Source organism: Actinopolymorpha alba DSM 45243 (assembly GCF_000373925.1).
In the GTDB taxonomy this organism is placed as follows: domain Bacteria; phylum Actinomycetota; class Actinomycetes; order Propionibacteriales; family Actinopolymorphaceae; genus Actinopolymorpha; species Actinopolymorpha alba.
Genome location: NZ_KB892707.1, coordinates 230,240 through 287,303 on the forward strand (window position 1 = coordinate 230,240; position 57,064 = coordinate 287,303).

A 57,064-nucleotide genomic window follows, 5' to 3' on the forward strand; every position below is an offset into this window, starting at 1 on the left:
TCGGACACGGGTCCAGGCGCGGCGCCGTACAAGCCAGTCGACCTCCTTGGAGCTGTGCCCAAGGGCAAGGGCTTGGGCGCGGCTGAAGACACCGTTTTGCTCGTCAGCGAGTCTGCGGAGGCGCTCGCACAAGTGGTCCATGCGGAGCGATCTTGTCGTTGACTCCCGGTCGCTGATCTGCGAGCGACCATTCCTGTGGACAAGATCGCCGTGTCGCGTGGTGTGGACAGAATGCGAGCATGAGTGGCCGCTGAGATTCCCGGACGAACGATCCACGGCAATTCCCCACGATGCATGGCCAATTTGCCGCGTGTCGTCGGGAATGATCACGCAAACGTGATCATTCCCGGTCTCGGGCGAGGGATTGCCGAGTGGTTGCGGTATCTCAGATTCGAGATAGCGTTGGTGGTATGGCGGAGGAGTCCGAGCGCGACAACCTTCCGGTGATGCCGGGCTTTCGCGAGATGGCTCTGCGGCGCCGACGGTTGGCCGCCGAGCTTGTGGAGCTGCGAAGACGGTCCGGGCTGTCCCAGACCCAGGTGGCCGCGCGGATGGGCACCTCGCAGTCGGCCGTGGCCCGGCTCGAGGCCGGCGAGGTCGATGCGCGCCTGTCGACATTTGAGAGGTACGCCGCGGCAGTCGGTCACCAGGTCGACGTACGCCTCCGCACCCACGACAGCGGCGCCAGCACAAAGAATCTCACCAGCACCAAGAACGCCACCAGCACAAGGAATCCCACCAGTACGAAGAAGGCCGCGGGCACCGGCGGCGGCGACACCACGAACTCCCGCACCAGGAGGCGCAGATGAGAGGCGACCGGGTGATGACGTTCGACACCTATGTCCAGGAACAACTCTTCGAGCGCCGGATCGTCCTCGCGCAAGGGTTCCTTGACGACGAGCTGGCGACGAAGATGTCCGCGCAGTTGCTGACCCTGGAAGCCCTTGCGGACAAACCGATCCGGCTTCACCTGGCGAGTCCCGGCGGCCAGCTTGGCACCGCCCTCGGCTTGGTCGACACCCTGGGTGTGCTTCAGGTCGAACTCACCGCGGTCGCGGTGGGGGAGGTGTCGGGCGCGTCGATCGGGGTGCTCGCGGCCGCACCGCGACGTCTCGCCTATCCGCATGCGAGGTTCCAGCTCACCGAGCCCAAGGCGGCCGAGATCAAGGGGACGGCGGGCGAGGTCGACACCTATGCCCGCGAACACCTACGGCTGCGGGAGGCGTTCATCGAACTCCTTGCCGACACCACCGGGCGCCAGGCCGGCGCGCTGGACGAGGACCTTCGCCGCGGCAGGTTCCTGACCGCGCAGGAAGCAGTGGGGTATGGCCTGGTCCAGGAACTCGCAACGGCCTAAGAGGTCGCCGCATCGTTGGTGCCTCCTCGTGATGGTGGTCGCGTGTGGGCAACCGCGGAGTCCCGGCGTCATGACCCCACGTTGTCGAGTCCCCGCTCGAGGGTCGCGAACGCGGCGTCACTGGCCTTGCGGAGATCGCGGGCGAGTCCAACAACGTTGTCGTCGGCCAGGACCCGGCGCCGTGCGTAGTCCATCAGGGCCTGCTGAACCCCCGTCAGGGCGTTCGCGACCGCATGGGCCGACACCTCGTCGGCCGGAGTCGGGTCTGCGGCCATCAGGAGGTCGGCGAGCGCTCCGGCCGTACGGGAAAAGATCAGGCGTTCGCGTGCCTGGAGTGCCGGGCTCCCGGCGATGACCCGGTTGAGTGTCCGGATCCGCTCGAGCGCGTCCGAATCTCCCGCGGCGACCCGTGACAGCAGACCTTCCGAAGAGTTCAGGTAACGGCGGTAGGCGACCAGCACCGATTCACCGGCGTCCCGCCCGGCCACGGCTTCGACCAGCTGGGTCGTGCGTTTCTCCAGCCGGCCGTAGAACAGCTCCTCCTTGCTGGGGAAGTAGTTGAACACCGTCGCCAGGGCGACCTCTGCCTCCCGCGCCACCTCGGCGACCGTCACCTGGTCGAAGCCGCGCTCGGCGAACAGTCGCCACGCCGTCTCGCAGATCCGCTCCCGCGTCTGCTGCTTCTTGAGTTCGCGGAGTCCCACTGGAACCTTCCCGAATGAGCTTCCCAAAGATTGGGCTTGCACCAAACTTAGAGCAACACTAAATTTGGTGCAACGTCAGCTTGGCGTCAGGGTGGCTCGACGACATCAGAGTTCCGCGATCTCGTCCCAGCGCCACCACGGCCGAAGGGAAGAAGGGAATCTGTCGTGCCCAGAACGATGACCCGCAAGGAAGTCGAAGCCGAACTCGCCGCGGGCTCGGTGACCGTCGTCGACGCGCTGCCCCTGCCGGCGTACGAGCGCAGGCACCTGCCGGGCGCGCTGAACCTCACCGAAGAACAGGCCGAGCAGCATGCGGAGAGTGTCCTCCCCGATAAGGCGGCGGCGATCGTCGCCTATTCGACCGATTCGTCCTGCACCCGCGGACCCGGCCTCGCACAGGCGTTGGAGCGACTCGGCTACCGCGACGTACGCCTCTACGCGGACGGAATCGAGGACTGGGTCAGCGCCGGGCTGCCCGTGGACAAGACGGCATAAGCAGCCGTGCAACCGCTAGGCACGCGAAACGCTCGAGAGGCCGCGACCTGTGGTCCGGAGCTGACTCCGTCCACAGGTCGCGGCCTCTCGAGCGATGAGGTCCCCGCGTTCGATCTAGTCGTCGAGGTCCTCGGCCTCAGAGTTCGGGATCGCCCCGAACAGATCGTGCTTGGGTGCCGGCATCTCTGAGTCGGCGCCCTTCACGCTCTTCCAGATCGCCTCGTTGAACACCTGCTCGTTGATCCGGTCCTCACCCTCGAGGTCCTGCTTTCCGGACTCCGCTGCCAGCGGCGCCGTCGTGGCGTTGACCTCATCGAGCGGGATCGTTGGCTTCAACGCCTCGTACGGCCCGGTGTTCTTGCGCCCAGAGAACGCCGGTCCCATCGGGTTGGCGAGCGCGTCGAACTGCGTGAGCGGCGGCAGCCCCACGATCTGCCCGATCGTCCGCAGCATGGACGCCGTGCTGTAGAACGTGGAGTCGACCGCGCCGGTACGCGTGTACGGGCTGATCACCAGCGCGAGCGTGCGGTGCGCGTCGATGTGGTCCGGGCCGTTCTGCGAGTCGTCCTGGGTGACGAAGATCGCGGTCGACTCCCAGTACTTCGACTTCGACACCGCCTCGACGAGCTGACCCAACGCCCAGTCGTTGTCGGCGACGTAGGCCCTCGGCGTCGGCCAACCCACGCGGGTGCCCGAGGTGTGGTCGGTGGGCAGCCGGACGAACTGGACCGTCGGCAGCTCACCATTCTTCTCGTACTCCCGGAACTCCCTCAGCCATTCGTCGATCCGGGGCGAGCCGCACTTGGTGCTCCTCGGCGTGAAGGTTCCAGCGCTGTCAGGGCAGGTCATGTCGTACGGCTTGAAGTCCGGGTCGGTGCTGGCCATCAGCTGCTTGTCGGTCGTGGTGGCCTTGCCGTTCGCGTCCGAGCCCACGTAGAAGCCGTAGTTGCGGAACGTCTTGCCCCTAGCGGCAAGCTGCTGCCAGATGTAGGCGTTGTCGGGGTCACGGTTGGGCGCGACCGCGTCGTCGTCCTTCTCCGACGGGTAGTCGCCCTTGCGGCCGGAGTAGTTCGCCGGCCACTGCTGCTCGGCGTAGGGGTTGGAGTTGGCGGCGACGACCCAGTTCCAGCCCTGCGCGCTGACCTCGGCGTCGGCGTAGAAGTTGTCGAACGTCACGAACTCGCGGGACAGCTGCCGGGTGTTGGGAGCGGACTCGTCACCGAAGAGGTTGATCGACGGGTCACCCGCGCCCTTGCCGAGCGAGCCCAGCACCTGGTCGTAGGTGCGGTTCTCCTTCACGACGTAGATCACGTGCTTGATCGGCGTCTTGCCACCGGCCTGCGCGGGCAACACCGCGCCAGCGGCCTGTGCCTTGCTGTCGAAGCCGTTGTTGGCGACGACCTTCTTGGTGTAGGTGGCGAGTTGGGAGTTGGACGGAACGCTGATCGTGGACAGCGTGCCCTTCATCATCGAGCCGATGTACTTGTCGGGCGAGCCAGGCTTGTTCGGGTCCGGCTGGCCCGGCCCGTCGTTGCGGCCGGCGCCGAGCCCCTTGGCGTTCGTGACGTAGAGCTTGTCGCCCAGCGCGACGACGCTCGTGGGGTACCACCCGGTCGGGACGAGTCCGCGGACGCGCCGCGAGGCGAGGTCCACCACGGCGATGTCGTTGTTACCGGCGTTGGCGACGTAGAGCTGGCGGCCATCCTCGGAGAGCGAGAGTCCGCTCGGCGCCGAACCCACCTGGGCATCCTTGTACGGCGCCAGGTTGATCGTGCGGACAACCTTGGCGGTCGCGACGTCGACGACGCTCACGGAATCGCTGTCACCGTTGGCGACGTAGAGCAGGCGGCCCGCCTTGTCGAGCGCCGCCTTGTTGGGGTGGGTGCCGACCTTCACCGTGCCGGTCACCTCTGGCTCGGCCCCGGTGACGTCGACGACGCTGACGGTGTCGGCGCCCTGGTTGGTGACGTACGCCTTCCGGCCGTCCTTGGTCAGCGTGACGTCGTACGGGCGGTGACCGACCGAGATGGTGGCCTGCTGCTTGGTGGCCAGGTCGATCGCGGTCATGGCGTCACCGAGCTGGTCGGCGACGTAGAGCTTTCCGCCGTCGGCGGAGATCGCAAGGCCCGCCGGGAAGAGATTGACCGCCTGGCCGGCCGGGTTGGTCTTGGGCAGCTCGATCGGGGTGCCTTCGGTGAGCTTGCCGTCCGCGACCGTGTACGTGCGGATCTTGTTGCTGCCGCCCGCACTGGCGTACGCCTTGGTGCCGTCGGGGCTCCACACCACCCCGGCGTACAACGCCTCGGGGGAGGCGTACTCGATGGTCTGCAGCACCTGGGAGTTCGCCGTGTCCACCAGCTGCAGCGACTGCTTGCCCTGGCCGTTGTTGGTGACCAGCAGCTTCGAACGATCGGGGGACAGTGCCTGGTCAAGCGGCAGGATCCCCAACTGGGTCTGCGTTCCCACCGGTGTCACCCGGGCGCCCCATGGGTCACCGACGTTCCGTCGTCCTGGGGACCCGCCCGCAGCACACCTGCGACAGCGACCGTCGTCCCGATCAGGGCTATTCCGGCTGCGATTGCTACGACGCCTGCACGTTTCACGCGCATCGCGTTACACCCTCCCGCCACGCCCCGCGGCCGATCGGCCCGCGACAAGGAACGTGGCCACTCGAGCCGGAGTCAGTGGCGTTCGGGCGGGGCGCCCCCGCCTCTGGGCGGACCGGAGCTACCCGGACGTCGCTGTCCCGGTGCGTCCCGGCCACACCTGTCCCGAGGAATGCCCACCCCCAACGCAGTTGGGGGTTAGAACCAGCACGGTTCTGATCCGGCCTCTGGAACCTAGGAAGCCGGGGCGAATCCGGAGGGGCGTCGACGTGGCGGAACCAGGGAGATCGGGTAACGCGGTGATGATCGTTAGGTCATGCCAAGGTCAAGGACGCTCGGGGGCCCGAAAGCCGGCCGGCGCCTCGAACGCCGCCCGCCGGGCAGCCCGGCGCAACGCGGCCAGGACCGGACGGCCGGCGAGGAGGACGAGCGTGGTGTTGACCACCGCCCGCACACAGTCCCAGCCGAACGATGTCGCGACATAGAACGCCGCGTAGTGCCCGAGGTTGTTCATTGCCGGATCGCCTGGTGCGTACGCCAGTCCTGGTGGCAGTGATGACGAGAACGGCCAGAACGACAGGTTGAGGAGGGCGCCGAAGGCGAAGCTCGCGCCACCGGCGTACACCGCGAGCAGCCAGCGTTCCTTCCGTCCGCCAGCACGGGGGAGGACGCCGGCGAGCAGCCCCACCCAGGCGAGTCCGACCATCTGGAACGGCATCCAGGGACCGACGCCACCGGTGACCAGGGCGCTGGCGAAGATCACGATCGCGCCGAGGGCGAAGCCGAAGCCCGCGCCGAAGACCCGGCCGGCCAGCACGAGCAGGAACAACGTGGGCTCGAAGCCGGCCGTCCCCGGACTCAACGCTCGCAGCGCGGCGCCCGTGGCCGCGAGCACGCCGAGCATCGCGACCGCCTTCGCGTCCATCCCTCCTTCGCTGAGTTCGGCGAGGACGATGCCGACGACGAGGGGAAGCAGGACAACGAACAGGTACGGCGCGTCGGAGGAGTGTCCGCCGAGCGCACTGTCCGGGTCGGTGAGGAACGGCCAGCCGAATCCCACCACGCCGACGAGCGAGGCGAGCACCAGCGCGGCGGTCGAGCGTGGGCGCAGGGCGAACGGCGACGAGGTCACGCTGTGTTGATTGATTCGTTCGCTCATCAGGCTGAGCCCAGGGCGGCCGCGACCTGGGAGACGGTGAGCCAGGGAAGCGGCCGGAGGATCTTCGCGACCTGGGGTGCGAACGTCGGTGAGCTGCCCACCACGGAGGCCACCGGCCCGTCGGCCACGAGGTCGCCGTCGGCCAGGACCACCACCCGCGTCGCCACCTCGGCCACGAGTTCGACGTCATGGGTCGCGAAGATCACGGCATGACGCCCGCCGGACACGCCGTTCCCGCGGTCGCGCCGGGCGTCCTGCGTGCCGTCGCTGGCACCGTCGCCGTTGGCGAGTGCGCGCACGATGTCGGCGAGTCTTGCCTTCGCGCCGTAGTCCAGCCCGCGGGTGGGTTCGTCGAGCAGCAGCAGCGGCGGCTGCGCGGTCAGGATGACGGCGAGCGCGAGGCAGAGCCGCTGGCCTTCGGAAAGGTCACGTGGATGCCGGTTGGCGGGTATGCCGGGAGCGAGCCTGGCCAGGATGCGCGCGCACCGGCCGGGCTCGGCCGCGAAGTCCCGGTCGGCCTGCCGGCACTCCTCACCGACGGAGGAGGCGTAAAGCAGGTCACCCGGCTCCTGGGGTACCAACCCCGCGGCCCGCGCGATGGCCGCTGGCTTCGCCGACGCCGGATCCACGGTGCCGACGCGTACGCCGCCCGCCGCTGGCCGGACCAGCCCAACGAGGGCGTTCAGTAGCGAGGATTTGCCGGCGCCGTTGCGGCCCATCAGGGCGACGACCTCGCCGGGTGCGACCTCGAGGTCGAGGTCGCGAAGCGCCGGGGGCTGGGCCGTCCGCCGCCCGCCGTACCTCACCACCAGCCCGCGCACCGCGGCGATGGGCGTGGTCGCAGCAGGCCGGTCCCGCGGTAGGCCTGACGTGGTGTCAACCTGGTCTTGCGGCCCTTCAGGTGACGGCAGGCCGGCGAGGCGGTCGCGGAGCGGTCCGGCCAGCCGGCGGGCGTCCCGGACGCTCAACGGCGGTGGGTGCCAGCCGGCAAGGCGCGCGAGTTCGACCACCGGCGGTGCCACCGCGGAGCTGGCCAGGATCTCGGCGGGGTCGCCGACCTCCAGAGCCTGCCCGCCGCCGGGGACCAGCACCACCTGGTCGGCGTACTGCACCACGCGTTCCAGCCGGTGCTCGGCGAGGACGACGGTGACGCCGAGGTCATGGACGAGGCGCTGCAGCGCGGCGAGCACGTCCTCGGCGGCCTGCGGATCCAGCGCCGACGTCGGCTCGTCGAGGACGAGGACCCGCGGATGCGTCGTGAGGACCGCCCCGATCGCGACCCGCTGCTGCTGACCGCCGGAGAGACTCGCGATCGGGCGGGCCCGGACGTCGGACAGTCCGAGCAGGTCGAGCGTCTCCTCGACCCGGGTCCGCATCACGTCAGGTGGAAGCCCGAGTGACTCCATGCCGTACGCCAACTCGTCCTCGACCGTGTCGGTGACGAAGTTCGCGAGCGGGTTCTGCCCGACGACGCCGACGACGTCAGCCAGATCCCGGGGGCGATGCGTGCGGGTGTCCCGGCCGTCGACGAGGACCCGACCGCTGAGGGTCCCGCCGGTGAAGTGGGGGACGAGTCCGTTGATCGCCCTGAGCAGGGTGGTCTTGCCGCTGCCGGTCTGGCCGACGACGAGGCAGAGTTCGCCTTCGGCGACGGTGAACGTCACGTCCTTGAGGATGGGTGCCGGGGCTTCGGAATAGCGGACCGACACCGACTCGAAGCGGATCACCGCGACACCTCCCGGGGACGATCCACGTCTGCGGCCGGCGTACCGTCGCGCTCCGATCCGGCGGCGACCCGAGCAGGCGCGGCCTCGCTGTCGCCGGCACCTACCCGGGGCGGAGGTGGCGCCAACCAGGCGGGCAGGAGGGCGACCAGCGTTCCGAGCGCGGGTACGACCGGCAGATCCGGCATCGTGAGCGGCATCGCGGGCACGGTCAGGCCCTCGACACCCTGCGCCGCCGACCACACGTACGTCGCGGCCACGGCGCACCCGCTCACCGCGACCAGCCACTCGGGCAACGCCCACGGATCGGGGCGGTACTTCGTACGCAGGGTACGCCGCCCGCCCACGACCAGCCCGAGACCGGCGAGCAGGGAGCCGGCCGCGAGCATGGGCAGCCCGAACACCGGCGGGGAGCCCGCGTCGAGCAGGCCGTAGACGCCGACACAGATGCCGAGCAGGCCGGTGAGCACGAGCGCGCCGGTGACGAATCGGGTGGCCGCCGGCAGCGTGCCCACGCGGCCGTAACCACGGGAGTCCATCGCGGCCGCCAGAGCGAGGGACCGCTCCAGGGCTCCCTCGAGGACGGGCACCGCGGTCGCCCTGACCGAACGCAGCCCACGGTCCGGCTGCCCCCGCAACCGCCGGGCGGCGCGGGCGCGCGCGGCGTCGGTGACGAGCTGGGGTGCGAACGTCATCGCGACCACGACCGCGACGCCGAGTTCGTAGAGCGCGCCCGGCATGGTCGCGAGCAGCCGTTTGGGGTTGGCCAGCGCGTTCGCGGCGCCGACACACCCGAGTACGGCCGCGAGCCGGAGTCCGTCGTAGAGCGCGGCCAGGAGTGCCTCGGCCGTGACGGAGCCGCCGATCCGGATGCCCTGCATCCATTCAGGAAGCGGTACCTCCGGCACGGTGAAGAGGACAGTGCGGCCGGTCACGGCGGCACCGAAAATGGCCTGGAACACGATGCGGATCAGGATGACTGCCAACCCGACCTTGACGAACGCCGCGTAGGACCGCGCCCAGGGTGCGGTCGTACGCCGGGCCGCGACGACGTACCCCGCGACCGCCAGCACCAGCAGGAGCAGTAGCGGGTTCGTCGTCCGGCTGGCCGCCGTCGCGAGCCCCACCGCCCACAGCCACCAGGCCCCCGGGTGCAGGTGGCGGGGGAGCGTGGGGCGGTGGGCGGCGCGCATGCGGTGGTCAGCCTGCCTGGTCGGCTGAACGCTGGCGGCGCAGCAGCAGGCCACCGACGACGAGCACGATCACGGCCACCGCTCCGGCGACTGGCCAGATGGGGAAGCCACTGGAGGAAGCCGGCTCGGGATTGGTGGACGCGGTGGTCGTGGTCGGGCTGGCGGAGGCGGAGGCGGTGGGTTTCGCGGGCTCCGGCAGCGCGAGGGCGACCGCCGGCTCCGGCGACGCGACCGCAGGCTCTTCCTTCACCGGGTCACCGCAGCCGGTCGTGGGGAAGGCGTCGATCCCGCAGATCAGGCTCTTCTGCTCCCGGACCTCGGCGACCGCCGCGAGGACCTGGGCCGACGTCGCGTTGGTGTCGGTTACCGAGCAGGCGCCCCGTGGCGCGGGTGCGGTCTGCCCGTCGGGTCCCTCGGAAGCGATGCCGTAGTCGATGACGAGGGCGACCCGCTTCTTGCCCGTCTCGGCCGGGGTCGAGCCGCAGATCTGCTCGAAGTCGCCCGCGGCCCGCGGCAACCGGGGCGGGGTCTTCTCACCCGACACCGCGAACCGCCAGCCCTCCACCGCGCCGTCCTTCGGCGTCACCGAGGCGGGGCCCTCCGTGGCCATCGCCCAGGCGTTGTCCTTCCACTGGAAGTAACCCCAGAAGCGGTACGCCGCTGCCTGTGCCGTACCCGCGCCGAGCGTGACGGTGAGAAGCCCGGCGAGCAGGGTCGTGGAAAGTGCGGCCAGGACCAGGCCGGCGATGCGACGCTGACGGGGCTTTCGGGCCGAGGGCCTCATCGATGTCCTCCAGATGTTCGGTCACGGCCAGGGAACCGGGACCGGACACGAGAACGCCCCCGACCACGGGCGGCGTTGAACGCCTGGTGGACGAGGGCAGGGCTCGGGTGTCTGACCCGCGCTCCGCCCGCAGACCTCGACGGGTGTTGTGGAGCCGCCGTCATGGCCAGGTGCTCCGGCTTGCCACGAGGTGCGCCTGGCGCGGGTGCTGCGCCGGGCACGTGGCCTACGGTTGCGGGTCAGCGCCGGATTTCGACCGGCTTCCCCTGAGCTGAGGGCATACGAGGCGTACGACCTCTCCATGACGTTCGTGCTGGACGGACATTCTCACGGCATTGGCCGGAAGTCAAAGGGTCGTACGCCGAACGCCCTCGCCCGCGCGGGCTGGAACTGCCCCCGATGGGCCGCGGACCCATCGGGGAATGTCGGCTTATCGGCCGGGCTGGGTGGTTCGAGCCCATTCTGGTCGTGGCTGATGGAGCGAGGTGGCGGGGCAGGCTCTAAGCTCAACACCCATGACGTGGACATGGCGGCTGGAAGATGCCGAGGGCAACCCTGTCGACGCCGGGGAGTTCGCTCGCAGTGAGTTCCCGTCCCAGAGCGACGCGGAGAGCTGGATCGGCGAGTGCTGGCGCGACCTGGTGGCGATCGGTGTCGATCAGGTGACGCTGCTGGAGGCCGGCCGAGAGGTCTACGGCCCGATGAGCCTCCACGCCGCCGAGTAGCCGCAGGCTCTTCTCATCATCGAGGGTCGCTAGCCCGGTTGGTTTCCCCTGGGATCCGGCGGCGGTTGTTGTTGCGCGCTGCTCCGGCGACCTCTGTCCCTGATCCAGCCCGTTCGACAGGCGTCGTTATCCACAGCGCTGAGCGCGCAGGCTGGCACGCAGAGTCAGTGATCGCTTACGGTTTCCTGATCGAACTGTCGATCAGGGACGGGGATCAGCGGTGGCCATTCCTCATGACGGCGCAGATCTGCTCGAACGCCTGAGGACCATTCACGACCAGTTGGCCACGCGCCTGATCACACAGGAGGACCGCAGGCGGCTTCTGCGGGTGACTGTCAACGGTTTGGGCGGGTTCCGTTCTGTCGATCTGGACAAGGCATGGTCGAAGGGCATCCAGGCCCAGAACCTGGGCAGAGAGATCGCCACTGCCTATCGGTCTGCTCGTAAGCAGGCGTTCAGTCTCGCTGACGAGCTGTATACGGATGCCGACATCAGTGGGCTTGCCACGTGGGTTCTGTATGAGAGGGCGAACCTCCGTGCGCATCTGGATGCCGTTGTCGACGTCGTTCCGGGCGCACGGACCGTCATGAACAAGCTGGATTCGGAGACTGTACGAGGCACGGCGGCCCGGGGCCGAGTCGCGTCGCGATCGATAAGTTAAAGAACTCGTCCTCCGAGTTCTTCGAGATCGGCGGAGACCTTTCATCGATGTCGTTTGACGTCGACACCTGGCCCATCTATCTCATCGAAGATGATTGGGGCTGGCTTGGCGACCAAGAAGGTCTCGACCGAGCCTATAACCGGATCCGCGAGCGGGTGCGGGGCCTTCTGCGCGACGGCGGCGTCGCTGTCTGCGAGGTTGGCAATGCGCTCGGAACGGTGGCGGTCAACTACGAACACGAGGAGCGGGAAGGTCGACTGAGGCTGGAGATGCTCGCCGATGACTGATGCGCCCGAACTTCCAAGGAATCCTACGGATCAAGGCCGCTCAGACTCGAGACGATCTCCGACGCCGGATGAGCCTGGATTTCCGGGCTCACCCGGGCAACCGCCTCGACTTCCATACATGCCTTACGACAACGCGGATGCCGTCGCCATGCTTGACGCGCTCCTGCGCCTCATCGAGCCACTTGGTGGTCTCCTCCATGAAAAAAACATGAAAGACTTGGAAACATTGCGCAAGCTTGCCAATGCGCCCGGCAACGGTGCCAACCTCATTGCCGCCGCCGAGGCGTGGGAACAGCAAATTAGCACCGGTCCTTCTTTGACCGAGAAGTTGGGCGACTTCAAAAGGACGGTTAGCTCTGCGGCGGAAAGGGTGGGTAGTCATTGGAGTGGAGATTCCGCGAATTCGTTCGACCAATACGTTACGAAATCTCTACTGCCAGCCTTCGATGACGTCTCCGATCACTTCGCTGACGTCGCATCGATACTCAGATTGATGGGGAAATCGATAGATGCATTTTGGCAAACGATGGCGCTCGCATCTCTTGCTGCCACAGCAAGTTTGGGTGCCGAGATTATCGCCGCCAGGCGTGCGGGCCCGGTTGCGTTCGGGGCTGTGGTGGCGCTGATCGGGGTAATAGTGGTATCTCTCCTAAGTCTATTGGAGGCCGTCCTCGATGTCCTCTCGGACTGCGGCGACGCCTTGCGGCGCTTGGAGAATCTGCGTCCAGGAGGGTTCAAAGATGGACGGTGGCCGCGACCGCAGGGTGTTTTGAATAGCGAAGGTGCGATCGACCTTGATGAGTGGGCTCCGAGATAGGTAGGCGGCGGTCGAATAATTATGGTTCACCCATGGCGGACGCGAGCTTCTTCATGGTTCTTCCGTGTCCAGCAATGTTAAATATCGAGAGTACCGGAAAGATAATCATTGCGGCATGATAGGCAAAACTTCGCGTAGTATTGATCGCCGCTGGAAATGTAAGAATGGCCGTCGCCAGTGAGAGTGTGATCGTGATTATGAGGGCGGCCCCAAAGCGTATGGCGAGGGCTCTGCAAAGACGTGTATCCAGGGTTCCCGCTCGACCGGGCTGTACTGCAGGCACCATTAGTACGACGCCCATGAGCGTTATTGCGGGAAAGGTGAGCGCAAGTGCGTCCCAGCCGCTGATGGGAGGGTTAGGTCTATAGGAGCTGACGGGGACCAGCGCACCGATCAGGACAGCCAGTCCGTAGAGCGGAATTAGGGCGAGGTCTGTCCAGACATCGCGTAGTGGCCTCCGTGTTTGAACGCCGTACGGCGTTCGGACGGTCTGATGCGGGAGTTCGGGCGCGACCATGGGGCGTATCCTACGAGCGCGGCCCGCCGCCTCGAAATGCACCACTCCGGGCGGGAACTCGTCACTCTCAGATCGCGCGATTCAGCAGGGCCAGGACGCGTTCGTGCTTGGCCCGAGTGCTACGGCGTAGTGGCGTGCTTGGGCGATGCCGGTAGGCCGTGGCGAGGGATGTCGGGGCTTGAGGTGTCGGCATGGTGAGCCGGCCGGTTCGTCTCGAGGCCGGTGCTGCGTACACCAGGTTTCTGGTCCATCGAGAGGTCGCTAACTGTTGATTCGAAGGCGATCCGATCAACGGTTAGCGACCTCTCGGCGAAGCGCCCTCGCGCTACCACCGGCCCGTAAGGTGCCCGCGCGGCTGGAAGCTCCTGCCAATGACCAATTCCCTGCCACTCCGGGATTCAGATGCTGGCCGCGTACGCCCAGAATTCTCGCATCAGAGGCGTCGGCGTCGGTCCGGTCATTTCGAGTTGGCTGAGCAGAATGCTGACCGTTCCCGTCGACGGAATGACGTGCGCAGCGGTACCCGTACCACCAACCCATCCGAACCGTCCGGGCGCATTCCAGGAATCGACAGCCTCCACGTCCACCGAGCCGCCAAAGCCCCAGCCCTGACCCTCGAGGAACAATCTGCTCGCCGCACGCTGTGCCGCCGTCAGGTGGTCGGTCATCATCTGCCGCACCGACGCGGCCGACAGCAACCTCCGGCCTCGGGCGTTCCCCTCGGCGAGCAGCATCCGCGCGAACGCGTGATAGTCGTCGACAGTCGAGACAAGTCCACCAGCGCCGGAGGCGAAGGCCGGAAGGCTGCTCCACTGCCCGTCCGGTGCATCGACGAGCTCGAGGCCACCAGCAGGCGCCATCCGGTAGTAGCTCGTGAACCGGCCGAGCTTGCCCGCTGGTACGTCGTACCCAGTGTCGACCATGTCGAGTGGCTCGAAGATCCGCTCAGCCAGGAACTCCGGCAGCGCCTGTCCTGACGCCCGCGCGATCAGCACACCCTGGATGTCGGAGGAAGTGTTGTACAACCATGCGTCGCCTGGCTGGTGCAGCAGCGGAATGCGGCCCAGCGCGGCCATCCACTCATCCGGCGGCGCCACCAGTTGCGGCTGAGGGGGCCCTTGCTTCAACTCGCTGAACAACAGCCCGACCACCGGCAGGGAGAAGTCGGACGGGAAGCCGTAGCCCGCGCGGAAGGTGAGCAGGTCGACCACGGTGATCGGTCGCGCGGCCGGGACCACGTCGTCGACCGGGCCTGCCGGCGTACGCACGACAGACGGCGACGCCAACTCCGGCAACCACTTCGCGACCGGGTCGTCGAGCGCGATCCGGCCGTCCTCGATCAGCATCATGACCGCCGCGGCGACGATCGGTTTGGTGATCGAGGCGATGCGGAAGATCGAGTCCCGAGCCATCGGCACGCTGCCCTGGGCGGAGGTGGTGCCGGCGGCCCGCACCTCCACGTGATCTCCGCGTGCGACGAGGGCCACCGCTCCTGGCGCCTGGCCGCTGTTGACGTGCGGCTGCAGGAGGTCGTTCAGGCCGGTCATCCGCTCACCTTCTCAAGTCTGAGGTCGAAGGTAAGACCGCGAACGACACCGGGACTCATCGCCCCGATGGGTAACAGCCGCTCAGATCGTCTGACCCGGCTTCACCTGAGGCTTCGGGAGGCGCAACCGCCGGATCTGCGTCGCCCGCATCACGCCGTACGACACCGCACCGCGGTGGCTCTCGTTGGGGAAGCGTTCCCGCAACTCCTTCTTGAGCCGGCGGGCGAGGAAGATCAGGTCGATCGGAACGATGACGATCGCGAGGATCCACATGAGGGTGCCGACCGTGCGGATCAGCGGCACGTTGATCGTCATGGCGAAGAAGAGCACCAGGAAGTACGGCAGGAGGTACTCAGCCGGCGTACGCCTGGCGTCGATGAAGTCGCGCACGAACCGGCGGATCGGTCCTTTGTCGCGGGCCGGGAGATAGCGCTCGTCTCCGGTGGCCATCGCCTGCTGGACCTTCAGGCGTTCCGCACGGGACTTCTCCCGCTGTTGCCGGAGCGCTTCCTTGCGGTCACGCGGAGCTGACACCCTGGCCTTGCGTGCCTGCTCGGCGTCGCGGCGCTTGGGGGTCGGACGGCCCTTGCCTCCGCCCTTCGCCTCGGCGGTGGGCTCAGTGGACTCGGCCGCGGGGGGCTCGATCGTCGTACGGCGTCGGAACACGCTCCAAAGAGTAACGGCTTGGCAAATGTGCGTACGACTCCCGCTGCCTGGTCCGCGTGGCTCGGGGTACTTTTCGTGGGGGATTGAGCGGACTGCCGAGGCGTGACGCAGCGGTGATGCTTGCGTTTTGCGCGGACACGGGGTCCCCTAGAAGCCGGGCGCCGGTCGCGCCCACCGCGTTCGTCTCCCTCTGGCAGGCCGGGGAGGCGGGGTCGCCCTTGCTAGCTCTCCGGAATAGGGTGATCGCATACACGCCGTCCGGTGCCGACCCCGGCACAGGAATCACTAAAGACGACCGGCCTGGAGATGAAGGGGGCGGCCGACCTCGATGGGTATTCTCAACCGCTTCGCGATGATTTTCCGCGCGAAGGCCAACAAGGCCTTGGACCGCGCCGAGGACCCGCGCGAGACCCTCGATTACTCGTATCAGAAGCAGCTGGAGATGCTCCAGAAGGTTCGGCGCGGCGTCGCGGATGTGGCGACGAGCCGTAAGCGTCTCGAGCTGCAGATGAACCAACTGCAGCAACAGTCCGCCAAGCTCAAGGACCAAGCGCAGAAGGCGCTGTCCATGGGCCGTGAAGATCTTGCCCGCGAGGCTCTCACCCGCCGTTCTGGGGTCGAGCAGCAGGTCGCCGACCTCGGCACCCAGCACGCGACGCTCCAGGGCGAGGAGGAGAAGCTCACCCTCGCCGCTCAGCGTCTGCAGAGCAAGGTCGAGGCCTTCCGCACCAAGAAGGAGACCATCAAGGCGACCTACACCGCGGCAGAGGCCCAGACCCGCGTCGGTGAGGCGTTCTCCGGTATCTCCGAGGAGATGGGCGACGTCGGCCTTGCCATCCAGCGGGCTGAGGACAAGACCGCTGAGCTTCAGGCCCGGTCCGGTGCGATCGACGAGCTCCTGGCGTCTGGTGCGCTCGACGACGTGACGGGCACCGGCAGGGACGACATCTCGCTGGAGCTGGAGCGGATGGCGTCGGGCAACGACGTCGAGAGTGAGCTGGCCGCGATGAAGGCCCAGCTCGCAGGTGGCAGCACGGAGGCACCCCGGCAGATCGAGGGCCAGAGTGCACCAAACCAGGCCGCTCCTCCCGCTCAGCCGTCGGCCCAGCCGACGCAGGAGCAGCCGCAGAGGCAAGGTGAGGGATCGTGATCGTCCGAATTCTCGGCGAAGGGCAGCTCAAGGTCGCCGACGAGCACCTTGACTCCCTCAACGAGCTTGACGGGACCCTCGAGACCGCGGTCAATGCGGGCGACGAAGAGGCCTTCCGGGCGGCGCTGACGGCGCTGCTGTCGAAGGTCCGCGCGGTGGGGACGAAGCTCCCCGACGACTCGTTGGAACACTCCGACCTGTTCCTCCCTCCTGAGGACGCCACGGTCGAAGAGGTCAAGGAGTTGCTCGGCGAAGAGGGCCTTATCCCGGGATAACCACAGAAACCAGGGCACAGTGGGTGGCCAACTCATACGCCGTACGCGCGAGCGCCGGGAACATTTGGGCGCTCGCGCGTCGTCGTATGAAGTGACTCATTAGGAGCGATGAAAGATGGCTCGCACACGGTTCCTCCCCGACCGGGGTCTGACCTCCCGCATGGTCCTGGTCATGTTCCTTCTCGGCCTGCTGTACGTCGGCGCGATGGCCGGGCTGATCGCCGCTGGCCTCAGCTGGGCCTGGGTGATCATCATTGCCGCCGGCTTCCTGGTGGTGCAGTGGTTCTTCTCCGACAAGATCGCGTTGGCGGCGATGGGTGCCCGCGAGGTCTCGCCCGAAGAGGCACCAGAACTGCACGGCGTCATCGACCGGCTCTGCGCGATGGCCGACATGCCGAAGCCCCGGGTCGCTGTCGCTGACACCGATATGCCGAACGCGTTCGCGACCGGCCGTAACCCCAACAACGCCGTCGTCTGCGTGACCACCGGCATCCTGCGCCGGCTCGACCGGGCGGAGCTCGAAGGCGTCCTCGCGCATGAGCTGTCCCACGTGGCGCACCGCGATGTCGCGGTGATGACGATCGCGTCGTTCCTCGGCGTGCTCGCCGGGCTCATCGCGCGGTTCGGGATGTACTCCGGCATCGGCCGCAGCCGCGACAACAACGCCGCCGTGGTCTTCGCGGTGGTCTGGCTGGCCAGCATCGTGGTCTACGTGATCAGCTTCCTGCTGACCCGGGCGCTCTCGCGCTACCGCGAGTTCGCCGCAGACCGGGCCGGTGCCTACCTCACCGGTCAGCCGTCTGCGTTGGCGTCCGCCCTGACCAAGATCTCGGGTGACATCGCGCAGATCCCGACGCAGGACCTCCGGCGCGCCCAGCCCGCTCAGGCGTTCTTCTTCGCGCCGGCGGCGGCTGGCAAGTCGCTCGGCAACCTGCTTGCGACCCACCCGCCGACGGAGCAGCGGCTGGCCCGGCTGGCGCAGGTGAGCGCCGAGCTCGGTAAGCCGATGATCTGACCGACCAGAGGCACGAGGTACGCCGGTGGCGCCCCGCACCCGCCCTGACCCCCAACGGGAGAAGGTGCGGGGCCGCGCCGTCGATGATGATCGTGTATTCCGCCCGCCACTCTGAGAGGCTGCCGGCATGAAGTTCCTCGACGCACTGCTCGGGCGCAGCCAGCCGAAGAAGCCTGACCTCGACCAGCTGTTCGGACTCCCGCAGGCCGCACTCACCCTCGAGGCGGCCACTGCCTACCGGCCGACCGGGGTCGGCTCGGTGTGCTACCGCGCCGCCGAGGGTGGGGCGTTCGCGGCGACCCAGGCCGACATCCAGGAGTTGCTCGACGCCGACCAGGGACCCAAGGTCGAGCGCGTCCAGGACAGCTACGGCTTCACCTGGCTGGTGTGCCGTAAGGACCCGTCCGACATGTCAGGCCTCGTCACGGACCTGCACGCGGTCAACTCCTCGCTGGAGGCGGCTGGGTTCGGGCCTTCGCTGCTGTGCTCGCTGGTCGCGTTCCAGGACTCTGACGGGCAACGGCTGGCGCTGGTTTATCTCTACAAACGCGGCACGTTCTACCCGTTCGCGCCGCTGGCGGGTGAACGTCGCGACAACGGGGTCGAGCTGCAGACCCGCGGCCTGATCACCAACGACCTGCGGGTCGAGGATGACCTGTCCCGATGGTTCCCCGTGTGGGGTGCGCCCGGCCTCTAGCGCGCTGGGTGCGCCTCGGGTGGCCGCTGCTCGCGGTGGGGAGGGAGCCAGGCGGCCCGGGTTCAGTGCGGTTTCAGAGGAACGCGCCGGAGGGGATGTACGGCGCCGGTGGACGCATGTGTCGCAGGCAGAGGTAGCCCTCGGGCCGCAGCGGGAGCCCGGCGGCGAGAGCGACGTCGACCGCCCACTCCTGCGCGGCGCTGAGGAAGTCAATGTGGACCTGCGCGCCTTCCGGCGACCTGGCGAGCGCGGACCAGAGCAGGCGCTGGGCGATCTTGCGGGTGGTCGCGGCAAGGACCACCGGCGAGCCGGCGTCGTCGACGTAGCTGTAGCCGCTGCCGGTGAGAGTGTCGCAGACGAGCAGGCCGAACTCGCTCCCGAGGAACTCATGGTCGGCCCCGTGCGCCGCCCCCCGGAGTTGCCGGTCGACGGAGTCGCAGAGGTCGCGGTCGCCGGGGCTGCCTTCGCGTACGCCGTCCACGACCGGAAGGGCACGCCGGTCGACGGTCCCGCTGGCGCGGATCGTCGGGTGCAGCGTGAACCCGGCCAGGCGGTAGCGACGGGCAGCCCGCGGGTCGCCGGTCGAGATGATGATGCCGCGCAGGCAGCCCTGGCTGTACGTGAGTGCGGCGTCGAGGAGGGCCGTGCCGATCCCGGCGCCCTGCTGGTCGGGCCGGACGAAGAACGACGAAAGCCCCCAGAGCTTGTCGCGGCGTAGGGACAGCGCCACTCCCACGACCTCACCATCGCGGTCGGCCACCCAGCAACCGTCAGGGTCATGCTGGAGGAAGTGCTTGGCTCGCCGCGTCCACAGGCCACTCCACGACGGTGAGGGCGGACCGGGCGGCGGGCCGGGAGTGCCCGGCGGTCGCGTGGTCGCACGAACGATCTCCAGGGCGTCGTGGGTGAGGCCGCGCGCGGCGGCGATGTCGTCGTCACGCATCGGCCGGATGAGCACGGTGCGACCTTAGCGGCTCACCGCGACCGCGCGCCCCACCCGGCCGCGCGGGTGATCGTCACCCTTCGGGGACGGTCGGCGCCGTACGCCGTACGCCGTACGCCGGACGCCGGGTGGCGGTTGGGCGGCCCGACCCGCGAAGATGTCAGCCGTGCGCGTACTCATCGCTCCTGACAAGTTCGCCGGCACCCTGAGCGCGGTTGAGGCAGCCGAGGCGATGGCCGACGGCTGGCGCGCGCAGGCACCGGCCGACGAGGTGATCACGGTCCCGATGTCAGACGGCGGACCCGGCTTCGTCGACGTACTCCACACCGCCCTGGGCGGTGAGCTGCTCGCCGTCACGGTGACCGGCCCGCTGGGGAACCCCACGCCGGCGACGCTGCTCCTCACCGACGGAACGGCGTACATCGAATCCGCCCAGGCCTGTGGCCTCGCCCTGGTGCCCCCAGACCGCCGCGAACCCGAGCGTTCCACCACCTTCGGTGTGGGTGAGCTGGTGGCGGCCGCGATCGACGCCGGGGCGCGCCGGCTGGTCGTTGGGCTCGGGGGCAGCGGCACCAACGACGCGGGCGCTGGGATGCTGGCCGCTCTCGGGGCGCGCGTGGAGCCGGCGGACGGGCTCACCACGGGTGGGGCCGCGCTGGCCGGTCTGACCGCTCTTGACCTCGCGCCCGCCCGCGAACGCCTGGCCGGTGTCGAGCTACTCGCCGCGAGCGACGTCGACAACCCGCTGCTCGGGCTGCGGGGCGCGACGAACATCTTCGGACCGCAGAAGGGTGTCGAACAGGAACGTCTGGTCGTCCTCGACGCCGCGCTGCAGCGGTTCGCCGACCTGGCCGACCGGCCACTCGCCGACGCCAAGGGCGCGGGGGCCGCCGGCGGGCTCGGATACGCGCTGCTGCTGCTCGGGGGCCGGCGGGTGCCGGGCATCGAGACGATCGTCGATGCGGTCCGCCTGCCGGAGCACGCGGGCCAGGCCGATGTGGTCGTCACCGGCGAGGGCGCGTTCGACTTCCAGTCCAAGAGCGGCAAGGTCGTGTCAGGCGTGGCGGCGGTCGCGACAACGGCCCTTCGCCCGTGCGTGGTCCTCGCGGGGCAGGTCCTCGTCGGATCGCGTGAAATGCGCACGATGGGGGTCGAATCCGCCTATTCCCTCGTCGATCTCGTGGGGCGGGAGGCGGCGTTCGACAAGCCCCGGGACAGTCTCGTCGCGCTCGCCCAGCGGGTCGCGCGGACCTGGTCCCGCTGATACTCCGGACGCCGAAGCTGTGCGAACATGGAGCGGTGCATCGGAATGTCGGTGCAGTCGCGGGCGTTGAGCCAGCAGACATGACCGCAACGGGATGACCACGGGAGTCCGACGGATGACGATTCAGGGCGACGTGACCGAGCAGACACAACAGGCCGACGGTGTGGTCCTCACGGACGCGGCGGCGACCAAGGTCAAGAACCTCCTCGACCAGGAGGGGCGAGACGACCTCCGGCTTCGGCTCGCTGTGCAGCCGGGCGGGTGTTCGGGGCTGCGTTATCAGCTCTTCTTCGACGAGCGCGAGCTCGACGGTGACCAGGTCCGCGAGTTCGGCGGCGTGGGCGTCGTCGTCGACCGGATGAGTGGTCCCTACCTCACGGGCGCGGTGATCGATTTCGTCGACACCATCGAGAAGCAGGGCTTCACGATCGACAACCCGAGCGCCACGAGCTCCTGCGCCTGCGGCGACTCCTTCCACTGAGGTCGATACTTCCACTGAGGTCGATACCCGGGGCGGACTCACGTCTGCTGTCGCGGACATGAGTGTCGCGGGTCGTACCGCCGGCTGGCGACCGCCTTGCGGGTCTGGTGGCTTGCGACTGGTTCACGATCAGTGAGAAACGGTCCACGAATCGCGTGATTCGTGGACCGTTTCGCGTGCCAGACCAGGGACCGTTGATCAACTTCGCCGTGGCTGCGGCCACGATTGGGGCGGGTTTCTGCGAGGCAGTGGAGCTTTTCCAGGCGCGGCGTACCTGAAATGCTCCACTGCTCCCTGGGTCCCACAGGTGATCACGGGCGGCCGCGCTCGAGAGCTCCGAGGAAGATCGGATTCGTGAAGGCCACCATCGGCTCGAACGGCGCGGGGACGTCGGGCATCCGGCGTACCTCCGCGCGGACGTACTTCGAGACGGCGGCGGTCGTCGTCCAGGACATGGTTCCGTCGCCGCTGTCAGGAAGGGCCAGCTGCGCCAGTGCTCCCTCGTCGGTGACGAAACGCACGAAACCACCCGGCACTCCGCGTACCGCCAACTCCACGCGTACCTCGTCGGACTCCGAGACGTCCAGGCGTTCAGCGATCCCCGCCGAGCGCCCGCCACCAGCCGCCGTGAACGCCAACTCGACCGCTGACGACTCCGTGACATAGCTGCGACCCGCCCGGACGCCCGCGAGGATCGCGTCCCGGGTGAGGTCGTCCGCGAGCACCACCGTCTGCCCGAGCCCGATGGTCTGGCCGTCGTGGTGGGAGTCGCTGCTTCCGATCGCCGGCAGCCAGTGGCCGCCCGTCGCGACGAGCCCGGCGTCCCACTGGCGAAGTGACACCTCGTCGTCGGGGGTCCAAGGGCCGTTCCAGACCTCCACCGCGTCGAAGCCCTCGAAGCCGAACTTCCAGGCGCACCCCACGAAGGGACAGTACGGATGCGCGGCGATCGCGAGCGCGTCGTGCCGGTGGATCTCGTCGAGGACGCGGGGGAGTACGCCGTCCAGCGCGCGGTAACGCCAGTCGATCCAGGTGCCCGGCGGCAGGCCGGCCGCGACGAAGTGGCCGTTGCGGGTCGTGACCTCCTCGCCGTCGATGATCAGCAGGTCGTCGCGGGCATGCTGCCCCCAGATACCGGCGGCGGAGGGGGTGTTGTGTTCGGACGACACCATGAAGTCCAACCCGGCTGACCGCGCGGCGGCGACAACTTCCTCGGGTTGCCAGTGCCCGTCAGAGTGCACCGTGTGGAGGTGGAGGTCGCCGCGGTACCACGCCCGTCCCCGGCCATTCGCGCGTCGTGGCGCGTGGGAGGGTACGAACGCCCGCCCCGGTGTGCCCCGGTGCAGCGTCACCTCCAGGCGATACGCCAGTCCTTGTGGCGCGACGGTGTAGGGGCCCAGCAGGACGTGCCAGATGCCGGCGTTGACGGGACCCGGCAGGTATCCGGGCGTCGCGTGGGTGGCGCTGATGCTGAAGGAGTCGCGGGCACCACCCGACCAGCCGCGGAAGCCGGTCGTGGCGTCGAGGTCGTGGCCACGTTCGTCGAAGATGCCGATGTCGAGCACGTTGCCGGGTCGTCCCGGCGGCGGACTCGGGGTGTCGTAGCTGTAGCGGACGGAGATCTCACGGACTCCGGACGAGACCTCCACCGGTACGTACACCCAGTCCGGCGCGCCCGGCTCGATGCGGCCCTCGATGATCTGGACGTCCGTGGAAGAGGCGGGGTCGGGGGAGTCGCCGTGGTCGGCCGATGGGGGAGTCACGAAGTCGAGTATGGACGCAGCGACCGGCCGGCTACCCGCGACGACGCGGAGGATCGGGGAGAAGGGCCGCCACAGGCCCTCCGGCTGGTAGCGGCGGTCCGCTCATCGCAGCCGCTGACCGAGCGCCGTGATCAGCCGGGTGAGGAGCCGTTCCGGACGGCGTGACCGGGTGTCGGAGTCCCGGCGTGCCGGCAGGTCCTCCTCGAGCGGTTCGGGTGTCTGCTTGGCGCGGAAGCCGCGAGCCCGCGCCTCCCGCAGATACCGCTCGGTGAGGGAGGAGGCGCCGTGACCCGGGCGTAGCCGCTCCGCGCGCTCAAGCCAGGCCTGCGCGTGCTGGACGGCCGTCACCTGGTCGAGGGGCCGCCGCTGGTCCGCCAGGAGGAGGCCGGCCAGGTCCGGCGCGACGAGCACCGCGGATCCGAGGTGCTGCAGGCACCGTGCCTCACCATGCTGGTCGGCGAGTTCGGCGAACCGCGTCCAGGCCCGCTGCCACATCGCGACGGCCACCGGCGCACGTCCCTGCATCCACGCGGCGATCCCACGGAGTTCGGTCACGTGCGCCTCGCCCGCGGTGTCGTTACTTTCCTGTGCACGGGTTTCGGCGAGATCCAGCCGGTCGAGCGCGCGATCGGGCTGGCCCTGGCGGAGGTAGACCACGGCCATCGACAACAGGGTCGTGACCTCGCCGGCGATGTCCTTACGCGGAAGCCGCACCCAGGTGCGTTGCAGCGCGCGCTCGGCTTCGGCGAGTTCGGTGCCCGCGGCCGTGGGATTGTCGGCATGTTCGGCTCGGGCCAGGCGGAGGAGCGCCTGCTCGTGATGGTGGCGAGCGCGCAAAGCCCAGCTGGTCCGGTCGGGGCGGCGGCGCAGGCCAGCGACCTTATGGAGGGTGTGCTGGGCCCCGTCATGGTCCCCAGCCGCGCGACGGACCGCGGCGAGCCTGGTCGCGGCCAGTCGCCGGAGATCGGGTCGGTCCGTGTCCTCCGCGAACGCCACCATCATGGCGTGCACGAGGTCGGCCCCGAACGTCTGGTGCTGCCTGACGTACCACCTGTCGAGCGCGTCCGCCAGACGGGCGAGGTCGTCGAGCATCAGCGGAAGGAGCGGACCTTTGCGGTCGTCGGTGGCCTGCGCGGTGTAGTCGACGGTGGCCAGGGCACGCAGCGGGGGCTCCTCCGTCTGGAACCAGCGCCGTGCCGACACCGCGTGTGTCGCGTCGTCGAGCAGCATCACCCACCGGTCGGCGAGATCGGCGTACCGCTGGACGAGGGACGGGAGGGCCGCGCGTACGGCGGTACGGCGGTCCTCCGGGAACTCGGTGCGGGCGACCGCTCGCCGGACCTCCGCCGGCATGCGGTAGCGACCCACGCTCGAGGTGCGTACGACGCTCCGGAGTCCGAGTTCCTGGAGCGGATCGATGACGTCGACGTCGGGTGGCCTGGCTGGTTCCTCGGGGGCGGTGCCGTCGGGTTGGTCGAGGGACTCGGCCAGGTCGTCGAGTCCGTGGCGGACCGCCTCCATCGCCTCGACCGTGAGTTCGGCGACGGGTAGGTCGGCGAGTGCCCGCGCGAGCAGGCGCGCCTTCCTCGACATGCTGTCGCGGGTACGCCAGAGGATCGCCTCCCAGACCCGCTCCATCGGATCGACGCCAGGACTCGTCCGCGCCAGAAAGTCGCGCAGCTCGAGCGGCGTCCAGTGACTGCCCGGTCGGGTCACCTCGCGGGCAAGGTCGTGCACCGCGCCCGGCCGACCGCCGCAGACCGTGAGGACGTCGCCCAGCCACTGATTGGTGGAGCTCGTCCACTCCACGGAGGTGGACGCGTCGTCGGCCGCGGCCTGCGACCGGTCCGTATGCGCGTTGAGCTGGTCCCGCCAGATCCGGTGGAGTTCAGCAGGTGCGAGGTCGTCCAGCTCCACGGACCCGCCGGGGAACGCGGCTCCGACGCCCGGCCCGCCCGCGACGACGAGGAGCGGGTGGTTGCCGGCTTTCGTCCACTCCTGGATCAGCCAGGCGACCTGTTCCGGGCGCGCGACGTTGTCGAGGACGAGTACGGCGGGTGGTTCCGACAGCTTCTGGAGCAGCCGGCGGGCCGCCGCGGCCAGGGCAGGTGGGTCCTCGCCGGATGGCTCGGCCGATTGGTACACCGCGAGCAGCATGGCGGCGATGGTCGGCCCGTCGTCCGGGGACAGCGTCGACCAGCCTCTGAGGTCGAACGGCGCGGTCCTGGCCTGTTCCGCGTGTCCTTGGGCGATGAGATTGTGCACCACCGCCGCGACGACGGCGGAACTCCCGCTTCCGGGCGGACCGGTGACCGCGACGGCACCGTTGCTGAGCACCAGGTCGACGGCCCGGCGTACCGCGTCGTCACGGCCATGGAGCGCCGGCCTCGCGCGAAACCACGACGGGCGTACGGGCGGGCCGGGCGCGACCAGGTCGGCGTCCAGGTCACGGGCGTCGCCACGGCGGTGCGCCAGGTAGCGGCCGACGCCCCAGATGACGAGGAGGAGCGCGAAGATCGCGATCCCCAGGACGTTGAGGAGCTGGTTGATCGGGCCGAGGTACTCGCTGCCGCTGAGGACGCCCGCCAGCAGGTCGGAGGCGAGACCGCTGAGGAAGATGCCGGCCAGCGCGGCGCCACCGACGAAGGCGTTGCGCACGATGCCTGACCGGGGTTCGATGAGGACCCGTGCGGCCGGTGGCGCCGCTGGCGGCGGGGTGCGCTGCTGCGCCAGCGGCGGCGGTCCGGGCATTGCACCTGTTCCGGGCGCCGGAGCGGTCGGCCCTCCGGGCGGCGCGGCGGGTGTGGTGGGCGTCGCCGGTCCTGTCGGTGCGGTTGCCGGCGAAGCGTCCGGCGCAGGGTCATTGGGCGCGCTCACCTGAGGAGTCCTCCGGTCAGTCCCGGCACCACCCAGCGCCGCCATGTGCCGAGCAGGACGACGACAGGAACGAGGCCCGAGAGGAGCGCACTCGCGGCCACCGTGCCGGCCGAGGCGGAGAACTGCCGGGCCTCGCCCCACAGCACCAGGGTCAGCGGGCTCGATCCGGGCCCGCTGATGAAGAAGCTGATCACGAAGTCGTTCCAGACCGAGACGAACTCCAGAACTGCCATGGCGACCAGGGCCGGTCCGGCGCGATCCCAGATCCGCCGGAGTCCGGTGAGCGGGCCGGTCTGCCCGAGCAGCGCGTCGAGCGCCGGTCTGTCGGGCGCCGAGATGAGGGCGGCCCGTACGACCAGGACGGCCAGGGGGAGCCCGGCCGCCGCGTGAACGACGATCAACGGCAAACGCGAACCAGCCAGGCCGAGGGCGGTGAAAGCCTCCCGCAGGGGTACGACGTACATCTGCACCGGAGCGACCGACAGCACGGTGAGGAACGCGACCAGGACCTTCGCGACCTGGGACGGCACCGTGATCGCGAGCGCGGGCGCCGCGAAGACGGTCACCACCACGAGGACGGCGGTGGCGCCGAGGGCGACCGCCAGCGTGGAGGCGAGCGAGCTGACCAGGCCGGCGGCGGAGACCTGGCGGATCGATTCGAAGGACAGGCCGTCAACGCCGGCGTTCCACCAGCCGACGGCCCCCGCGTCTGACGGGCTGTGCAGCGCGGTGGCGACGAGCACGAGGACGGGGAACGCCCACAGCAGGCAGACGACGAAGCCGACCACGACGCTCCAGCGGCGGGCCCGGGGACGTCCCGGCGGGTCCGCGCGCCGCCACCACGGAGGGGTCTTGGGTACGCGGCGCGGACGCCCCATGGCCCGGCTCAAGAGCAGAGCCAAGGCGGCCAGTCCGCAGAACAACGCCACCGCGAGGGCCGCCGGCCGGCCCGGATCGACGGACTTGGCGGTGAGGCGCCACCAGTGCAACGCGACGGTGTCCACCTCGTCCTGCATGGGTCCCGGTGTGGCGATGAGGACGAGGTCGAAGAGCCGGGCGGCCGCGACCACCAGGGTGAGGAGGATGATCCCGCCGACCGGTTTCAGCAGGCCTACGATGGCCCAGAGTCGCGGACCGGCACTCTTCTCGACCAGGGCGCGGCGCAGGACGTCCTCGGGGACCGTCCGTAGGCCGGCACGGAACAACGAGACCGCGAAGCCGAGCCAGCTCCACGCGAACGCCGACACGAGGACGAACCAGATCAGGGTCGGGCCGAGCCAGACCGGCGGGCTTTGGTTGAAGACCGCGGTCACAATCGCGCTCACGGTGCCGCGTTCGGGCGTCGGGTCGAAGATCAGGCGGAACGCCGCTCCCGAGGCAAGGGCCGACGCGCCAAAGGGCAGCACCAGGATCCCCATGAACGCGAGCCACCAGCGCTCGACCCGCCGGCTCATCACCGCGAGCCAGAAGGCGATGATCACCAGTGCGGCCACGACCGCCACCCAGACGGCGGTGTGGAGGAGCGCCCGCGACGACGCCTGGTCGGTGACGATCGCGACGAAGTTTCCGAGGCCGTACCACTCCTCAGAGCGGAACGCCCAGATCGTCGTACGGACCATCGGGGCGACGAGCAGCACCAGCACCATGGCGGCCGGAAGACTGAGGAGGTATCTGAGGATCCGCCGTGGCGGCCCGCCCGACACGAGCCGTCCGCTCATCGCCCGGCCGGTGACTTCGAGGCGCAGGCCGCGGTGCGTCTCAAGAGCCATCAGGGCTCCCGCCGTCGCAGCCGTTGATTCCCCGCGCGCGCTGGCTCCGCACCAGATCGCGGCGCTCCACCTCGCGGGCGTTGTCGCCGGACTGCGCGTCCTCGACGGCGAGAAGCGCCTTGATCGCACGGTCGGTGGCGGCCTCGATCCGCTCGGCGTGCCCGTCACCAACCTCCGCGAGGAAGTCCTGCAACACCCGAAAGAGCCCTTCGCTGGATCCCACCGCGCCCAACTGGTCGGCGAGGTCGAAGTGGAACGGCATTGTGTGGACCTGCCGCGCGAACGGCTCGATCTCCTTGGAGTAGCCGTCCTGGGAGGCTCGGAGGTCGGCGGCGATGAAGCCGCCGGCCCGCATCCATTCCAGCGGTGCGGACGGATTCGCGAGCCTCGCCAGCAGGTCCTTCGCCTGCTCGCTGGCGGGACGGGTCAGAACCATCACATCGCCGCCGGCCACGAGCGGCTGGCCGCAGTCGAGCGCGGGGAAGGCGAAGATGCCGACGTCGTCGGAGGCCCGCCGTCGACTCAGGTCGAAGCGGTCGACGATGGGTTCGGCGAAGTCGGGCGCGACCACCATGGCGGCCCGGTGGTAGCGGAAGACCTCGAGCACCGCGTCTGGGAACTGCTGTACCAGTGACTTACGCACCCCGCCGGCCAGGGCGCGAGACGGTGCCCACATTTGCCCGAGCAGCTGGAAGGCGGCCCGCACGTCCGCGGTGTCCCAGGGGCGCGGTGCGCTCGCCGCGCTGAGCTGGTCGTAGGCGCTGGGCGAGTGTCCGAGCAGGACGTTCTCGAAGAAGCCGGTGAGCATCCACCCGTCAGCGCCGCCGAGCGCGAGCGGCGCCACACCCGACTCGATCAGCTTCGCGTTGATCCCGAGCCAGTCCTGCCACGTCTCCGGAGGGCTGAGCCGGTGGCGTTTGAACAGATCCGTGCGATACCAGACCAGCGACTTGTGCGCGAGCTTGAACGGCAGTCCGTACGGGAGGGTCTCGCCCGTCCGAGGGTTGCGGTGGAACAGCAGCGACCGCCAGCCCGCGGAGTATCGCGGCTGACCGCCCTCCTCTTGCCAGAGGCCAGGCGACAGAGGTTGCAGCGAGTCCAAGCTCTCGCCGACCAGACCCGGGCGCGGGAGCATGACGAGGTCGAGTCGGCCCGCGCCACGCCCGGTGAGCGCGTAGGAGATGTCGTCTCCCAGCGGGACCAGATCGACCCGGTAGTTCCGCTTCTTGAAGCCAGGAAGGGAGTCCAGCCGGCCGAGGACCCGCCGGAACGCCGCGAGCTCGTCGGCGCTCCAGCTCACCGCGACCTTGACGCCCGGCCCCGGATTCACCAGGTCGGTGGCGAGCGAGCAGCCGGGCAGGCTGGCGGCGAGGGGGAGGAGCGCCGCGCCGCGCAGGAGGGTACGCCGACTGCTGCCGGGTGTGGCGCGGCCCGCGTCCGGAGAGCTGGTCCCGGGAGGTCGTGGGTCAACCAACGGGCACACCGCCGCGACCGGACGCCTTGCCGAGCCCTTCGATGCCCTGCGGCTCGAGCCCGATCGGGTCGTCGTCGAGCTCCCGGGCCCGGGCGGCGTCGGTGGTGATGAGGAGGACAGCCACGTCGGTGAAGAGCGCGGAAGGATCCGCGGACGCCGCCAGGCCGAGCCGCCGGCGCCGCAGGTCGAGTACGGCGTCCCAGGTGGGCAGGCCCGCGGCGTCTTCGAGGACGACGGCACTGGGCTCCCAGCCCAGGGCGAGCGCGAGACCGGCGAGCCGGCGTTCGGTCGGGTCGAGGTCTTCGGGACACGCGTCGAGCAGGCCCAACAGTCCGCACGAGGAAGCGATTTCCGAGACCATCGCCGCGGCGAGCGGCTGCGAGATCCGCGCGGTTGGGCACTGCGCGTGCAGCATGTTGCCGAGGAGCGCGAGCTCGGGCATCAGGCCGCCGCTCGCCGGGACCAACCGGATCCGGCAGTGCTTGCTACCGCGCTTGGTCAACCGGTGGCGCCGCCTCCGCCGGTGGTCGGTGTGCTGTTCGCCGACATGCGTGTCGTCGACGAGGACCATCCCGCGGGCGGGTTTCGTCAACCCCACAACGGCGTTCGCCAAGTCGTGGACGGCCTGCTGGTGACGCACGATGGCGGCGCGTACGGTGCCCGCGGGTACGTCGAGATCCAGCGTCGTACACACACCAGCGACGGTGAAGTCATCCAGTCGCAAGCCGACCATGCCGCTCCCGTCCGGCGGGGCCGCGCCGCCCCGACCGGGTCATGGTTTCGCCGGTCTCCGGCGCCGCGAGGGCACACCCCACCCAGAGCACTTGAGCCACCGGGTTGGGCACGGTACCGAACAGTCATCCCACCTTAGGTGACGAGACTGTGCCTCCGCAGGATCTGGAGCGCCGGCGCAGGCGGTGGAGTTGATCAACGATGCCGGAAGCGGACAGCTCAGGTCGCGGCGTCGTGAAGGTAGCGGGAGGCGACTTGGCGGAGGTGTCTCGGCTTCTAAGCCGACACTCCTCCGCCAAGCCATCGCAGCCTCGGTGGGCGATCCCGCATAGTGAGCAAGTTTCAACCCAGACCAAGATCACTTCGGGGAAAGAGTCCACGCCCCGCGCGGAACGTGGGCCACTTCCCCGAAATGATCTTCTTCAAAACTCGTCGTCATCTCGCGCGTCTGGTCGTGATGGCGTGTGCGTCGTGAGGAGTTGCCGCGTGAGGTGCGGAATGTGCCGCGCCTGCTGGGGATTCCCGCATGAGGTCGCACTGAGGGAAGTCCGCGCACTCCTTGCGCGACCTCCAAGCCGCCAGGCGGCGGATCTCCTACCCGAACGCCACCGGCGTGAGGTCGGGGTCCGCGAGGTCGGCGTCCAGCGGATGCACCGGGCGGACGACGTGTTGGTACTCAAGCGCGCCGAGGTCCTGGTTGACACCGCCCGGTGTGAGCGCCAGCACCCAACCCTTCGCCGCCTGGTAGAGGTCGGGCTGGAGGTAGCCGATCTTGACCGCTGTCAGGTCGTGCTTGGCCGGGTCGAGGCCGAGGGCTTCCAGTCCGGAGACGTAGTGGAAGGGCTTGCGCCGGCTGGTGAGCACCGCCGAGACTCCGCCGGACCTGACGACGGCGATGTCGCCGCCCACCGCGTCGTCACGCTCGACATGGGTGACCCGTCCGGTGAGGGTCACCGGGTCGCCGCCACCGAAGACGCCGCCTACCTCGACGGTCACCTCACCACCAACGCCGGCCTCCACGCAGGTCCGCACCGCCTCCGGCGCGACGCAGCTGGCCCAGATGGCCGTGCGTTCTCCGGACGCCAGGGCCGGCGTGGCGAGCAGTTCTCCGAGCAACCAGCCGACGTCGTTGGATCCGCCTGCGGTGGGGTTGTCGCCGGAGTCGCTGACGAAGAACGGCCGCTGGTCGGACTCGAAGGCCTCCGCGATGCACCAGTCAGCCGGACCGGTGGGCGCACAGAACTCGAAGCCGTTGCGGGCCTCCCACCAGGCGCGAGCGATCCGGTTGGCCTGCGCCGTCACGACCTCGCGGTCGGTGCCTGAGACGACGACGGTGGCGGCGGAACGGGGCTCGTCAGCCCAGGCGTACCCGACCCAGAGCGCGGCGTCCAGCACGCCGGGCAGGCGTTCGGTCTCCTCCAGCGAGGCGTAGATCGACTGCGCAGGCTCGACCCGGGTGCTGGTCTTCTCACCAGGCAGGAGCACCGGCACGCGTACCCACGCCCGCACCGGACGGATGCCCTCGGTGAGGCAGTGGACGAGGTTGCGGACGGCCCGCTCACGGGTCTCGACGTAGTCGATGTGCGGCGCCGTGCGGAACGCCGTGAGCAGGTCGAGGGTGCTGACGAGGTCACGGGAGACCTGACCGTGCAGGTCCATCGACGCTGACATGAGGCAGTCGGGGCCGACCAGCTCGCGGATCTTCGCCGCGAGCCCAGCTTCGGCGTCCCGCCGCCCGTCCACGGCCATCGCACCGTGGATGTCGAAGTAGAACCCGTCGAACGGCGCCTCGGCCTGCGCCGCGCGCAGCCGGTCGAGAATTTCCGTCTCGAGCGCGTCATAGGTCTCGGGAAGCACCTGCCCACCGGGGAGTGCCGAGGCCTGGAGCAGCGGAACGAACTCGACGTCCGGCTGACCGGGCAGGTGCCAGTCGGTCAGGAACGGATAGCGGTCGGTGAGGTCCGTACCCCGGACGACCCGGAAGTCGTCCAGCGCGGTCCGGTGCGGTGCGAACGTGCTTGATTCGGTAGAGATCCCAGCGATGCCGATGCGGTAGGTCATGGGCGGAGTTCTACACCAGGGATGTTTCGGTACGACATCGAGTTGGGCCGCGGGGCTCGCTCAGGGGAGGGCGTAGAACCGCCGGGCGGTGCCGCCGAAGATCGACGCGCGTTCGGTGGTCGTGAGGTGGGCGGTGAGTTCCTCCGCGGCCATTGTCCAGTCGCCGTACGACGAGGCGAGCAGGCAGACTGGCCAGTCGGATCCGAACATCACCCGGTCGGGCCCGAACGCCTCGAGGACGACGTCGACATACGGGCGCAGGCTCGCGACGTCCCAGGTGGCCCAGTCGGCTTCGGTGACGAGGCCGGACAGCTTGCAGCTGACGTTCGGGTGGCCCGCGAGGGTCCGGATCTGGTCCGCCCATGGCGCAAGCTCTCCGCGCGCGATCGCCGGCTTGGAGCAGTGGTCGAGGACGAACGACGTCTCCGGCAGGTCGGCGACCGTCGCCTGGACGGCGGGCAGCTGGACCGGGATGGTGAGGAGTTCGTACCGGAGTCCGGCATCGGTCACCGCCCGCAGGCCGCGACGGACGTCAGGGCGGCAGAGCCAGGCGGGATCGTCCTCGCTTTGGACGCCGTGGCGGATGGCGCGGAGGTGGTCACCGCCCGGCGCTTCGGCGAGCGCCGCCAGGTCCTCGGCAACCGACGCGGAGGTGAGGTCGACCCATCCGGTGACGGCACCCACCAGGTCGCTGGCGGCGGCGAGTGCCAGGAACTCCCGCGTCTCCGCGATCTCACCCAGGGTCTGGACGAGGACGGTGCTGGTGATCCCGGCCGCCTGAACGTGGGGTGCGAGGTCGGTGAGCCCGAAGCTGCGGTTGATCGGTGCCATCGCCGCGCCGGTGATCCACGGCTCGGCCCGGACCGTGAGGTCCCAGACGTGATGATGGGCGTCGACCCGGGCCGGTGCGAGTTCGCTGGCGTTGCCGGGCGTACCGGATCCGGGCTCAGTGGCCATAGCGGTGCACCCCTGCTGCGGCTAGCTCGTCCCAGAGCGTGTCGGGGATGGCGTACTCCATCATCGCGAGGTTCTCGTCCAGCTCCGCGACACTCCGGGCGCCGGTGAGGATGGTGGCGACCGCGGGGTGCGCGAGCGGGAACTGGATGGCCGCCGCCTTGAGCGGAACGCCGTGCTCCGCACAGATGTCGGCGAGCTTCTGCGCCTGCGCGACCAGCTCCGCCGGAGCCTCGACGTAGTTGAACGTCGCGCCCGGGCGCGGGTCCGCGAGGAGGCCGGAGTTGTAGACGCCACCGATCACGATCGAGGTGCCCCGGTCGAGGCAGGCGGGTAGGAGGTCGGCCTCACCCGACTGGTCGAGCAGGGTGTAGCGGCCGGCAAGGAGTACCGCGTCGATCTCGGTCTCCCTGACGAACCTCGTGGGTATCCGCGACTGGTTCATGCCGACACCGATCGCTCCGACGACGCCCTGTGCGCGCAGCTCGTGGAGGACGGGGTAGGCGGTGGTGAGCGCCGCCTCCTCGTGGTCGTCGGGGTCGTGGATGTAGACGATGTCGACCGCGTCCATGCCGAGGCGTTCCAGGCTCTCCTCCAGCGACCGCCGGATCCCGTCAGCGGTGTAGTCGTAGATCGCCTCCGACGGTGGCGCGTCGGCGTAGCCGTCGGACGCACCGTCGGGGTTGTCCACGATCAGCCGGCCCACCTTGGTCGAGAGCGCGTACGACGAGCGGCCGGCATCGGCCAGCGCGGCGCCCACCCGGCGCTCGGAGACGCCGTGGCCGTAGAGCGGTGCCGTGTCCACGTAGGTGAGGCCCGCGTCGAGCGACGCCTGGACCACCGCGGCGGCCACGTCGTCCTCGACGTGGGTGAAGAGACCACCCAACGGCGCCGTACCAAGGCCAAGGCGGGTGACCTCGACGTCGCTTCGACCCAGCCGGTGCCGCTGGGTGGACCGTGGAAACGTCATGCGAGATCCTCTCGGCTTGGTGGCACGCTAGGGGGTGGTGGGGCGTGGCGAAGCCGCGCTGGGGGCGGAACGCTGACACCGGATCCTAGTGTCCGCCACGGCTGGCCCATTTTGTCCACCGCGGCCTCGAAGGGGTCCGGGACCGGCGACACTGGGTGGGCATCCAGAGGGTTGTGATGCGTACGCCGATCGCAGCCCGCCGTGCTGTGTCGCGCACTCCAGCTTGCGCTCGAAGGAGACCGAGTGACGAAAGTCGTTGCAGTCGACGTCCATGACGTGCGGTTCCCTACGTCCTTGGGTCTGCATGGTTCGGACGCCATGAACCCCGACCCTGACTATTCCGCGGCGTACGTCGTGCTCCGGACCAGTGACGGTCCGGAGGGGCACGGCTTCGCGTTCACCATCGGACGGGGGAACGAGGTCCAGTGCGCGGCGATCCGCGCGCTCGCTCCGGCCCTGGTCGGGCGGGACGTCGAGGCGATCTGCGGCGACTTCGGCAGCGTCTACCACGAACTCGTCTACGACTCGCAGTTTCGCTGGCTTGGCCCCGAGAAGGGCATCATGCACATGGCGATCGGGGCGGTCGTCAACGCGGTCTGGGACCTTGCCGCCAAGCGCGCCGGCAAGCCGGTCTGGAAGCTGCTGGCCGACATGACGCCGGACGAGATCGTCGGGTTGGTCGACTGGCGCTACCTGAGTGACGCGCTGACCCCCGACGAGGCGCTCGACCTGCTCAAGAAGGCCGAACCCGGTCGCGCCGACCGTGAACGCCGGCTCCGCGCCGAGGGGTTGGCGGCGTACACCACCACACCGGGCTGGTTGGGGTACGACGACGCGACCGCCGAGCGGCTGGCCCGGGAGGCCGTCGCGCAGGGATTCCGGCAGATCAAGCTCAAGGTGGGCCACAACCTCGACGACGACCGCCGCCGGCTGGCGGTGGCGCGCAAGGCCGTGGGACCGGAGATCCGGATCGCCGTCGATGCCAACCAGTGCTGGGACGTCGCCGACGCCGTGTCCTGGGTGGGGCAGCTGCGGGAGTTCGACCCGTGGTGGGTCGAGGAACCCACCTCACCTGACGACGTGCTCGGCCACCGCGCCATCCGGGACGGCATCGCGCCGATCAAGGTCGCGACCGGCGAGCACGCCCAGAACCGCGTCGTCGTCAAGCAGCTGTTGCAGGCGGGGGCGATCGACATCCTCCAGCTGGACGCGGCCCGGGTCGGTGGCGTCAACGAGAACGTCGCCATCCTGTTGCTGGCCGCGAAGTTCGGCGTACCCGTATGTCCGCACGCGGGTGGAGTCGGGCTCTGCGAGATGGTGCGGCACCTCGCGATGTTCGACGAGGTGGCGGTGGCGGGCCACACACCGGACCGGGTCGTGGAATTCGCCGATCACCTGCATGAGTACTTCGTCGACCCGGCGGTGATCCGGAACGGCGCGTACGTCGCGCCGGACGTGCCGGGGTTCTCGGCGCAGATGCGGCCCGAGGCGCTGGAGCGGTTCCGCTTCCCCGACGGCCCTGCCTGGTCTGGTTCCTGAACGTCGCGGTCTGGACCGGCGTCGATGGTGGCGCCGGTCCTTTCCTGGGCGGGGCCCCTCGGCCACGAGCGCGGGTGAAGGGGTCCCTCCACCCGACGGGCGATGGCGACGGGTCAGCTGGTGACCTTGACCACCTTGCCGGAGGAGCCGTCGACGACGGTCCGGTCGCCCAAGGGGCGGTCAAGACGGACCGTCGTGGACTTGTCCTGGATGACCTGGACGCAGCTGAGCTTCTGGTCAGACGGCTGGGGCTTGCGCCGGTGGAGCGAGATGGTTACGGCGTCAGCACGCTGGTCGACCTTGGCCTCGCGGAGGCCAGGGGCGCACGGGGTCGACAGTGTGTAGCTGACCGTGAGGGTCTGGCCTGACTTGGCTCCGGTCACGGCGCTGATCGGGATCAGCGGCGACCAGGTCCCGTCATCCGGCGGCGCGGCGGGCGGCATGCCCGGAACCGTCTTCTTGTCCGACTCGGAAGGGACCGGCCCAGCGGTGGGTGAGCCCGTGGGCGTGCCCGCCTCAGTTGGGGACGCGGTGGCCGACGGCTCGGGCGTACCCCCGGATCCGACGGTCACCTCCGCGCCACACGACATGAGCAGGAGGCCGGCGGACACGAGCGCGGCTGCCCTGAGGAGATGGGTGGCGCGAGGCTTCATGGCTGCCTCCAGCAGGTCGATCGCCGACAGTTCAAGGAACGTACGCCAGGTGAGACGCGGTCGCCTGAACGCGGGTTCCGAGGGGTTGCGGCGCTCGCTGAATGATCACGTATACGTGGTCATTACCAGCTTCACGTGGTGTCGACACCATGTGAGGCATGCAATGACCACGTATACGTGGTCATTCAGGCCGCCACACTGAGCTGCCGGTTGTCCCGGTCGCGCCCGCTGCCTGGGTATGGTGGCCGCACCCCGGTTGGCCCGGATGACGAGGACCAGGTTGTCCATGGCACCGGCCGGCGTGGCCAGACCCGCCGCCTCACCGTTCCGTCCCACCACGTACCCACATGAAGGGCGCATCCTGTGCGAATCGCGGTCACCGGATCGATTGCCACCGACCATCTCATGACGTTCGACGGCAAGTTCCGCGACTCCCTGGTTGTTGACCAGCTCGACAAGATCTCGCTGTCCTTCCTGGTCGAGGAACTCGAGGTGCGGCGCGGCGGCTGTGCGGCCAACATCGCCTTCGGCATGGCCTGCCTCGGCCTGCGGCCGGTGCTCGTCGGCGCCGTGGGCCAGGACTTCGACGACTACCGCGCGTGGTTGGAACGCCACGGCGTCGACTGTGACAGCATCCACGTCTCCGAGCTCAAGCACACGGCGCGGTTCGTGTGTACGACGGACTCGACGCACGCCCAGATCGCGACCTTCTACACCGGTGCGATGGCCGAGGCCCGTCAGATCGAGCTGGCTCCGGTCGCGGCCCGGATGGGCGGGCTCGACCTGGTGGTGGTCGGCCCCAACGATCCGGCGGCGATGGTCCGGCACACCGAGGAGTGCCAGAGCAAGGGGTACGCCTTCGCCGCGGACCCGTCCCAGCAGCTCGCCTGGTCCGATGGTGACCTGATCCGGTCGCTCCTCGACGGTGCGACGTACTTCTTCTCGAATGAGTACGAAGCCGCTCTGACAGAGCAGAAGACCGGCTGGTCCGCCGACGAGATCCTCTCCCGCGTCCAGGTCCGTATCACCACACTGGGTGCCAAGGGGGTCCGTATCGACCGCAAGGGGGAGCCGCCGATCCAGGTTGGCTGCCCGCCTGAGGAGCGCAAGGCTGATCCGACCGGCGTCGGCGACGGCTTCCGGGCCGGCTTCCTCGCGGGGATCGGCTGGGGCCTCAGCATGGAGCGGGCGGCACAGGTGGGATGTCTGCTCGCGACCCACGTCATCGAGACGACGGGGACGCAGGAGTACGCCCTCCTGCCGGCGACGTTCCTGACCCGCCTGGCACAGGCGTACGGCGACAGTGCGGCGACCGACGTCGAGGCCCTCCTGCTCCACCGGCCGGCCGAGCCGGAGCTCGGGTAGGGCTGTGGGCACGCCCGAGGGCGCGACGCGCCGCACCCGCCGTGCGGTGGGGTGCGTCACCGAGCCGGGGAGTCCTCCGAGTAGGGTTCTGTCGCTGATACGAGGTTGCATCGCGGTCCGCCGGACAGTCCCGACTGTCGGTGACGTGCGGGTCCGAAGGGAGAAAGGCATCCCGTGAGGTCGAACGCTGGCGAACGCTCGCCACGCCGTGTCCTACGCAGGGCCTCCGTGGCGTCTCTTGCGGGGTTCGTGGTGCTGCTGGCGAGCGGGTGCTCCGCCCAGGAGCTTGATACGTGGAAGCGTGTCGGCATGCCGCCCCCGGCCAGTGACCGGGCCACCCACACGCTGAGCCTGTGGCAGGGAGCCTGGATCGCCGCGCTGGCCGTCGGCGTGCTCGTGTGGGGACTCATCATCTGGGCGGTCATCGCCTACCGCCGCCGTGACGACTCGGTCCCGCCCCAGACGCGCTACCACCTGCCGATCGAGATCCTCTACTCCGCGGTCCCGTTTGTCATCATCGCGGTGCTCTTCTACTTCACGATCCGCGACCAGAACGCCATCCTGAAGGTCGACAAGGAGCACCCGCCGGCCAACGTCGTCAACGTCATCGGCCAGCAGTGGAGCTGGACCTTCAACTACCTCGAGAACCCCGAGGTCGGCACCACGGTCTGGGAGACCGGGACGCCTGGGGAGCTCCCGACGCTCTATCTCCCGGTCGGTGAGAAGGTCGGGTTCAAGCTGAACTCCCCGGATGTCATCCACTCGTTCTTCGTCCCGGCGTTCCTGTTCAAGCTGGACGTCATTCCGGGCAAGGAAAACTACTTCGAGCTCACCCCCACCAAGGAGGGCGAGTTCGCCGGCAAGTGTGCGGAGCTGTGTGGCGTACTCCACTCGCGGATGCTCTTCACGGTGCACGTGGTGAGCAAGCAGGAGTACATCGCCCACCTCAGGGAGCTCAAGGCCAAGGGACAGACCGGTGAGGTCACCGGAGGCGCGCATTCGACGACCCAGCAGGGCCTCGAATCCGGGAGCCGTGCTGCTGAGGGAGTGACCAAGTGACGATTCTCGGCGAACGCCCGGCGACGACCGCGGTCGGCGCCGCTCCCCAACGGAAGCGGTCCGCTGGCCGGATCCTGGTCTCGTGGATCACGAGCACCGATCACAAGGTCATCGGGAACCTCTACCTCATCACGTCCTTCGCGTTCTTCCTCGTCGGTGGGCTGATGGCCCTCCTCATGCGGTCGGAGCTGGCGCGACCGGGCATGCAGGTCCTCGGCCAGGCCAAGGGTGAGGAGATCTTCAACCAGCTCTTCACGATGCACGGCACGATCATGCTGTTCCTCTTCGCGACCCCGCTCTTCGTGGGCTTCGCGAACGTGATCATGCCGCTGCAGATCGGGTCGCCCGACGTGGCGTTCCCGCGGCTCAACATGTTCAGCTACTGGCTGTTCCTGCTGGGCGGTCTCATCGTGCTGTCGGGGTTCCTCGCGCCGGGCGGTGCGGCCGACTTCGGCTGGACCGGCTACGCGCCCCTGTCCGACGCGGTCCGGTCACCGGGCGTCGGTGGTGACCTGTGGGTCATGGGCCTTTATCTCTCGGGTCTTGGCACCATCCTCGGCGCGGTCAACTTCGTCACGACGATCTTCTGCATGCGGGCGCCGGGCATGACGATGTTCCGGATGCCGATCTTCACCTGGAACATCCTCGTGACGAGCGTGCTCGTGCTGATCGCCTTCCCGATCCTGGCGGGTGCGCTGCTGGCGCTGGAGGCCGACCGGCTGTTCGGTGCCCACATCTTCGACCCGGCCAACGGCGGGCCGTTGCTGTGGCAGCACCTGTTCTGGTTCTTCGGTCACCCCGAGGTCTACATCATCGCGTTGCCGTTCTTCGGCATCATCACCGAGATCCTGCCGGTGTTCAGCCGCAAGCCGTTGTTCGGCTACATCGGCATGATCATCGCCACCATGGGGATCGCGGCCCTGTCCGTGGCGGTGTGGGCCCACCACATGTTCGTGACGGGAAGCGTCAACCTACCGTTCTTCTCGTTCATGACGTTCCTCATCGCCGTACCAACCGGCATCAAGTTCTTCAACTGGATCGGCACGATGTGGCGGGGGTCGTTGACCTTCGAGACACCGATGCTGTGGTCGGTCGGCTTCCTGGTGACCTTCCTGTTCGGCGGTCTCACGGGCGTCATCCTCGCCTCGCCACCGCTGGACTTCCACGTCAGCGACACTTACTTCGTGGTGGCCCACTTCCACTACGTGGTCTTCGGCACGGTGGTGTTCGCGATGTTCGCGGGCTTCTACTTCTGGTGGCCGAAGATGACCGGGCGGATGCTCAACGAGCGGCTCGGCAAGATCCACTTCTGGACGCTGTTCTTCGGCTTCCACCTGACGTTCATGGTCCAGCACTGGCTCGGTGTCGAGGGCATGCCGCGCCGGTACGCCGACTACATGGTGAGCGACGGTTACACCACCCTCAACACCGTGTCGACCGTGGGCGCCTTCCTGCTCGGCATGTCGACGTTGCCCTTCCTGCTCAACGTCTTCCAGTCGTTCCGGAGCCCGAAGGTCGAGGTCGATGACCCGTGGGGTTGGGGCCGCTCGCTGGAGTGGGCGACCTCATCGCCGCCACCACGCCACAACTTCACGTCGATCCCGCGGGTGCGGTCGGAGAGTCCGGCGTTCGACCTCCACCACCCCGAGATCGCGTTCGGCGAACTCGTCACGGCTCCGGTGGGAGCCGGCGTCGCCGACGCTCCGGACCTGTCGGGTCGCCGTGAGCATGTGCAAGAGACGATCTCGAACGAGAAGCGGGAGGACCGTTCGTGAAGGTCGAGGGGATCATCTTTGTGATCCTGGCTGCGTTCTTCGTGATCGTCACGCCGGTTTACTGGTTCCTGTCGTACGACCCGACGGGCACCAGCGCGCTGGTCCTGACCACGTTGCTCGCCCTGCTCATCGCGTTCTACGCGCTGCTGACGGCACGGCGGATCGGGCCACGTCCCGAAGACCGCAAGGACGCTGAGATCGAGGAGGGTGCGGGGGAGGTCGGCTTCTTCAGCCCGTACAGCTGGTGGCCGCTGTTCTGTGCCCTGTCGCTCGCGGTGTGTGTGTTGGGCATCGTGTTCGGCTGGTGGTTGTTCCTCATCGGCGCGGGCTTCGGCACGGTGTCGGTGTTGGGCTTCGTCTTCGAGTACTACCGAGGCGAGCACGCACACTGACCGTCACCGTTCATGACGTGTGAGTGGTCTTTTCTTTGACGTAGATCGGCATGCAACTTCTTTGGGGCAGGGGGCGTCCTTCAAGCGAAGGATTGCCTTCATGAGGGGATTGCGCAGGCCTGACCAGGCCCGCCGACACAGGGAGTCAAGATGGGACGACGGGGGCGCTCGGCATCACGGCCGCGTGTCATGGGCTTCCTTGCCGCCTTGGTGGCCGTGGCCTTGTTGGCCGGCTGCCAGGCGGAGTCGGGGGGGACGCCGATCGAGGCGAACGCGAATCCGGGACGGGGTAACAACAAGGGGGCCGTCGCGACCCCCAGCAAGACACCGACGCCTGCCGCCCGGATCGCGGTGGCGCCAGCGAAGGACGCTGCCGACATCAAGCTCGACTCCAAGGTCGAGGTGACGGCATCGGGCGGCACGCTCACCAAGGTTGAGGTGACCACCCAGACGGGCGCTGAGCTCGAGGGCGGCGTGGGCGACGGTGGCACCACCTGGACCGCCACCGAAGAGCTGGTCCCGAGCACTACGTACAACGTCGAGGCCGAGGCGGTTAACGCCGACGGGCAGCGCACCACGGCTAGCCAGACGTTCACCACCGCGGGTCCGGAGAAGGTCCTCGGCACCGACATCATGCCGCTCAACGGCAGCACCGTCGGCGTGGGGATGCCGATCGTCGTGAAGTTCACCCAGTCCGTCAAGGACAGGGCCGCGGTTGAGGAGCGGCTCGTTGTGGAGACCTCCAAGCCGGTCGAGGGTTCCTGGCATTGGTTCAACTCGCGCGAGGTCCACTACCGCCCCAAGACCTACTGGCCCAGCCACACCGAGGTGACCCTCAACGTCAACACCAAGGGCGTCAACGCCGGTGACGGCGCGTGGGGGATCAAGGACAAGGTCCGTAAGTTCACCGTAGGTCGCTCCGTCGTCAGCAAGGTGAACCTCAAGAACCACAAGATGAAGGTCTACGTTGACGGCAAGCTTGCCCGCACCATCCCGGTGACCGGCGGCATGGACGGCTGGGAGACCCGGAGCGGCACCAAGGTCATCCTCGAGAAGCGCACCAACGTGCTCTTCCGGAACGAAGCGATCGGTGAGCGCGAGCATTACCGGCTGACGTCGAAGTGGGCGCTGCGGGTGACGTGGAGTGGTGAGTTCCTTCACACTGCCGCCTGGTCCACCGGTGCTCAGGGCAACTCCAACGTCAGCCACGGCTGCATCGGCATGAACACCGCTAACTCCGACTGGCTGTGGCACAACTCAAAGGTCGGCGATCCGGTCGAGACGACCGGCACCAAGGTTCGCATGCCAATCTACGGCAACGGCTTTGGCGACTGGAACATGTCGTGGGGTGCGTGGAAGGCCGGTAGCGCGCTGAAGTAGGCGCTCTGATCGGCGTGATTGGTGCTTGGGCCCGGGCGAGCTGGCGGACAGCGCGCCCGGGCCCTGAGCATGTGCCAGCGACTTCGAAGCTTGTGCGCCGTCGACGGGCCTGTCCGGTAGATCCGGCTTCCTGGTGGGGGCCTGCCCCGTAATGATCACGTATACGTGGTCATTACGGGCTTCACATGGCATGGACGCCATGCAAAGCAGGTGCTAGCCGTGTGAAGTACCCGCCGGTGTACACGATGTGAGACAACGCCTGGATTGATCAGAGTGTGAGACGAGGCTCGCGCGGGTTCCGGTTGTCGTTAGTTGTCACCGCTCACCTCACCGGCCAGCCACCACCTCACAAAGCACCAGGCCGCTCCTCATCCACAACGGCCAGGCAAACCCCAGGACCTCAACGAAGATCTACGGGACACGCCCCAGCCCGGCTGACGGCTCTGACGGGCTCTGAACCCGGGGTGGCTGGGTGCCGTACGACTTTCCGAAGGTGCCCCCGTGTCGTCGACACCCCCGCGCAGATCGGTGCCGTTCCTTCGGACAACTCCTCGGCACAGCTAGGCCGTTCATGATCAAGTCCGAGAAGCTGTTCACCGAACCGGCCTGGAATGAACAGTTTCTCGGACTTGATCATGAACCAACCCGCCGGCGCCCGGCCTGCCGTGACGGGGCCAGAGGCGGGAGAGCCCTGGATGCCAAGCGCACAAACGAATCGGGTGCCGCGACCAACCATCGTGGTCGCGGCACCCGATAGGAGCCAGGAAGCTCAGTCGCTCTAGGTCGGGGTCTTGCCGCTGCCGGCGCCGACCTCCGGCCGGTGCGCCTCGGACTCGCCAGCTTCGAGCTCGCCGTGCCCGTCGTCGTGCCCATGACCGTGCGTGTGCGCCGCTTCGAGCTCTCCCGCGGTCGGCTTCTGCACCGCGTCACCGAACCAGAAGCGGGACACCCGTGCCCGCAGGCGGAGGATCCGGCGGTTGGGGGCCTCGACGCCGTTGTGGTCGACGCCGGCGCCGATGTCGAGCGGCTCCTGCCGGTCGTGGGCGGCCAGCTCGTAGGCCTGCTCCATCGGCAGCGGCTTGTGCACCTCGATGAACTCACCGTGGGGCAGCCGCATGACGATGCCGCTTTCCGTGCCGTGGAGCAGCTTGTCACGGTCACGGCGCTGTAGGCCGATGCAGATCCGCTTCGTGATCATGAAGGCGATCACCGGCCCGATGAAGATCGCGATACGGAGGAACCAGGTGATGTCGTTGATCGCGAGGTGGAACGTGGTCGCGATGATGTCGTTGCCGCCGCCGATCCACAGCAGGCCGTAGAAGGTCATGCCAGCGACACCGAACCCCGTCCGGGTGGGCTGGTTACGGGGCTTGTCGAGGAGGTGGTGCTCACGGTTGTCGCCGGTGACCCAACGTTCGATGAACGGGTAGATCGACATAACGACGGCGAGCAGACCGAGGAGACCGACGCCTGGAATGAAGATGTTCCAGCTGATCGTGAAGCCGGCTATGTGGGTCTCCCAGTTGGGCATGATCCGCAGACCGCCCTCGACCCAGCCCATGTACCAGTCGGGCTGCGTGCCAGCGCCCACCTGGGCGGCGTTGTACGGACCGTAGATCCAGACCGGGTTGAGCTGGAACAACGCGCCCATGAGGGCGGTCACGCCGAAGACGATGAAGAAGAATCCGCCGGCCTTCGCCATGTAGACCGGCATCAGCGGATAGCCGACGACGTTCTTGTTGGTACGTCCTGAGCCGGTGTGCTGCGTGTGCTTGTGGTAGACGACCAGCCCGATGTGGGCGGCGACCAGGGCGAGGATCAACCCTGGCAGCAACAGGATGTGGATGGGGTAGAGCCGCGGGATGATCGCGTCGCCGGGGAACTCGCCGCCGAAGAGGAAGAACGACACGTAGGTGCCGACCACCGGAACCGACCGGATCAGACCCTCGACGAAGCGAAGGCCGGTGCCCGACAGCAGGTCGTCGGGCAGGGAGTAGCCGGTGAAGCCCTCGATCAGGCCGAGCTGCAGCAGGATCGTGCCGATCAGCCAGTTGATCTCGCGCGGCTTACGGAATGCGCCGGTGAAGAAGACCCGGAGCATGTGGATGGTCATCGCCCCGATGAACAGCATCGCCGCCCAGTGGTGGATCTGCCGCATCAGGAGACCGCCGCGGACGCTGAACGAGATATCCAGCGTCGACGCGAACGCCTCCGACATGTGCAGGCCCTGCATCGGGCCGTAGGCGCCGTTGTAGACGATCTCCTGCATGCTCGGCTTGAACCACAGGGTGAGGAACGTGCCGGACAACAACAGGACGATGAAGCTGTAGAGCGCGATCTCGCCCAGGAGGAACGACCAGTGGTCGGGGAAGACCTTGCGGAGGTTGCTCTTGACCAGCTTCGCGAGGCCTACCCGCTCGTCGAGGAATTCCAGCGGTGCGCTGACCGCCTTCGGTGTGGCGCTGCTCATCCGCGCTCCCAGTAGCTCGGTCCGACCGGCTCGGTGAAGTCGCTCTGCGCCACGAGGTACCCGTCGGCGTCAACCATGATCGGCAGCTGAGGCAGGGACCGCGCGGCGGGTCCGAAGACCACCCGACCGTTGTCGGCGAGGTCGAAGGTCGACTGGTGGCATGGGCACAGAACGTGGCGGGTGACCCGCTCGTAGAGGTTGACCGGGCAGCCCACGTGGGTGCAGACCTTGGAGTAGCAGAGGATCCCGCCCACGCCCCAGTTCTTGCGGTTGGGGAGGGCACGAATCTGGTTCTCCTCCATCCGCACCAGGATCACCGAGGCCTTCGCTCGGGCGTTGTTGCGCTCCTTGCCCTCAGGCAGATCCTCCAACGTGAGGGGTACGGCGTTGACCAGCTGGCCGAGCTCGAGGTCCTCTGGGCGCAGCAGCTTGAACGTCACGTCGTTGGCGATCCGGGTGCCCCGGCGCCAGATCGTGTGGGCGGACTTGTTACCCGGCAGCGGCCCAAGGTCGGCCAGCAGGATGATCGGCGCGATCCCCAGCGTGGCGACGGCGCCGATGAGGGTACGCCGGATCAGGGTGCGACGCCCGATGCCGCTCTCGTCCGCACCCTGCCGGACCACCGCGATCGCCTCGGCGCGGTCCTGCTCGGAGGAGCTGGAGGAGTGGCGTTCCTCGACGATCTCGTGGTCGTCCATGAGCCTCCGCGCCCACTGGACCGCGCCCACGCCGATGAAGAGCAGGGCGAGGCCGAGGGTGCTGCCGAGGGCGAGGTTGGACGCGCCGAAGCCCAGGAACGCCGCGTGGCGGGGGACGACCAGGTAGGCGACCACGAACGCGATGATCAGCAGAGCAGCGAGCCCGAACAACGTGGCGACCTGGCGTTCGGCCCGCTTGGCCGCCTGCTCGTCGACGTCGGTGAGACGGGGCTCGTGCGGTGGGAGACCGGGGTCTGGGATCGGATCGCCGGCGCCGCTGGCGTCGGGGATCGCGACCTCGCCGTGAGAGCTGAGATCGCTACTCATTTGCCCTTGACTCCCTTCACCTTCTGACCCCTGGACGCGATCCATACGGTGATGATGACGAGCGAACCAATGCCGACGATCCAGGTGGCGAGCCCTTCGGTGACCGGACCCAGCCCGCCAAGGCCAAACCCGCCGCGGCTTGGTTCGGTCTTGAGCGCCTCGAGATACCCGATGATCTTCCGCTTGTCGTCCGGCGTGATCACCGCTTCGGAGAACACCGGCATCTGCTGCGGGCCGGTGAGCATTGCTTCGTAGATGTGCCGCGGGCTACTGCCGGTGAGGTTGGGTGCGTACTTGCCCCACGTCAGCGCGCCGCCCTTGCCGGCCACGTTGTGGCAGGACGCGCAGTTGGTACGGAACAGCTCGCCGCCTTCGGCGATCTCCGCGTCCGTGAGGTCGGACGTGTTGAGCTGTTCCTTGCTGGGCACCGACGGGCCCGGGCCGAGCGACGCGACGTACGCCGACAGCGCGGCGATCTCCTCGTCGCTGAAGACGACCTTCTTGGGCGGGATCTGCGCACCGGGCTGCTGGGCCGGCATCCGACCCGTGCCCACCTGGAAGTCGACGGCGGCGGCACCCACACCGATGAGGGTGGGTCCTTCGTTCGTCCCCTGGGCGTTGAGCCCGTGGCAGGACGAGCAACTCACCGCGAAAAGCTTGCGGCCCTCCTCGATCTGTGTTGCCTGCGCGGCGTCCGCCGAAGCTTTCGACGACGGCGAAGCCAAGGCATAGGCGCCACCGAACGCCCCGAGGGCGATCATGACGACGACAGCACCGGCGAAGCGATGGCGCCGCCGGGCTGAGAGGACTGCGCTGATCCGGGAACCAACCCGAATCCCGCCAGTGTTCAACCGGGGGCGACCCCGGTCCCCGCCAGTGTTCAACCGGGAACGACCCCGGACCCCGAAGCGCACGTCTGCCGGCTCCGTCCTACTTAATGAGATAGATGGTCGCGAAAAGCCCGATCCACACGACGTCCACGAAGTGCCAGTAATAGGACACGACGATCGCGCTGACCGCCTGCTCGTGGGTGAACCGCTGAGTCATGAAGGTGCGGCCGAGAACGAGCAGGAAGGCGAGAAGACCGCCGGTCACGTGCAGGCCGTGGAACCCGGTCGTGAGGAAGAACACCGAGCCGTACGCGGTCGAGGAGAGCGTCACGCCCTCGGAGAACAGTTCGGCGTACTCGTAGGTCTGACCGCCGATGAAGAACGCCCCCATCACGTAGGTGAGGACGAACCACTCCCGCATGCCCCAGTTCGCGGGATTCAGCAGGCTGCCCTCGCGACCCACCTGGCCACGCTCGGCGGCAAAGACCCCCATCTGGCACGTCACGGACGACAGCACCAGCACCGTCGTGTTGACGAACGCGAAGGGGACGTTGAGCTTCGCGGTCTCCTGCGCCCACAACTCCGGCGAAACCGCGCGGATCGTGAAATAGGACGCGAAGAGCGCGGCGAAGAACATGAGCTCGCTTGCGAGCCAGACAATCGTCCCGACACTGACCATCGACGGTCGGTTGGGATGGCCGTGGAAGCGAGCGGTTGGCTCTACGGTTGCTGTCGCCACGTCGGCCATTATGTCGGTCGGCGGGGGACGACTCGGGGGGACCCCCAAAGCCGTGGCGTGCCGCGCAGAAGGTTCGTACCTCATCGCTGTGCCGATACCTCGCAACCTCGAGCTCACCAGAGCGGCGGCGCGGGCTGGCGCCGGTACTCCCTAGACGACGTCGAGGCGCCGTATGTGACGTGGAACCACGGCCGCGGCCGGTGGCGGCCGGCCAGCGTGCGGGGGTGACCCGAGCGGTAGCATCACGGCGGTACGTCGTTCGATGCCCGCCCACACACCCTCGCCGAGGACATGCCGATGAGCGCTGAAAACACCGCGTCCCCCAACGGCTCCAGCTCCGGGGACTCCACTGGTCCCCTCCGGGTCCTCGTCTACTCCGACGACCGCAACACCCGTGACAAGGTGAAGTTCGGAATCGGCAAGCGTCCCGAGCGGGATCTACCGCCGGTGGAGTTCCTCGAGTGCGCGACCCAGCCCGCGGTCCTCAAGGCGCTCGATGCTGGCGGGATCGACGTGGTCATCCTCGACGGCGAGGCGGTGCCGGCGGGTGGGATGGGACTCGCTCGCCAGTTGAAGGACGAGATCTTCCACTGCCCGCCGATCCTGGTCCTCACCGGCCGGGTCCAGGACGCCTGGCTGGCCACCTGGTCGCGAGCCGACGCCGCGGTGCCCTACCCCCTCGACCCGGTGGCGCTGTGCCGGACGACCGTCACGCTGGCCCGCAAGCGGCTCGCGGCCTCGTCGGCACGCTGAGCCGTCGCCCCACCCTTCTGGAGGCCGAGATGGCGGACCAGCCCGCCCTCCTCACCTGGACGCATGTGCTCGGCGCGTTGCTGCGCCGTGAAGATCTCAGTGTCGAGCAGGCGACCTGGGCGATGGGTGAGATCCTCAGCGGTGAGGTGACACCTGTGCGGATCGCGGGCTTCGCCGTCGCTCTGCGGGTGAAGGGCGAGACCGTCGAGGAGCTCGACGGGTTCGTACGCGCGATGTACGCGCAGGCCAGGACGATCGAGGTCCCCGGACGCACCGTCGACGTCGTGGGCACTGGTGGTGACGGCGCTCACACGGTCAACATCTCGACGATGGCGGCGCTGGTCGTCGCCGGCGCGGGGGCGCGGGTCGTCAAGCACGGCGGCCGAAGCGCTTCGTCCCTGTGTGGTGCGGCCGACCTGGTGGAGTCCCTGGGGATCCCTCTCGACCTCGAGCCCGCGCGAGTCGCCGAGATCGGCAGCGAGGTCGGCATCACGTTCTGCTTCGCTCCTCGCTTCCACGCTGCGATGCGCCACGCCTCGCAGGCACGCAGCGAGCTCGGCGTCCCCACGACGTTCAATCTGCTCGGCCCGATGTGCAACCCCGCGCGGCCGCAGGCCCAGGCGGTCGGCGTGGCTGACGCGCGGGTCGCGGGCATCATCGCCGGGGTGTTCGCCGCCCGCGGCGTGGAGGCGTTCGTGTTCCGCGGCGACGACGGACTCGACGAGCTGACCACGACGACCACCTCGCGGGTGTGGGTGGTGCAGGACGGCACGGTGAGTGAGGAACGCCTCGACCCGGCGGATCTCGGTATCCGTCCGGCGCCGGCCGACGCCCTGCGCGGCGGCGACGTCGCACACAACACGGAGGTGTGCCGGCGCCTGCTGGCCGGTGAGCGGGGACCTGTGCGTGACGCAGTGCTGCTCAACGCGGCAGCCGCATTGGCGGTCCACGACGCGGCTGACGCCCCGTTGGTGGAGCGGATCCGTACGGCGTACTCCCGGGTGGAGGCATCCGTGGACGAAGGACACGCCGCGGCCGTCCTCGACCGTTGGGTGCGCGCGGCCGCCAGCTAGGGCGTATCCCGTAGATCCGGCCTTCCGGTGAGGGCTGGCTCAGCCCCTAATGACCACGTATACGTGGTCATTAGGGGCTTCACATGGCATGGACGCCATGCAAGGCAGGTGCTAGCCATGTGAAGTACCCGCCAGGTGTACGCAATGTGAGACAACCCCCTGGATTGATCAGAGTGTGAGACGAGGCTCGAGCGGGTTCCACTCACCACTCACCCCACCGACCAGCCATCTCACATAGCTCTAGTCGGCACCGTGCCGTGTCCTCGGGGTCTGGCAGCGTCACACCGTGCTCCGCGGCGGCGCGTCATGACGGTCAGTTGACGACCTTCAGCGACTGGATCGCCTTCTCGATGTCCTGCTTGAGGGCGGGATTGGTGTCGGGCACCGACGCGACGAAGACGGCGCCGCTGCTGCCATTGCCGAGATCCACGACCACGAGATAGACGGTCTCCCCACGGGAGGTGAGGTCCGGGATCCGGTAGGCGAAATGCTGCCGGAGCAGGTGCGCCGGCCGACCGTCGATGGTGAGTGACCTGCTGGCTTCGGTGTCGCGGGTGACCTTGGCCCCCACGAAGCCTTCGCCCGCGAACCACTCGGCCGCGCCGTCGGCGCTTCGCGCGAGGTCCTTCGGGTCGAACCACCGGGGGTCGACGTCGCCGGTGGCGGCGAGCGCCACCCAGTTGTCCTTGCCGTTGTAACCCTCCTCGGTCACCCGCGCCTGGGCGTACCCGTTGGCTAGGAGGCCGGCCGCCCCGTCGTCCTCGATCCACGGGCTCGGTAGCGGCGTGAACCGGAGCCGCGGACCACCAGCAGGCGCGGGCCGATCCGGCGAAGGGCTGCTCGTCCGCGCGGGCGGACTGCTGGGGGAGGCCGATGTGGACGGCGCCGCTGACGGCGAACTCGACGGCGCGAGGCTCGGTGTGGGGGACGTCGAAGGAGCCGGCTGGTCCTCCTGGGTGGGAGTGGGGCTGGTGGTCGGGCTCGCGACGTTGCTGTCAGAGTCGCGGAAGAACGCCAGGTAGGCACCGCCCGCGGCGAGTACCGCGACCACGGCGACCGCGATCAGGACGACAACCAGCCGCCGCGAGCCATCCGGTGCGGGTGGCTCGCCGCCGGTGCTCAGGACCTCGGTCGGGCCGCTGGGCGGCGCGGAGTGCGACCAGGGGAGGTAACCCGGACCGGGCGCGCCAGGAGGCGGTGGTACCGAACCCGACGGCAGTCGCACGGACTGGTCAGCGCCCGAGGTGGCCGGTTGTGGCCGGCCGGCTTGCTGCCATCCGAGGTGCTCGCCCGCCGGATGCCGCCCGGGATGTTGGCCCGCGGGTGGTTGCCCACCGTACGGCTGCCCTCCGTACGGCTGCCCTCCGTACGGCTGCCCTCCGTACGGCTGCCCTCCGTACGGCTGCCCTCCGTACGGCTGACCGCCGGACTGTTGAGGCTCGGGAGGCGGAGCGGATCCGCCCTGGTGGGCTTCGCTGAGCGGTGCCGCCGATGCTGGGGGCTGCACGGCATCGGCTGGTCTGTCAACCGCGGCTTCGGAACTCTGGCCGGGCGGCACCACCGGGGCCGCATCGGCCGGTGCCGGCGCCGGTGAGGTCTGGTCGGAGGTCAGGGCCTGCGTCCACTGGCGACCGTCCCACCAGCGAAACGTGTCGGGCAGCCCCGAAGGGTCGACGTACCAACCAGGCCCCTTTTCGGTCATGCGCCACAGGGTAGAGGTGGTCTGTGTCAGGCGTCTGGCAGCCCGAGGCTGAACGCCGCTTCGAGGTCGTGCTGGGAGTAGGCCCGGAACGCGATGTGCGTCTCGGTCGCGAGCACGCCGGGCACCTTGTTGAGCCGGTCGGCGACGACGGTGGCGATCTCGTCGTGCTCGCGTACCCGGACCAGTGCGATCAGGTCGATCTCACCGGTCACGGAGTAGACCTCGCTCACGCCCTCGAGGGCGGCGATCTCCTCAGCCACCTCGGGGATGCGAGCGACATCTGCCTGGACGAACACGATCGCCGTGATCACGGTGCCTCCTTCGGGCGTACGACCGGACTGTGGTGGGACCAGCTCTCACCGCGCCGGCTGGTGGACGGGCCGCAGGCGCCTGCGGTCTTCGCAGGGTACGACGCCATCTCGTGCGGCGTACGCGGTGTCCAACCAGGCGGTGTGGGCCTGCGCACCGTCGACGGGGCAGCTCCACTCGCCGGCCAGCTCGACCAGGCGGACGCCGGGCTGCTCGAGCCAGGCGAGGATCCGCTCGGTCTCTTCGGCGGTCGCGGCCGGCTTGGGCGGCGGGGGCGCCTCGACCGTCTCAGCACCGGCCACGATGGTGTCGACTCCCGCGCGGGCGGGGTGGCCGGCTGGCACGACTCCGGCGGCGGCGAGCCGACCGTAGCGGATCACGTGGGCTTCCCAGCCGTCTTCGGGGGTACGGCGGGCGGCGACCACCTCGGGGCATCGGGCGAGTGCGCTCATCCGCTGGCTGCGGGCGGCGGCGCGGACGAAGGCGGCCATCCGGTCGCGGTGAACGATCGCCTCCTCGAACCGCGCGTCAGCGGTGAAGGCCCGGATCCGCCGGATCACCGCGTCGATGACCGGCTGCGGGTCTGTCGCGATCGCGGCCCGCACCGCCGTGACATGGGTGGCGTACGCCTCGACGTCGACCGCTCCGACGCAGGGGGCGACACACCGGCCCATCTCGGCGAGGACGCACGCGGAGCCGCCCCGCGGTGAACGGGCGAGCCGGCTCGTGCACTGCCGGATCGGGAAGGCTTCGTGCAGGGCGTTGACCGCCTGCTCGGCAACCCGCCGGGAACCGAACGGGCCGAGGTAGGTGGCGGCGTCGGCCTTGACGTCCCGGACGAGCGACAGGCGCGGGAAGGGCTCGACGGTGACCTTGAGCCAGGTGGCGCGTTCGGGAAAGCGGGACCGGCGGTTGTAGCGCGGCTTGTGCGTGGCGATGAGCCGGAGCTCACGCACCTCGGCCTCCAGCGGTGTCGCGCACTCGAGTCCGGTGACGTCGGCGGCGAGCCCCACCATCTCGCCCATCCGCGAACGGGTCTCGGACGCGGTGAAGTAGGTGCGGACCCGGGTGCGGAGGTCCTTGGACTTTCCGACGTACAGCACCCGCCCCCGGTCGTCGGTGAAGAGGTAGACACCGGGCACGTGCGGCAGCCTGTCAGCGAGGTGCCGCTTGCGGCGTTGGGCGGGCGTGACCCGGGAGCTGAACGTCGACAGCTCCTCCAGCGTCTGGACCCCGAGCGGGCCGAGGCGTTCGAACAACCCGTGGAGGACGTCGACGGTGGCCCGGGCATCGGCGAGTGCGCGGTGTTTCGGGGTCGTGCTCGACCGGAAAACCCGCGCGAGTGTGGCCAGCTTGCAGTCGGGCGTGTCGTCGCGGGTGAGCACCCGGCGAGCCAGCCGGGCGGTGTCGATGACCTCGAATGACGGCCACGGGCGGCCGTGTGCGGTCGCCGCCGCGCGCAGGAAGCCGACGTCGAAGGGGGCGTTGTGAGCGACGAGCACGCATCCCTCAGCGAACTGCAGGAACGCCGGGACCGCCTGGTCGACGGTGGGGGAGCTCGCCACCATCGCGTCGGTGATGCCGGTGAGCACGGCGATGAACGGCGGGATGGACGCGCCCGGGTTGACCAGCGTCTGGAACTCGCCGAGCACCTCACCCGACCGGACCTTCACGGCACCGATCTCGGTGATCTCCGAACTCTCTGGCGAGCCACCCGTGGTCTCCAGGTCGACGACGCAGAAGGTGACGTCGCGCAGAGGCGTGCCCAGCTCGTCGAAACTGGCCTGCACGCCGACGAGTGGGCCGGTGAGGGGCCTGCCCGGCGGGGACCCGGGAGTTACCTGCGCGGTCATGAAGTCGACGCTACGGGCGGCCACCGACAAGTCCTACGACCGACGCGCCGAGGTGGAGGCGGGGGTGGGCCCGGTCGGGCGAAGCCCGAGCGGGGCTGGAACCGCACAGTGGGGGTGGGGAGGTCTCAGGGGTGGGGGAGGTCTCAGGGTGGGGAGGTCTCAGCCGCGGCTGACGCGGATCTTGGACTGGCCGTGCGGACGTTTTTCCCAGTCCGCCATGAACCTGGCCTGCAGGCCATGGCGTTCGGCGAGCGTGACGAGGGTCTCGGTGCGGTAGTAGAAGTCCTCGTGGAGCACGTGATGCTCCCGGCCCTCGGTGCGGTCGAAGGTGAAGTCGAAGAAGCCGTCCGGAGCGAGCACCCGGCCGACGTGGGCGAAGCACTCCTCGATCACGTGGAGAGGGGAGTGGGAGAAGACGCTGTGGGCGTGGATGACGTTGAAGTAGGAGTCCGGCAGGAACGCGAAGGTCAGGTTACGGACCGGCGTGAGATGGGGCACCTTGTCCTGCAGGTCGTGCGTGGCGAGCGTCTCCGTCGCGGCGATGAGGATGTCGGGGGAGATGTCGAGGCCGTAATAGCGCCCCGGCTCGAGGTAGTCGATGAAGAGCCGGCCGGCCCGGAGGTTGCCGCATCCGATCTCCAGCATGCGATCGGTGGGCTTCAGGCCGTGCTCGAGGAGGTAGTCGAACTGCATCTTGCCCAGCGCGAGCCAGCGGTCGTGTGACTTGCTGCCCACCGCCGCCTCGGCGCTTCGTGAGGTGTCTGACTTCATCACGGCGCGGTAGTAGCTCACGTGGTCGCGGCTGCGCGCCCGCAGGATCAGGTCTCGGGCCAGCCGGCGGGCATACGGCGCGACCTTCGCGGGATTTCGGACGGCGTACTGAAGTTGGTACAGCAGGTTCGCGCGGTTCTTTGTCGTCACCCAGCGGATGTTAACCGGGCCGATACGCGCACCACATCTTCACGTGCGCCAGACCGACGTGTCGGCGAGTCGTTGGCGCCACTGCGCCACCCCCGAGCCGTCCGGATCCCATCGAATACAGAACGCGAGGAGTTCCTCGCACCGTGCGATCATCGCGGCCTTGCGGACCGGCCAGGGCGGGATCTCCCCGGCGTATGCGTCGAAGAACGCGTCGAGCAGCCCAATCCGGTCAGGATGGTGCGTACGAACGATCCACTCGCACCAGGCGAGGTCCTCCACCGGATCACCGATGTGGGCGAACTCCCAGTCGAGCACCGCCGTCACGGTCGTGGTCGCGGGGTCGAGCAGCAGGTTGTTGGGTCCGTAGTCGCCGTGGACGAGCACCCGCCCCGCGGTGCGCGTCGTCGCCTCGGTGCGTGCGGCGGCCACCGGGTGAAGGACGTGCGGAAGCCCCTCGAGTTCGGTCCGGTGGATCCGAGCGAGGGTGGCTCCGCACGCGGCGAGCACGGACCTCGCCTGGCCGCTGTCGACGTCAGGCGCGAGGAGTTCCTGGCCGTGAATGCCTGGCATGAACCCCACCCGCAGCTCGGTCCCGTCGTCGGCCAACAGCGGAGGAATGGGCAGCCGGCCGGCGAGTTCGCCGAGCACCGCCCGCTCGCGCTCCCTGCGCTTGGGCCCGTCAGGTCCGGCGTACGTCTTCACGACGACGCTCCCGTCGCCGACCGTCAGGTTGGTGTAGCCGTGCGGCAGGCGTCTCACCGGCCAGATTCTGTCGTACGACAGAGCTGGAGCGGTGGCGCGGCTGCGAGGGCTTGCGAGCCGGCCAATTACGCTCGCAGCCGTGAGCAACGGACCAGCCACGGCTGACGACGGACCCGGCGACCTCAGCAGGCCGCTTCCTGAGGCCGTGCGTCAGAGGGTCGTGGGCCTGGCCTCCGACACCCTCGGTGACCTACCCGCGGACGCCGTCCCGGTGGCGCTCAGACCGTTCGCGCGGTTCGCTCCCACCCGCCGCGCGCGGCTGGCGGCGACGCCGATCGGCGCGGCCGTGGACACCGACGAGGAGTTCCGGAGCCGGGTCGCCGCGCGGGTCCGGACGCTCACACCGGAGCTGGCCGCGGCGCTGGAGCAGGGTCGCCAACCGGCCGCGGTGGATCCGCTGGACGTGGCCGCGGCGGCGTACCTCCTGCGCCCCACCGGCTGGGTGGCCATCGTCGAGGACGTGCTGGACCACCTCGACCGCGAGTCGGCGAGCCAGGCCGGCGATCGGGAGGCCGAGTCGGCCGCCCGCCTGCGCGACCAGGTGGCCGCGGCCCGGGCGAGCGCGCGGCAGGAAAGGGAACGCCTGCGGGCGGAACTCGCGGCGTTGAAGGAAGAGAACGCCACGCTCCGGCGTACCCTCCGGCAGACCCGCGACCGGGTGGCGAGCGCTGAGAACCTCGCGACCCGCAACGCCGAACTCACCGCGCGTGCCCGGGAGCAGGCGGTCGCCGACGTCGCGCGGATCGACGCGGAGGTACGCCGGCTCCGGGCGCGGCTGGCTGACGCGGAGGCGGCGGGGGAGCAGGCCCGGCGGGCGACCCGTGAGGGCCGGGATGTCGCGAGCGTCCGGCTCCGGCTCCTGGTCGACACCCTGGTCGATGCGGCCCAGGGGCTGCGGCGCGAGCTGGCCCTTCCTCCGGTGCGTTCCCGGCCGGCTGACACCGTCGCCGCGCACGAACCCTCGCCCGGCGGCCAGATCTCAGGCCCTGAGGACGTCGTGTCACTCGAGACGCTTCTCGGACTTCCGCAGGTCCACCTCGTCATCGACGGGTACAACGTGACCAAGACCGCCTGGCCGGCACTGCCGCTGGAGAGCCAGCGCACCCGCCTCGTGAGCGCCCTCGGCGGCCTGGCGGCTCAGACGGGAGCGGAGATCACCTGCGTGTTCGACGGGGCGAACCTGCCCGTCCCACCGCCGGTGTCGGTACCGCGCGGGGTCCGGGTGCGGTTCAGCCCGGAAGGGGTCACCGCGGACGACGTCATCCGCCAGATCGTGGTGGCCGAGCCTCCTGGCCGCCCGGTCGTGGTCGTGTCGAGCGATCGGGAGGTGGCCGATGGCGTACGCCGGTCGGGCGCCCGGCCGATCTCCTCCGACCTTCTGGTGCGGCTTCTGGCGCGGTAGCGCTCGCACCTCGTTGGAAGGTGTCGCATCTTGATCAGCCGGTGGCTGTCGGTGGTCATGTCTAACGTCCTCGACAACGCACGGACGGAAGGCGCGACGGAGGCATGATGTTGATCGATTGCGATCACTGCGCTCTACGGGGGCGAGGGTGTGGAGGCTGCGTGGTCACGGTGATTCTCGGCGAGCCGCCGGCGGGGATCGAGCTCGACGAGGCCGACCGCCTCGCGCTCAGGGTGCTGGCCGATTCCGGCTTGCTCCCTCCGCTGCGTCTCACGCCGGCGGCGCCGGAGGCTTCCGAATTCCAGACTCACCGCGCCGGAATGTAAGGGAGCGACCACAATACGACTATCTTCTCGCTCTTCGTATTGGATTTGGCGCGCCAAGTTATGGGCACATTTGGTGATGTTGAATGCAACACGCCGTGGGGATTTGAAGGATCACGAAATGATCACTAAAGTCCCCCGCCTAGCATCTGTTTGCGTGAGCTGGCCAGCCCGGTCGGCGCAGATGCTTCGCCTAATCCCGGTCAGGCCCTCCTGACTGGGAGCCGGGGACCCACGTTTTCCGGGGTGAATCGGAGCGGTCGCGGCGCACCTTGCCGCGGGCATTCCGTAGGGCTACTTCCGGCCCGAACCCGTCAGCTCACCCGGTAGGCGTCCGAGGAAGGAAGGGGCCCTCACGCCCGTGTCGAACCGCCGGAAGCGCCCTCCAGGGCGAGTGATCCTCGCACTCGGAGCCGCCACGCTCGCCGTCGTCACCGCTGTTCCTTCGTCGAGTTACGCGGAGCCGACACCAAAGATCAGCGAGGTTCGCAAGCAGGTCGACAAGCTGTACGAAGAGGCAGAGAAGGTCACCGAGCAGGCCAACGAGCTCGGCGACCAGATGCGGGCCATCGACCGGCGGGTCCGCAAACTCTCCGCCGACGTCGACCGACAACAGAAGACGCTCGCCGCTCTCCGCACCGACATCGGCCAGTTCGCCGCGGCTGAGTACCGCACGGGTGGTTTCGACACCACCGTGCAGCTGCTCGTGGCCGACAATCCCGATGAGTTCCTGGCCCAGATGAGCACGGCGAAGGCGTTCGCCGGTCAGCAGGGTGACATGCTGAAGCGGCTTCAGTCCGAGCAGAAGCGCCTGTCCGAGCAGAAGGCCGCCCGCGAGGCCGAGCTCAGTCGTTATCGCGAGGCCAAGGACGCCGCGACCGCGCGCAAGAAGGTCGCCGACCGCAACGCCGCCAAGGCCAAGGCACTCCTCGACCGCCTCACGGCCGAAGAACGCCGCCGGCTCCGGGCGGCCGAGGAACGTGAGCGGGCGAGGGACCGCTCCTCCCGTGGCGGTGGCGACCGCGTGCCGCCGGCTCCGCCGCCTGGCAGTGGTCGTGGCGCGACCGCGCTG

The 57,064-nt window shown here is 68.8% G+C and carries 51 protein-coding genes, 1 pseudogene and 1 riboswitch (2 of these 53 cut by a window edge); of the genes and pseudogenes, 23 read left to right on the forward strand and 29 right to left on the reverse strand.

Going from position 1 to position 57,064, the window contains the following annotated elements; translation table 11 throughout:
- Positions 1 to 141: pseudogene (locus B141_RS52645) on the reverse strand (type IV toxin-antitoxin system AbiEi family antitoxin domain-containing protein); its annotated part reaches 6 nt to the left of the window's first position; the annotation flags it as partial.
- Positions 142 to 410: 269 nt separating this feature from the next.
- Between B141_RS52645 and B141_RS50510 the strand changes: the two are divergent.
- Together B141_RS50510 and B141_RS38345 are read left to right on the forward strand one after the other, a co-directional pair.
- On the forward strand, positions 411 to 809 hold the full coding sequence (locus B141_RS50510; protein ID WP_020573302.1) for a helix-turn-helix domain-containing protein: 399 nt from the start codon (positions 411 to 413) through the stop codon (positions 807 to 809).
- Complete coding sequence (locus B141_RS38345; protein WP_020573303.1) at positions 806 to 1,357, forward strand: ATP-dependent Clp protease proteolytic subunit; 552 nt, start codon at positions 806 to 808, stop codon at positions 1,355 to 1,357. Before B141_RS50510 ends, B141_RS38345 begins: the two co-directional genes overlap by 4 nt.
- Before the next feature lie 68 nt (positions 1,358 to 1,425).
- Here B141_RS38345 and B141_RS0101015 read toward each other — a convergent pair whose 3' ends face one another.
- Positions 1,426 to 2,061: a TetR family transcriptional regulator gene (locus B141_RS0101015; protein ID WP_020573304.1), complete on the reverse strand. Its 636-nt coding sequence runs from the start codon at positions 2,059 to 2,061 to the stop codon at positions 1,426 to 1,428.
- 165 nt (positions 2,062 to 2,226) lie between these two features.
- Here B141_RS0101015 and B141_RS0101020 point away from each other — a divergent pair, with 165 nt between their 5' ends.
- On the forward strand, positions 2,227 to 2,556 hold the full coding sequence (locus B141_RS0101020) for a rhodanese-like domain-containing protein (RefSeq protein WP_157180721.1): 330 nt from the start codon (positions 2,227 to 2,229) through the stop codon (positions 2,554 to 2,556).
- Between the two features lie 114 nt (positions 2,557 to 2,670).
- Here the strand turns inward: B141_RS0101020 and B141_RS0101025 are convergent, their stop codons facing one another.
- The 5 genes from B141_RS0101025 to B141_RS0101045 all read right to left on the reverse strand — a co-directional run bounded on the left by B141_RS0101025 (position 2,671) and on the right by B141_RS0101045 (position 10,022).
- Positions 2,671 to 5,022 carry a bifunctional YncE family protein/alkaline phosphatase family protein gene (locus B141_RS0101025; RefSeq protein WP_157180722.1) on the reverse strand — a complete coding sequence of 784 codons (2,352 nt, stop codon included), beginning with the start codon at positions 5,020 to 5,022 and terminating at the stop codon, positions 2,671 to 2,673.
- A gap of 465 nt (positions 5,023 to 5,487) precedes the next feature.
- Positions 5,488 to 6,321, reverse strand: coding sequence for an ECF transporter S component (locus tag B141_RS0101030; protein ID WP_020573307.1), 834 nt, complete (start codon positions 6,319 to 6,321; stop codon positions 5,488 to 5,490).
- Positions 6,321 to 8,048: an ABC transporter ATP-binding protein gene (locus B141_RS0101035; protein ID WP_020573308.1), complete on the reverse strand. Its 1,728-nt coding sequence runs from the start codon at positions 8,046 to 8,048 to the stop codon at positions 6,321 to 6,323. The genes B141_RS0101030 and B141_RS0101035 overlap by 1 nt, the downstream gene beginning before the upstream one ends.
- The gene (locus B141_RS0101040) at positions 8,045 to 9,238 is read right to left on the reverse strand and encodes an energy-coupling factor transporter transmembrane component T family protein (protein WP_157180723.1); all 1,194 of its coding nucleotides are present in this window, start codon (positions 9,236 to 9,238) and stop codon (positions 8,045 to 8,047) included. The genes B141_RS0101035 and B141_RS0101040 overlap by 4 nt, the downstream gene beginning before the upstream one ends.
- A 7-nt stretch (positions 9,239 to 9,245) precedes the next feature.
- Positions 9,246 to 10,022 (reverse strand): SCO2322 family protein, encoded by a 777-nt coding sequence (locus B141_RS0101045; protein WP_020573310.1) that lies wholly within the window; start codon positions 10,020 to 10,022, stop codon positions 9,246 to 9,248.
- Between the two features lie 515 nt (positions 10,023 to 10,537).
- Here B141_RS0101045 and B141_RS0101050 point away from each other — a divergent pair.
- The 3 genes from B141_RS0101050 (at position 10,538) to B141_RS48910 (ending at position 12,512) form a co-directional block, all read left to right on the forward strand.
- Positions 10,538 to 10,747, forward strand: coding sequence for a hypothetical protein (locus B141_RS0101050; RefSeq protein WP_020573311.1), 210 nt, complete (start codon positions 10,538 to 10,540; stop codon positions 10,745 to 10,747).
- A 708-nt stretch (positions 10,748 to 11,455) separates the two neighbouring features.
- A complete protein-coding gene (locus B141_RS0101060) occupies positions 11,456 to 11,695 on the forward strand; it encodes a hypothetical protein (RefSeq protein WP_020573313.1) in 240 nt (79 codons plus the stop codon).
- A gap of 118 nt (positions 11,696 to 11,813) precedes the next feature.
- Positions 11,814 to 12,512 (forward strand): hypothetical protein, encoded by a 699-nt coding sequence (locus B141_RS48910; protein WP_157180724.1) that lies wholly within the window; start codon positions 11,814 to 11,816, stop codon positions 12,510 to 12,512.
- Positions 12,513 to 13,427: 915 nt separating this feature from the next.
- On the opposite strand, the gene B141_RS0101070 is transcribed toward B141_RS48910, so the two are convergent.
- Together B141_RS0101070 and B141_RS0101075 are read right to left on the reverse strand one after the other, a co-directional pair.
- Complete coding sequence (locus B141_RS0101070) at positions 13,428 to 14,576, reverse strand: serine hydrolase domain-containing protein (protein WP_020573315.1); 1,149 nt, start codon at positions 14,574 to 14,576, stop codon at positions 13,428 to 13,430.
- 81 nt (positions 14,577 to 14,657) lie between these two features.
- On the reverse strand, positions 14,658 to 15,242 hold the full coding sequence (locus B141_RS0101075) for a DUF3043 domain-containing protein (protein ID WP_020573316.1): 585 nt from the start codon (positions 15,240 to 15,242) through the stop codon (positions 14,658 to 14,660).
- A 328-nt stretch (positions 15,243 to 15,570) separates the two neighbouring features.
- On the opposite strand from B141_RS0101075, the gene B141_RS38350 reads away from it, so the two are divergent.
- From B141_RS38350 to pspAB, 4 genes are all read left to right on the forward strand, one after another.
- Positions 15,571 to 16,392, forward strand: coding sequence for a PspA/IM30 family protein (locus B141_RS38350; protein ID WP_020573317.1), 822 nt, complete (start codon positions 15,571 to 15,573; stop codon positions 16,390 to 16,392).
- A complete protein-coding gene (pspAA, locus tag B141_RS0101085) occupies positions 16,389 to 16,667 on the forward strand; it encodes a PspA-associated protein PspAA (protein WP_020573318.1) in 279 nt (92 codons plus the stop codon). The genes B141_RS38350 and pspAA overlap by 4 nt, the downstream gene beginning before the upstream one ends.
- A 115-nt stretch (positions 16,668 to 16,782) precedes the next feature.
- Positions 16,783 to 17,682, forward strand: a complete 900-nt coding sequence (gene htpX, locus B141_RS0101090; protein ID WP_020573319.1) for a zinc metalloprotease HtpX — start codon at positions 16,783 to 16,785, stop codon at positions 17,680 to 17,682.
- Between the two features lie 127 nt (positions 17,683 to 17,809).
- Positions 17,810 to 18,379, forward strand: coding sequence for a PspA-associated protein PspAB (gene pspAB, locus B141_RS0101095; RefSeq protein WP_020573320.1), 570 nt, complete (start codon positions 17,810 to 17,812; stop codon positions 18,377 to 18,379).
- A gap of 73 nt (positions 18,380 to 18,452) precedes the next feature.
- Here the strand turns inward: pspAB and B141_RS0101100 are convergent, their stop codons facing one another.
- Positions 18,453 to 19,337: a GNAT family N-acetyltransferase gene (locus B141_RS0101100; RefSeq protein ID WP_020573321.1), complete on the reverse strand. Its 885-nt coding sequence runs from the start codon at positions 19,335 to 19,337 to the stop codon at positions 18,453 to 18,455.
- 9 nt (positions 19,338 to 19,346) lie between these two features.
- Positions 19,347 to 19,502, reverse strand: a complete 156-nt coding sequence (locus B141_RS48915) for a hypothetical protein (RefSeq protein WP_157180725.1) — start codon at positions 19,500 to 19,502, stop codon at positions 19,347 to 19,349.
- Between B141_RS48915 and B141_RS0101105 the strand changes: the two genes are divergently transcribed.
- Together B141_RS0101105 and B141_RS0101110 are read left to right on the forward strand one after the other, a co-directional pair.
- A complete protein-coding gene (locus tag B141_RS0101105) occupies positions 19,480 to 20,586 on the forward strand; it encodes a glycerate kinase family protein (protein WP_237742589.1) in 1,107 nt (368 codons plus the stop codon). The genes B141_RS48915 and B141_RS0101105 overlap by 23 nt on opposite strands.
- 115 nt (positions 20,587 to 20,701) lie before the next feature.
- Positions 20,702 to 21,067: a HesB/IscA family protein gene (locus B141_RS0101110; protein ID WP_020573323.1), complete on the forward strand. Its 366-nt coding sequence runs from the start codon at positions 20,702 to 20,704 to the stop codon at positions 21,065 to 21,067.
- Positions 21,068 to 21,378: 311 nt separating this feature from the next.
- Here B141_RS0101110 and B141_RS0101120 read toward each other — a convergent pair whose 3' ends face one another.
- The 8 genes from B141_RS0101120 to B141_RS0101155 all read right to left on the reverse strand — a co-directional run bounded on the left by B141_RS0101120 (position 21,379) and on the right by B141_RS0101155 (position 33,667).
- Positions 21,379 to 22,830 carry a CehA/McbA family metallohydrolase gene (locus tag B141_RS0101120; RefSeq protein WP_020573325.1) on the reverse strand — a complete coding sequence of 484 codons (1,452 nt, stop codon included), beginning with the start codon at positions 22,828 to 22,830 and terminating at the stop codon, positions 21,379 to 21,381.
- Positions 22,831 to 22,932: 102 nt separating this feature from the next.
- Positions 22,933 to 25,581, reverse strand: coding sequence for a tetratricopeptide repeat protein (locus B141_RS0101125; protein ID WP_026256788.1), 2,649 nt, complete (start codon positions 25,579 to 25,581; stop codon positions 22,933 to 22,935).
- A 122-nt stretch (positions 25,582 to 25,703) separates the two neighbouring features.
- On the reverse strand, positions 25,704 to 27,476 hold the full coding sequence (locus B141_RS0101130; protein ID WP_020573326.1) for a hypothetical protein: 1,773 nt from the start codon (positions 27,474 to 27,476) through the stop codon (positions 25,704 to 25,706).
- A complete protein-coding gene (locus B141_RS38355; RefSeq protein WP_202805611.1) occupies positions 27,466 to 28,950 on the reverse strand; it encodes an ABC transporter substrate-binding protein in 1,485 nt (494 codons plus the stop codon). Before B141_RS38355 ends, B141_RS0101130 begins: the two co-directional genes overlap by 11 nt.
- A complete protein-coding gene (locus tag B141_RS45195; protein ID WP_020573328.1) occupies positions 28,943 to 29,683 on the reverse strand; it encodes a hypothetical protein in 741 nt (246 codons plus the stop codon). The genes B141_RS38355 and B141_RS45195 overlap by 8 nt, the downstream gene beginning before the upstream one ends.
- Before the next feature lie 593 nt (positions 29,684 to 30,276).
- Positions 30,277 to 31,743: a M81 family metallopeptidase gene (locus tag B141_RS0101145; protein ID WP_020573329.1), complete on the reverse strand. Its 1,467-nt coding sequence runs from the start codon at positions 31,741 to 31,743 to the stop codon at positions 30,277 to 30,279.
- Positions 31,744 to 31,803: 60 nt separating this feature from the next.
- Positions 31,804 to 32,700 carry an amidohydrolase family protein gene (locus B141_RS0101150; protein ID WP_020573330.1) on the reverse strand — a complete coding sequence of 299 codons (897 nt, stop codon included), beginning with the start codon at positions 32,698 to 32,700 and terminating at the stop codon, positions 31,804 to 31,806.
- Positions 32,690 to 33,667 carry an aldo/keto reductase gene (locus tag B141_RS0101155; RefSeq protein ID WP_020573331.1) on the reverse strand — a complete coding sequence of 326 codons (978 nt, stop codon included), beginning with the start codon at positions 33,665 to 33,667 and terminating at the stop codon, positions 32,690 to 32,692. Before B141_RS0101155 ends, B141_RS0101150 begins: the two co-directional genes overlap by 11 nt.
- 243 nt (positions 33,668 to 33,910) lie before the next feature.
- Here B141_RS0101155 and B141_RS0101160 point away from each other — a divergent pair, with 243 nt between their 5' ends.
- Positions 33,911 to 35,206, forward strand: coding sequence for an enolase C-terminal domain-like protein (locus B141_RS0101160; protein ID WP_020573332.1), 1,296 nt, complete (start codon positions 33,911 to 33,913; stop codon positions 35,204 to 35,206).
- Between the two features lie 113 nt (positions 35,207 to 35,319).
- Here the strand turns inward: B141_RS0101160 and B141_RS0101165 are convergent, their stop codons facing one another.
- The gene (locus B141_RS0101165) at positions 35,320 to 35,859 is read right to left on the reverse strand and encodes an RAD23 family protein (protein ID WP_020573333.1); all 540 of its coding nucleotides are present in this window, start codon (positions 35,857 to 35,859) and stop codon (positions 35,320 to 35,322) included.
- Between the two features lie 363 nt (positions 35,860 to 36,222).
- Here B141_RS0101165 and B141_RS0101170 point away from each other — a divergent pair, with 363 nt between their 5' ends.
- From B141_RS0101170 to B141_RS0101190, 5 genes are all read left to right on the forward strand, one after another.
- On the forward strand, positions 36,223 to 37,224 hold the full coding sequence (locus B141_RS0101170; RefSeq protein ID WP_020573334.1) for a carbohydrate kinase family protein: 1,002 nt from the start codon (positions 36,223 to 36,225) through the stop codon (positions 37,222 to 37,224).
- Positions 37,225 to 37,452: 228 nt separating this feature from the next.
- Positions 37,453 to 38,283, forward strand: a complete 831-nt coding sequence (gene ctaC, locus B141_RS38365) for an aa3-type cytochrome oxidase subunit II (protein ID WP_157180726.1) — start codon at positions 37,453 to 37,455, stop codon at positions 38,281 to 38,283.
- Positions 38,280 to 40,058: an aa3-type cytochrome oxidase subunit I gene (gene ctaD, locus B141_RS0101180; protein ID WP_020573336.1), complete on the forward strand. Its 1,779-nt coding sequence runs from the start codon at positions 38,280 to 38,282 to the stop codon at positions 40,056 to 40,058. Before ctaC ends, ctaD begins: the two co-directional genes overlap by 4 nt.
- On the forward strand, positions 40,055 to 40,450 hold the full coding sequence (locus B141_RS0101185; protein ID WP_020573337.1) for a cytochrome c oxidase subunit 4: 396 nt from the start codon (positions 40,055 to 40,057) through the stop codon (positions 40,448 to 40,450). The genes ctaD and B141_RS0101185 overlap by 4 nt, the downstream gene beginning before the upstream one ends.
- Before the next feature lie 150 nt (positions 40,451 to 40,600).
- Positions 40,601 to 41,830 carry a L,D-transpeptidase gene (locus B141_RS0101190; RefSeq protein WP_026256789.1) on the forward strand — a complete coding sequence of 410 codons (1,230 nt, stop codon included), beginning with the start codon at positions 40,601 to 40,603 and terminating at the stop codon, positions 41,828 to 41,830.
- A 778-nt stretch (positions 41,831 to 42,608) separates the two neighbouring features.
- Here B141_RS0101190 and qcrB read toward each other — a convergent pair.
- The 4 genes from qcrB to ctaE form a co-directional block, all read right to left on the reverse strand.
- Complete coding sequence (gene qcrB, locus B141_RS0101195; protein WP_020573339.1) at positions 42,609 to 44,300, reverse strand: cytochrome bc1 complex cytochrome b subunit; 1,692 nt, start codon at positions 44,298 to 44,300, stop codon at positions 42,609 to 42,611.
- Positions 44,297 to 45,325, reverse strand: coding sequence for a cytochrome bc1 complex Rieske iron-sulfur subunit (gene qcrA / locus B141_RS0101200; RefSeq protein WP_020573340.1), 1,029 nt, complete (start codon positions 45,323 to 45,325; stop codon positions 44,297 to 44,299). Before qcrA ends, qcrB begins: the two co-directional genes overlap by 4 nt.
- Complete coding sequence (gene qcrC / locus B141_RS0101205; RefSeq protein ID WP_040420331.1) at positions 45,322 to 46,143, reverse strand: cytochrome bc1 complex diheme cytochrome c subunit; 822 nt, start codon at positions 46,141 to 46,143, stop codon at positions 45,322 to 45,324. The genes qcrA and qcrC overlap by 4 nt, the downstream gene beginning before the upstream one ends.
- Before the next feature lie 112 nt (positions 46,144 to 46,255).
- A complete protein-coding gene (ctaE, locus tag B141_RS0101210; RefSeq protein ID WP_026256792.1) occupies positions 46,256 to 46,903 on the reverse strand; it encodes an aa3-type cytochrome oxidase subunit III in 648 nt (215 codons plus the stop codon).
- 288 nt (positions 46,904 to 47,191) lie between these two features.
- Here ctaE and B141_RS0101215 point away from each other — a divergent pair, with 288 nt between their 5' ends.
- Positions 47,192 to 47,647 (forward strand): response regulator, encoded by a 456-nt coding sequence (locus tag B141_RS0101215; protein WP_020573343.1) that lies wholly within the window; start codon positions 47,192 to 47,194, stop codon positions 47,645 to 47,647.
- Between the two features lie 29 nt (positions 47,648 to 47,676).
- Positions 47,677 to 48,720 (forward strand): anthranilate phosphoribosyltransferase, encoded by a 1,044-nt coding sequence (gene trpD / locus B141_RS0101220; RefSeq protein WP_020573344.1) that lies wholly within the window; start codon positions 47,677 to 47,679, stop codon positions 48,718 to 48,720.
- Positions 48,721 to 49,033: 313 nt separating this feature from the next.
- Here trpD and B141_RS0101225 read toward each other — a convergent pair whose 3' ends face one another.
- From B141_RS0101225 to B141_RS0101250, 5 genes are all read right to left on the reverse strand, one after another.
- Entirely contained in the window at positions 49,034 to 50,422 is a 1,389-nt protein-coding gene (locus B141_RS0101225) for a DUF2510 domain-containing protein (RefSeq protein ID WP_084678032.1), read from the reverse strand.
- A gap of 26 nt (positions 50,423 to 50,448) precedes the next feature.
- Positions 50,449 to 50,733, reverse strand: coding sequence for an Lrp/AsnC family transcriptional regulator (locus tag B141_RS0101235; protein WP_020573346.1), 285 nt, complete (start codon positions 50,731 to 50,733; stop codon positions 50,449 to 50,451).
- A gap of 45 nt (positions 50,734 to 50,778) precedes the next feature.
- Complete coding sequence (locus tag B141_RS0101240) at positions 50,779 to 52,584, reverse strand: DEDD exonuclease domain-containing protein (protein ID WP_040420333.1); 1,806 nt, start codon at positions 52,582 to 52,584, stop codon at positions 50,779 to 50,781.
- 159 nt (positions 52,585 to 52,743) lie between these two features.
- Positions 52,744 to 53,505, reverse strand: coding sequence for a class I SAM-dependent methyltransferase (locus B141_RS0101245; protein ID WP_020573348.1), 762 nt, complete (start codon positions 53,503 to 53,505; stop codon positions 52,744 to 52,746).
- Between the two features lie 39 nt (positions 53,506 to 53,544).
- Positions 53,545 to 54,264 carry a phosphotransferase family protein gene (locus B141_RS0101250; protein ID WP_020573349.1) on the reverse strand — a complete coding sequence of 240 codons (720 nt, stop codon included), beginning with the start codon at positions 54,262 to 54,264 and terminating at the stop codon, positions 53,545 to 53,547.
- Positions 54,265 to 54,346: 82 nt separating this feature from the next.
- Between B141_RS0101250 and B141_RS0101255 the strand changes: the two genes are divergently transcribed.
- The 3 genes from B141_RS0101255 to B141_RS0101265 form a co-directional block, all read left to right on the forward strand.
- Complete coding sequence (locus B141_RS0101255; protein WP_020573350.1) at positions 54,347 to 55,669, forward strand: NYN domain-containing protein; 1,323 nt, start codon at positions 54,347 to 54,349, stop codon at positions 55,667 to 55,669.
- A 161-nt stretch (positions 55,670 to 55,830) separates the two neighbouring features.
- The gene (locus B141_RS38370; protein ID WP_020573351.1) at positions 55,831 to 55,995 is read left to right on the forward strand and encodes a hypothetical protein; all 165 of its coding nucleotides are present in this window, start codon (positions 55,831 to 55,833) and stop codon (positions 55,993 to 55,995) included.
- A 177-nt stretch (positions 55,996 to 56,172) separates the two neighbouring features.
- Positions 56,173 to 56,340: riboswitch (cyclic di-AMP (ydaO/yuaA leader) on the forward strand.
- A gap of 13 nt (positions 56,341 to 56,353) precedes the next feature.
- Positions 56,354 to 57,064: the 5' portion of a C40 family peptidase gene (locus B141_RS0101265; protein ID WP_026256794.1), read on the forward strand. 327 nt of this gene lie beyond the right edge of the window; the window shows 711 of its 1,038 coding nt (coding positions 1–711); the start codon lies at positions 56,354 to 56,356; the stop codon falls past the right edge of the window.

Bases quoted from the DNA above. Each gene is read 5' to 3' on its own strand.
- qcrA (WP_020573340.1), bottom strand. From the start codon at position 45,325: ATGAGTAGCGATCTCAGCTCTCACGGCGAGGTCGCGATCCCCGACGCC.
- trpD (WP_020573344.1), top strand. From the start codon at position 47,677: ATGGCGGACCAGCCCGCCCTCCTCACCTGGACGCATGTGCTCGGCGCG.
- qcrB (WP_020573339.1), bottom strand. From the start codon at position 44,300: ATGAGCAGCGCCACACCGAAGGCGGTCAGCGCACCGCTGGAATTCCTC.
- B141_RS48910 (WP_157180724.1), top strand. From the start codon at position 11,814: ATGCCTTACGACAACGCGGATGCCGTCGCCATGCTTGACGCGCTCCTG.
- B141_RS0101165 (WP_020573333.1), bottom strand. From the start codon at position 35,859: ATGAAGCCTCGCGCCACCCATCTCCTCAGGGCAGCCGCGCTCGTGTCC.
- B141_RS0101215 (WP_020573343.1), top strand. From the start codon at position 47,192: ATGAGCGCTGAAAACACCGCGTCCCCCAACGGCTCCAGCTCCGGGGAC.
- B141_RS0101045 (WP_020573310.1), bottom strand. From the start codon at position 10,022: ATGAGGCCCTCGGCCCGAAAGCCCCGTCAGCGTCGCATCGCCGGCCTG.
- B141_RS0101240 (WP_040420333.1), bottom strand. From the start codon at position 52,584: ATGACCGCGCAGGTAACTCCCGGGTCCCCGCCGGGCAGGCCCCTCACC.
- B141_RS0101150 (WP_020573330.1), bottom strand. From the start codon at position 32,700: ATGGCCACTGAGCCCGGATCCGGTACGCCCGGCAACGCCAGCGAACTC.
- B141_RS0101070 (WP_020573315.1), bottom strand. From the start codon at position 14,576: ATGACCGGCCTGAACGACCTCCTGCAGCCGCACGTCAACAGCGGCCAG.
- htpX (WP_020573319.1), top strand. From the start codon at position 16,783: ATGGCTCGCACACGGTTCCTCCCCGACCGGGGTCTGACCTCCCGCATG.
- B141_RS38345 (WP_020573303.1), top strand. From the start codon at position 806: ATGAGAGGCGACCGGGTGATGACGTTCGACACCTATGTCCAGGAACAA.
- B141_RS45195 (WP_020573328.1), bottom strand. From the start codon at position 29,683: ATGGTCGGCTTGCGACTGGATGACTTCACCGTCGCTGGTGTGTGTACG.
- B141_RS0101105 (WP_237742589.1), top strand. From the start codon at position 19,480: ATGTCAGCCGTGCGCGTACTCATCGCTCCTGACAAGTTCGCCGGCACC.
- B141_RS38350 (WP_020573317.1), top strand. From the start codon at position 15,571: ATGGGTATTCTCAACCGCTTCGCGATGATTTTCCGCGCGAAGGCCAAC.
- B141_RS0101225 (WP_084678032.1), bottom strand. From the start codon at position 50,422: ATGACCGAAAAGGGGCCTGGTTGGTACGTCGACCCTTCGGGGCTGCCC.
- pspAB (WP_020573320.1), top strand. From the start codon at position 17,810: ATGAAGTTCCTCGACGCACTGCTCGGGCGCAGCCAGCCGAAGAAGCCT.
- B141_RS0101110 (WP_020573323.1), top strand. From the start codon at position 20,702: ATGACGATTCAGGGCGACGTGACCGAGCAGACACAACAGGCCGACGGT.
- B141_RS0101155 (WP_020573331.1), bottom strand. From the start codon at position 33,667: ATGACGTTTCCACGGTCCACCCAGCGGCACCGGCTGGGTCGAAGCGAC.
- B141_RS0101040 (WP_157180723.1), bottom strand. From the start codon at position 9,238: ATGCGCGCCGCCCACCGCCCCACGCTCCCCCGCCACCTGCACCCGGGG.
- B141_RS0101050 (WP_020573311.1), top strand. From the start codon at position 10,538: ATGACGTGGACATGGCGGCTGGAAGATGCCGAGGGCAACCCTGTCGAC.
- B141_RS0101145 (WP_020573329.1), bottom strand. From the start codon at position 31,743: ATGACCTACCGCATCGGCATCGCTGGGATCTCTACCGAATCAAGCACG.
- ctaE (WP_026256792.1), bottom strand. From the start codon at position 46,903: ATGGCCGACGTGGCGACAGCAACCGTAGAGCCAACCGCTCGCTTCCAC.
- B141_RS0101130 (WP_020573326.1), bottom strand. From the start codon at position 27,476: ATGGCTCTTGAGACGCACCGCGGCCTGCGCCTCGAAGTCACCGGCCGG.
- B141_RS50510 (WP_020573302.1), top strand. From the start codon at position 411: ATGGCGGAGGAGTCCGAGCGCGACAACCTTCCGGTGATGCCGGGCTTT.
- B141_RS0101030 (WP_020573307.1), bottom strand. From the start codon at position 6,321: ATGAGCGAACGAATCAATCAACACAGCGTGACCTCGTCGCCGTTCGCC.
- B141_RS0101125 (WP_026256788.1), bottom strand. From the start codon at position 25,581: ATGCCCGGACCGCCGCCGCTGGCGCAGCAGCGCACCCCGCCGCCAGCG.
- B141_RS0101190 (WP_026256789.1), top strand. From the start codon at position 40,601: ATGGGACGACGGGGGCGCTCGGCATCACGGCCGCGTGTCATGGGCTTC.
- B141_RS0101060 (WP_020573313.1), top strand. From the start codon at position 11,456: ATGTCGTTTGACGTCGACACCTGGCCCATCTATCTCATCGAAGATGAT.
- B141_RS48915 (WP_157180725.1), bottom strand. From the start codon at position 19,502: ATGAGTACGCGCACGGCTGACATCTTCGCGGGTCGGGCCGCCCAACCG.